This is a genomic window from Streptomyces sp. NPDC002403, from assembly GCF_053593015.1.
On sequence record NZ_JBSFBQ010000044.1, the window covers coordinates 1 to 56,117 of the forward strand.

Below are 56,117 nucleotides of genomic sequence, written 5' to 3' on the forward strand. Positions count from 1 at the left end.
TCGGCCAGCAGCCAGCGGACCGGAAGCTCGGTGCCTGCTGTGGCCTTGCGGATCTCACGTCCGGCGGGCCGGATCCGCAGGGCCACGAAGCGCGAGTACATGCGCTTGTACCCGCTGCGGCCGCTGCCCGGCCGCGATCCCTCCCTCCACTGCACCGGCCGCGCGGAGTTCTTACCGGCCGCGATGACCAGGCTCCTCACCCGCTGGGCCGGCTCGGGGTAGGCAGGAACCGGCCGTGGGCCGCGGCCGGAGTAGGCCGGGGTGCAGGGCTGTGCGTTTTCGGGTTGCGCGGTGGTCGTGGTCGAGATGCCCACCACGTACTCGAGGCTGCGTTCTTCCAGGCCGAGCCGGAAGGCTGCGGTGTCCCCGTAGCCGCCGTCGGCGATGACCTGAGGCACCTCGATGCCCCAGGACCGTGTCTCGTCGATCATGTCGAGGGCCAGCTGCCACTTCTCGACATGGCCCACCTGGGCAGGGATGGCGCACTTGTCACGGCGGGCGACCCTGGCAGGATCGGCCTTCGGTGAGACGGGATCCCAGCTCCCGGGCAGGAACAGACGCCAGTTCACGGCCGCGGAGGCGCCGTTGGAAGCCAGGTGCAAAGAAACCCCGGCCTGGCAGTTGGTGACCTTGCCCGCGGTGCCGGTGTACTGCCGGGTCACGCACGCCGACGCATCTCCGTCCTTGAGAAATCCGGTGTCATCGATGATCAACGCGGTGGGCTTGATGACCGGCTGCATGCGCCAGGCCAGCCGGGCCCGCACATGCGCCGCATCCCAGGGGCTGGAAGTGACGAAGTGGGCCAGGGCCTGCCGGTTCCCGTCCTCACCCAGGCGGCCGGCCATCGGCTCCACCGACTTACGCCCGCCGTCCAGCAGCAGGCCCCGCAGATAGACCCCGCCCCACCGCCGCTGATCCGCCCGCGCGAACGGCTCGAACATCTCCGCCGCGAAGTCCTCCAGATCACACCGGACCGCAGCCAACTCCTCACCCAGCACACCCGATCAACGACACGACCGATCAAGAAGACACGCCATCACGGACCGCACATGACCAAGCCCTACTGTCTGATAATTGATCTTGTGGTGGGTCGTGGTGAGCTGACGGATGCGGCGTGGGAGCGGATAGCGCCGCTGCTGCCTGGTATTGACGGGCGTGGACGGCCGTGGCGGGATCACCGGCAGGTCATCAACGGGGTTTTGTGGCGGTTGCGGACCGGTGCTCCGTGGCGTGACCTGCCGGAGCGTTATGGGCCGTGGCAGACGGTCTATGAGCGGTTCGCTCGCTGGGAGGCGGACGGAACCTGGGCCCGCCTGCTTGAACAGGCCCAGGTCCGGGACGACTCCGTCGGAGCCGTGGAGTGGACCGTGTCGGTCGACTCCACGGTCAACCGGGCTCACCAGCACTCTGTCGGTGCCCGCAAAAAGGGGCGGCGGCGGGGGACGAACTGGAAGATCCGGCACGTCCGTCGGCTGGCCAGGCGCTGGGCCGGTCCCGCGGCAGGCTGACTACCAAGGTCCATCTCGCCTGCGACGGCCGGGGTCTGCCCTTGGCCGTCGTCGTCACGCCGGGCAACGTCAACGATTCCACCGTCTTCGGCACGGTCATGGACGAGTTGAGGGTGCCCCGGGCCGGTGCCGGGCGGCCCCGTCGCAGGCCCGACGCGGTCCTCGCGGACAAGGCGTACTCGTCCCGGGCGATCCGCCAGATCCTGCGCGGGCGGGGCATCCGGACGGTGATCCCGGAACGGGCCCCACCCAAGATCATTTGCCAGACAGGTCCTAGCAGTCGCAAGCGCCGAGTCACCATCTGCTGCCTGACGGGCACTCTGAACAGCTGACCACAGATCGTGTGACGGCGGCGTCGAGTTCTGCGCAGGCCGCCCGGCGGAGTCAGGCGTCGCAGGTGTCGAGCATCTCGGACAGAGGCGCCCCATCCTCGGCAGCGGCGGCAGAACCGCCTTCAGCCTCTCCCACTGTGCATTCGTTGGAGCGCCACGAGACACCCGAAGACTGTTTGACGTCCCTGCTCGATGCATGAGTCCGGGTAGCAGCCTTGCGCCGCAGCAGTCAGCAGATCTTGCCCGTTCCAGCCGCCGTGGCCCGCAGTAGATCCCGGAGCAGCACGAAGTCGATCTTCTCCGGCTTGCGGAAGCGCAGGCAGCCCTTGCCCATGTCCAGGCCCGCCAGCCGCTCAGTGAATGTCTCCCGGACATCGCTGCGCAGCAGATAGAAGGAGATGTACTGCTTCTGGCTCGCGAAGGCGATCTCCCCGATGCCGTCCCGCTCATAGGCGGGCATCCCGTACGCCATCACCTCAGTGAATCCCGGCAGCTCGGCACGGCACAGCTCACGCAACCGAGTCATCGCCTCTTTGCGTTCCTCGGGCACCTCGGCGAGATAGCCGTCGACATCCTCTGCCTGGCTTTGCACCATGATCCGAGTGTAAGCGACACGAGACATTGATCCACCGAGTCCTTGGCCGGAACAGGTATCCGCCGTCCAGACACCGAAAGGGCTGTATGACCTCATCGTCATCGGCGTGCTCTCCGCACTCGCCGGCCTTGAAGGAGCGCTGGGCGGTCATCCGGTGTTGGTGTGGTCGAGAAAGTCGGCGCCGGCGGGGATCCTGCGGCGGCGGGCGAGTTTCTCGCGCAGGCATTCCAGGGTGTGGGTGCCGCGGGCGGAGGTGACGCCTCCCATCCGGTCGACGGCGTCGTGGGCGGTGGCCACGGCGGCGTCAATGTCGTCGGGATCGAGGTGGGCTTCGGCGGGCCGGGCGAGGTAGATGGCGTGGCTGCGGAGGAAGGCGTCGCCGTTGTATGCCTCCTGGTTGGTGTCGGCGGTGGAGGCTTCCGGGAAGTGGGCGAGGGCCCGTTTGGGGTTGCCCGGGTTGAGGGCGGAGCTGCCGATGAGCTGGTGGTCTCGCCGAGGTTGTACCAGTGGGCGCTGGGAAGGTCGCCCTCGATGGGTCCGGCGTGCTCGTAGGCGTCCAGGGCGGCGTCGTCGGCGCGGGCGTGGGCCCGGCAGGCTCCGGCGTGGGGCATCGAGGTCATGCGGGGCGAGCCGGCTCTCGGTGCTTTTGACAGGGCGGCCTCGATGAAGTCGACGGCGCCGCGAGGGTTGCCGGTGGAGTAGTGCTGGACGGCCCAGAAGGCGAAGGGGTTCGCTCCGACCACGGGGGCGTCGGGACTGGCGGCAGCCCGCAGGGCGGTGGCGTATTGGTGTTCGGCGGCGACGCTATCCCTGCTGTCGTAGGCCGTCCAGCCGCGGAGCGGAAGACTTCGGCCGCTGCGGCGAACAGGCGGAGTTCGGTGCGTTCGTCGAAGGAGGCGTTCTTGAGGGTGACGATGATCAGGCGGAGATCGGCGCGGGCGGCGTCGTAGACATCGCCCCGCCGCCGATCGTCGCGCTCGGAGCGGCCTGGGGTTGGCGCCCTCCCCCCGCCTTGCGTGCCACCGGGACCGGCCGACTCCTGCCCGATCTGGCCAGCATCGGGCCGTCCCTGCCCAACCACAAATGCGCGTGATGCCGCGACGAGCGCCCGGCGCCGAACTGGAGCACTGAGAACGCGGGCCCTGCTCCTCAGCCCCGACCTCGGTCCGGCCCGGCGCGCACCCCCATCACCCCGTCACTGCCCCCTGGACTTCTGAGAGCTGCCCCGATGCCTGTACCGCCCAGCAGCGTCCGTCTGCAATGGACCGATGTCCCCACGGCGCTGCGCGCCCGCCGCGAAGAGTCCCTCGGCGCCCCTGTCACCGACGCCGTCACCCCCGGCGGCGGTTTCGGCCACCGACTGGCCACCGCCCTGCGTCTGGCCAACGGGCGACGGGGCTTCGTCTACGCCGCGGCGGTCAGCACCACGCCGTCCACCACGGCGGCCCTGCACGGCCGGGACGAATTCCTCCGCGATCCGCCGGCAGACCTCTCCCCCGCCGCCCGTGACCGCCTGCCGCAGCTCGCCCAACGGGAAGCCGCCTGGCCCGGCCGTCTTATGGTTGTGCCAGATCGCGGCGGCCATCGCGAGGACTCGCTTGGCGATCCGGACGGCGACGCCCTCGAAGGTGTGTCCGCCGTGCAGTTCGAGGTCCAACTGCCCCTTCAACATGTCGTTGACCGAATCGATCAGCTGCCGCACCGACTTCAGCGGGGCAGCGCCCATCTCGGTCCCCAGGTCCGACGGATGCGCTGCTGCCGGGCCGGCGCCGTTCAGGCTGGCGTACCTGCCAGCCCGCGCGGTGGCCACGACCAGGTGCCCCAGTGACTCGACACGAACGCGCACCAGCCGGTCGTCCACCCAGACGGGCCGGACGATGAGGGGCGGGGCAGCTCGCCGTTCCCGCTCCGCGGTCGCCTTCACGATGATATCGGCCACCGCCTCCGGGGTGACCAAGTGGACGACCTCCTCCTCCTCGTCCACACCTACCCACTTCGCCATGGCGCCGACGTGGTGGGCAACGACCCCGTGCACGGCGGCGGTCTCCACCTCGGCTCCGCGGGTCAGCAGCACTGCGCTCGCCTGCAGGACCAGCGTCCTCGCATCCACGGGCCCTGGCGCAGGCGGTCGTGCTCCCCCGCGGCGAACAGACGCCGCGCGGCCGCCAGGTCTCCCATCACCCAGCCGCCGCCGGCCCCCATCGGCGCGTCCGCCAGAAGGGGGCCGGGGCCGACCAGCCGTACGACCACGCGCTCGCCTTCGCTGCTGCGATGGCCCCCGTGTGAGTGCCTGAGCAGGCGTGACATTCAGGCGGCTTCCACATTTCGGCCGACCCTTGCGGATGGTGTTCGCGCTCTGGTGCCGTAGGGCGGTCCGCGGCTTCCGGGGCCGCTTCGGGATCGACTCGGTGAAAAGGGGTTGTGCAGGACAGCTCCGTCGCCGTGATCATGGCGGCACTCGTGCGTCGATGCCCGGAGGCGTAGGCCGCCCCGGGCCCCTTGCCGCTCAGATGGCCAGAATGCCGCCGTCCACCGCCACATGGCTGCCGGTGGCGAATGAGGAGCGGTCACTCAGCAGCCACAGGGCCGCTTCCGCCACCTCTTGCGGCTCGGCCATCCGCTTTTGGATCTGGCGTGCGACGAATGCCTCCTCCAAAGCCGGATTGGCCGTCACCGCCGCGTTGATCATTTCCGTCCGGGTGGTGCCCACGATCAGGGAGTTGACGCGGATGCCGTACGCCCCGTACTCGGCGGCCGTGGCCTTCGTCAGACCCAGGACGGCATGCTTCGCCGCAACGTAGGGGGATGGTGCGCCGGTGGCGATGAGGCCCGCCGAACTGGCGGTGTTGACGATCGTCCCGTGGCCGGCGTCCAGCATGACGGGGATCTGACGGCGCAGGCAGTTCCATGTCCCGCGTACGTTGACATCCATGATGCGGTCGAAATCCTCTTCCGGCAGCTCGTGCGATCGGCCGAAGGTGGAGCCGGCGTAGCCGGCATTGTTGAAGGCGCCGTCGAGGCCGCCGAAGCGTTCGATGGCCGTCGTGACGGCGCGCTCGACATCGTCGGCCCGCGTCACGTCGCCGACGCTGCAGGCTGCTCGCCCGCCGGATGTCTCGATCTCGCGAGTGAGGTCCTTGAGCCGGTCTTCACGGCGGGCCATAAGGACGACGGCCGCGCCTTCGGAGGCGAAGAGCCGCGCTGCGGCCTCGCCTATGCCGCTCGACGCTCCGGTGATCATCACGGTCCTGTCGGTCAGCAGACCGGTGTTGTGCGCTGGGGGTGTCCGATCGTTCATGACGCGAGTAAACCGGAAGTGGCGGGCCGTCACACGACTTTCACCAGACTGACGTTCGGTTCAGTGATGTGGTGCGGGCTCGATGGCACATTGTGCCCTCAGGGTTGATGGAGGGATGAGCACCATGCGTCTCGTTCACTCGCTCTGCGGGAGGCCGCAGGGGCCCATGTTCCGAGGGGCGTCCCATCGCGGTCCGTCCCACGCCCTTGTTCGTTCTGGCGGACCGTCCGGCTCCCGATTGGATCTGCGGCAGTCATCCTGTTTCTCTCGCGAGGAGGCCACGGGGCGCGTGGAGCAGCGGAGGCGAGGAGTACTCGGATCGCGTCGGCCCCTGCGGACAGCTTCTGCCGCAGCAGCCAGTTCTCCGTCGTCGACTGGTGGAGGGCGCCGACCAGCGTCTCGACATCGACCTTGCGCCGGGCCATCTCGTCGGCGTCCGCGGCCCGTAGTTCCTTGAGTCGCCGGTGATCCCCTCAAACTGATGCGGCCCTTCGGAACCACCGCGCAGACCACCAGGCGCTACGTCGCCGCGGCGTATCCAGAGCGGCCGGCCCGGCTGCCCGCTGATCGTCCGATCAGTCCCAGTCGGACGGTGGCTGCTTGATCCCGCCCCCTGTGTGCGGCAGCTGCACGTAGTCCTCGGCGCCGGAGGGAAGGGCGGAAACGCAAGCTGCTGAGCAGGCGTTGACCAGGAGAGGCAGGACATCGGTGGCTACCCGCAGGGAGATCCACACCTGATGGAGCCCGCCCTGCTTGATCGGCCGATCGCAGACGCTGCATCCACGGATGGCCGTGGTACCCCAGCGCCGGGCATCAAGCCCTGTCGGGTCGAGATCAGCAACGAAGACTCGCGGCGGCTGCAGTCGAGGGAAAGGAGGACGGAGCTCGTAGTTCCCGAACAGTGCGCGGGTGCTTACCGTGCTCCGGGCCAGCTTTGAGCATCTGGTGATCTCGTAGGGGAACCAGTGCAGCCGGTACGAGGTGTAGGGGGTGAACTCCTCCAGGCTGGTCATTGCGCCGATCTCGGGCGGTATTCGGACCAGGTTGCTGCCGTAGAGCACGAAGTGCTTGACCGCCGTCAGTCTGGCGATGCTCGTCGGCAGGGTGATGACCTGCCTGTGCTCCTCGGCGCTGAGTTCGACCAGAGGTCGGAACTCCTCCCGGCCGTCTTCCGCGGCCTCCTCAATCAACTCCAGCAGATGCCGCCAACCGGCGGTCGAGGTGTCCTGGCGTTCGGCATGAAAACCGACACGGGCTCGCGGATGCGGTCTGGCCTGGTCGAAGCACACGCACTCATCCCGGCAGGAAGCGCGTCCTGCAGATGCCGGGTCCGATGTGTCGCCCCACCGGTTCACAAAGAGTCTCGGTTCTCTCTCATCCACCATGTGGCCAAAGATACGGATCTTCATACCGTGCACGGAATCGATTCGTCCCTGAGCTCGACGGGAGCCAAGCGCCATCGTGGGCCCGGAATGACCTGGGATGACCGCCAGGTTGTCCCAGACATCACCAATTTCCTCAGTACCCCTCAGACCGGATTCGGCTGCCCCGTTCGAGCCGACTCGATTCAACGAAATCGATAAGGATTCGCATTTTCTGGCGGTGTGTCGGCAAAGGGCCGGTTGGACCGGACATCCGAACGACTGACAGGCCGCCAGGAGGCCGTACAGTCGATTTCTCCTGTCCTGAAGAGGCATTGAGTGGTCCGTATGGGTGAGGAGGGTGTGACCGGCACTCCCCGCGGGACTCTTCGAGCGCTCGTCAAGACCTGTGGTCGGGAGCCGCACCTACCCAGCGGTGGTAGGTGTCCACGTCGACGTTGTTGCCGCACACGATGGTGACGACATGCCGGCCGGCGAAGCGGTCTCGGTCTTCGAGGACCGCCGCGATGCCGAGCGCGGCCGAAGGCTCGACGACGAGGCCGGCATGGGCGAGGAACATCCGCATCCCGGCGATGATCGACGCGTCCTGGACCAGGACGGCGTCATCGGCGACCAAGAGGCGGTCGTCCCAGGACCGCCGGGATGGGGCACCGGCCGGCGGCGCCGTCAGCGAAGGTCCCGGTCGGGTCGGTGGTGACAACTCGCCGCCCGTGCCACGAGTGCGTCATCGCCGGCGCCCCCAGCGGCCGGACGCAGATCACCTCGACTTCGGGCGCCAATGCCTTCACCACATGCCCCACGCCGGTGGCCAGTGCCCCGCCGCCGAGAGCGATCAGGACAGTGCCGAACGACGGCGCGGTGTCCGCCGGCCCGCTCGCGAGCCATCTCGTGGTCGCCGCCCACCAGCTCCAGCCCGGCACCCAACGCCCGGATACGATCAAGCTTGGCCCGAATCGCAGAGCGGGATGCCACGAAAGTGATGTCGAACCCACGACCGCGACCGGACCGCACAAGAGCCTGACCGAGGTTGCCCGCGCTCGCGCACACCACGGCTCGCGAGCCACCGTCGGACACTTGGCCCGCGACCACCTCGGTGCCGTGGGCCATCAAGCTGCGCACCGCGTTCGCCGTTTCGAGCTTGGCGCTCACCGCGCACCCGAGGCCGGGCTCCAGCGCCTCGCAGCGGTACAGCGGAGCTCGTTCCGGAGCCCACCGAGGGCTCCCCGGTCCGCGCCTGCGGGACAGAGCATCACCCGCTCCCTCTCAACTCTGCTCTTCCGGGCGGAAGTTGAGAACGAATCGGGCGCGTTCGCCGTTGATGCGGCGCCGCACGAACAGCACGGGCTCTCCGTCCGGGGTACAGCTCACGCCTTCGCGGACGAGGAGCGGAGTGCCCGCCGGGACACCGAGGAGGTCGGCGTCGCCGATGTCGGCTCCGATGGCGCTGAAGGCCCGCCAGTCGTATTCCAGGACGATGCCGGCGCTCCGGGCCAGGACTCGGACGACATTGCACACTCGTCCGGGTGCGGACAACTCCTCGGGCAGGAGAGAGGACTTCAGCCAGTAGCTGCTGACGCCCCACGGCTCGGGGCCGATGACGATGAGACTCTCCAGGCGTGAGAGTTCGGCGGGGTCGCACCGCAGGTGGCTCGCGGCCTCGGTGTCGGCCGGGGTGCGGGGCGTGGGGATGACGGCGGTGATCCGCTCGCCGCTGTCCGCTGCGTCACCTGCGTCGGCCGCTCCGCCGGGAATGGCGGTGGTGAGGCTGCCCAGGTCGAAGCGCTGGCTCCGCGGGTCGACCGCGATCGAGACGCGCGCGATGGGGGCGCGGACGAACGTTCCCACTCCCCTGCGGATCTCGACGGAAGCGGCGCGTTCCAGTTCGGCGATGGCTTGGCGGATGGTCAGCCGGTTGACGTCGAACTCCTCGCACAGTTCCGGCTCGCTGCGCAGCCGGGAGCCGACCGGGAGGTCGCCGGAGTCGATCCGGTCCTGGATCCTCCGGGCGAGCTGCAGGTAGATCGGGGCGGTTCTTCTGCGGTTCGACACCCCTGGATCCTACGAGCCGAGACGGCGGGCGACCCGCGCGATCACGTACAGGACGCCCCACGAACCGCTCGTTCATCCAAGGTTCAGCAGAGCGACCACCGAGCTCGACACGAAACCCCACTCCGAACATATAGACATCTAGATGTCTTGCCCGTCTCTGTGCAGTCACCGACTCAGGAAGGCTCCCATGCCACTGCTGAACTTCCGCGACCCGGCCTCCGTCGCCGACCCCCGCGGCGTCCGTATCCGCCCGGGAATCCTGTTCCGCTCGGCCCAGCCCGATCCCCTCGCGGACGCCAGTACCGTCGGGGAGCTGCACACCCACGGAATCCGCGTCGTGGTGGACCTGCGCAGCCCCGACGAGCGCGGCGACGACGACTGGGCCGCCGCCGAGGAGAGGGGCATCACCGTCGTCCGGGCGCCCGTCGTTCCGGACGACACGGACGCCGTCGCCGGCCCAGGCATCGCTTCCCTGCGGACCTCCGCCGATCTGGGCCGGTTCTACGCCGACCTCGCCGAGTCCGCCCCCACGGCCCTGGCCGACGCGGTCCGGGCCGCCGCCGGACCGGGCGCGGCACTCGTGCACTGCGCCGCGGGGAAGGACCGCACCGGCCTCCTGGTGGCGCTGCTGCTGGAACTCGCGGGAGTGCCCGACGACAACATCGCCGACGACTACGTCCGTACGGCCACGGCGCTCCCGGAGATCCTCTCCGCTCTCGCCACCCGGCACCGCATCGCCCTGAACAACGGCGCGGGCGACGACGAGCGGTACGGGGCGGCGGGAGGGCCGGTCGTTCCCGCGCCGCTGCTCCAGGCCCCGCGCGAAGCGATCGAAGTCTTCCTGGAGACCATCCGGGCCCGTCACGGCAGCGCCGAGGCCTTCCTGCTGGGCTGCGGAGTCGAGGCGGCCGCCATCGACGGGTTCCGCGCCAAGGCTGCCGCCGGGGCCGCCCTGCCCGCGACCGCCCCTGCGGCGCCCCGGCCCGCCCTCTCCGTCTCCCTGCCGCCCTCCCGCCCGGCAGGAGAACCCCTCGCATGACCGACATGCTGCGCAAGACCCCCGCCCCCGAACCACCGCCCTCCGACCGCGTTTCCGAGCACGAGGTACCGGCTCCGCGCCGGGTCGTCGCCGGACTGGTCTTCACCGAGCTCCTGATCGGGATCGGCTTCGCCATGCCGCTCGTCGCCTCGCTCAGCCTGAAGGTCAACGAGATCGCACCGGATGCCAAGGAGAGCGTGCTGAGCGCCGTCATGGCGGCCGGGGCCGTCACCGCGTTCCTCCTCAACCCGGTCTTCGGCCATCTGTCGGACCGCACCACAGGGCGCTTCGGCAGGCGCCGGCCGTGGATTCTCGGCGGTCTCGCCGCCGGGCTGCCGGCCGCCGTGGTGATGGCCACGGCATCCTCGCCCGCCCAGCTGATGCTGGGCTGGATCCTCACCCAGGCCGCGTACAACGCGGCGCTCGCCGCCCTCGCGGCCGTGATCGCCGACCGGGTGCCGGCCGCGCAACAGGCCACCGTGTCCGGCCTGTTCGGAGCCGCCCAGTTCGCCTCCGTCTTCCCCGCCTTCTTCCTCGTCGGCCTCATACCCGACAACACCGCGGCCCTGCTGCTGATCCCCGGCATCTCCGGTGCCGCGGGCGCCGCCGTGTCGTGGACCCTGCTGCGCGGCGAGAAGGCCGTCCCCGCCGGGGGTCGGACCCCGGTGAGCCTGCGCTCGGTCTTCACCAGCCTGCTGTTCGACCCGCGCACCTCCCCCGCCTTCACCGCGGTCTGGCTGCAGCGCTTCCTGCTCCAGGGTGCCAACGCCCTGATCGGCACGTTCGGCCTCTACTACCTGATGTCCCGCCTGGAGATGTCGACGGCCGAGGCCGCCGCCCTCGTCTCGACCACCGGCATGCTCTCCGTCGTCGGCAACGTCGTCGCCGCAGCGGTCTTCGGCAAGCTGGCCTCCCGCACCGGCGCCTACCGCGCATTCGTCATCGGCTCCGGCCTGCTGATGGCGGCTGCCATGATCATCAAGATGCTGTCCGCGTCCGTGTGGCCGATCTACCTGTCCACCGCCATCGCCGCCATCGGTCTCGGCGCTTTCTACGCCGTCGACATGGCCCTGGTCCTGCGCACCATGCCCACCAGCACCGACGCCGCTCGTTGGCTCGGCGTGTTCAACATCGCCAAATCCCTGCCGCAGTCCATCGCCCCCCTGCTCGCCCCGCTCCTCCTGGGCCTCGGCACGGACCCGGTCGGACCGGCGGCCGACGGCAAGAACTACTTCGCCCTCTATCTCGGCGGAACCCTCGCCGCGCTCGCCGCCGTCGCGCTCACCCCACTGATCCGGCACCCCCGGCTCACCCGCGACTGACACCCACCACCCACCACCCCCGCGCCCGCCGACGAAAGGCACGAATGTGACCTCCCGCCTCCTCCACTCCGACGGCACACCGTTTCGCGACCTCAACCACAACGGCACCATGGAGCCCTACGAGGACCCCCGCGTGCCCGTCGACGACCGCGTCGAGGATCTCCTGGGCCGGATGACCCTGGAAGAGAAGGCCGGTCAGATGTGCCACGGCCGGATGGCCGCCGGCGACAACACCTTCATGCCGTCGGGCGCCGCCCTCATAGCCGAGCGGCACATCACCCACTTCGCGATGATCCAGGTCCCCTCCGCCGGCACCATGGCCGCGTGGAACAACCACGTGCAGGACCTCGCCGCCGCCACCCGCCTCGGCATCCCTGTGACCCTCTCCTCCGACCCCCGGCACGGATTCACCGCCAACCCCATGACGGCCCACACCGACGGCGGTTTCAGCTCGGGCCCCGAACCGATCGGCCTGGCCGCGACCGACGATCCGGCACTCGTCGAGGAGTTCGCCGCGGCTGCCGCCCGGGAACTGCGCTCCGTCGGAATCCGCTTGGCCATCCATCCGATGGCCGATCTGGCCACCGAACCACGCTGGGCCCGCATCAGCGGCACCTTCGGCGAGGACGCCGACCGCGCCGCGCGAATGCTCGGCGCCTATATCCGCGGCATGCAGGGCGACACCCTGGGCCCGGACAGTGTGGCCTGCATGACCAAACACTTCCCCGGGCACGGCCCGCAGGCGGGCGGGGAGGACTCCCACTTCGCCTACGGCAAGTACCAAGCATTCCCCGGCGACAACCTCGAATACCACCTCAAGCCCTGGGAAGCGGCGTTCGCCGCCGGCACCGCCCAGGTCATGCCCTGCTACTCGATCCCCACCGGCAGCGGCCTGCCCGAGGTCGCCGCCAACTTCAACGGCGAAGTGATCACCGGGCTGCTCCGCGGCCGCTACGGCTTCGACGGCGTCGTGTGCACCGACTTCAACTCCCTCACCGGCATGGAGATCCCCGGCGTCGTCCAGCTCCCGCCCCGCAACTGGGGAGTGGAACACCTCTCCCTCGCCGAGCAGGTCCTCATGCAGCTCGCCGCCGGCGTCGACCAGCTCGGCGGCGAGACCCGCCCCGACTGGATCGTCGACGCCGTCCGCTCCGGCGCCGTCAGCGAAGAACGCATCGACACCTCCGTACGCCGCATCCTGCGCGACAAGTTCCGCCTCGGCCTCTTCGACGACCCCTATGTCGACACCGACAAGGCAAGCACCCTGGTCGGCTCGGCCGAGACCCGTGCCCTGGGCCGCCGGGTCCAGCTGCGATCCCTCGTCCAGCTCACCGGCCGCGCGAAGACTCCGAGGACACTGCCCGAGGTGCCGGCCCTCTACGTGGAGAACATCGCCCCCGAGACGGCCGCCCGGTACGGCCGCCTCGTCGACCGCCCCGAAGAGGCCGACCTCGCGGTGTTGCGCCTGACTGCCCCGTACGAGAAGCGGAAGGGATTCCTGGAGCAGCACTTCCATGCAGGGTCCCTCGAATTTCCCGCCGCCGAACTGGCCCGGCTGCGGGCGCTGTGCGCGACCGTCCCCACCGTCATCGACGTGCACCTCGACCGGCCCGCGATCCTCACCGGGCTCGTCACCGAGGCGGCTCTGCTCCTGGGCAGTTTCGGCGCCGACGACGACATCGTCCTCGACGTTGCCTTCTGCCGCGCGGTGGCCGAAGGAAGCCTCCCCTTCGACCTCCCGTCCTCCATGCGGGCCGTCGAGGACTCCCGCGAGGATGTTCCGTTCGACACCCGCGAACCGCTGTTCAGCTGCGGGCACAGTGCGCTCGCGCACTGATGCCGTCTCCGCGGGCCCTCGCGGACGCGGCCCCATCCCGCCGGTCAGCGGGCACCGGCCACCTCGGCGAGATCGCGGGAGAGGGCGGCGGCGCATGCCGCCCCCTCCCGTCCCCAACCTCACAGGGCAATACAGCTAGCGCCCCGCTCCTCGACCAGTGGCCCAGATCACCCGTACACCACCCGAACGAAGTCCGCGTGGCCAGAGCTCAGCGTCCCTGCCAGTGGGGTGGGCGCTTCTCCGCGAAGGCTCGGGCGCCTTCCTTCGCGTCCTGGGAAGCGAGTACGGGTGTGACGAGCCGGTCCTGTTCGCGCAGGGCATCCTGATCACGGAAGGCGGTGCGCTCGTTGACGACGCGTTTGACGGCCGTGATGGCGAGTGGGGCGTTGTGGGCGACGCGGTGGGCGAGTTCCATGGCCTGGGCGAGTGCCTCGCCCGGCTCGGCAAGGTGGTTGACGAGGCCGAGTTGCTCAGCACGCGTGGCGGGCAGGGGGTCGCCGGTGAGCAGGAGCTCCAGGGCGATGTTGCGGGGGATGCGTTCGGGCAGGCGGACCATGCCCCCTTCGGGGGGCACGATGCCGTAATGAACCTCGGTCTGGCCGAAAGTGGCGTTCCGGGCGGCGATGATCATGTCGCAGGCGAGGGCCATTTCGGTGCCGCCGCCCAGCGCGTAGCCCTCGACGGCGGCGATGAGCGGGGTCTCGATGTCGGTGCGGGTGATGCCCCCGAAGCCGCGTCCTTCGATGACGGGTGTGTCGCCTTTCGCGAAGGCCTTGAGGTCCATGCCGGCGCTGAAGACGCCGTTCGCTCCGGTGAGGATGCCGACCAGGAGTTCGTCGCGTGACTCGAGTTCGTCGATGGCGGCGGCCAGCGCCCGCGCGGTGGCGCCGTCGATGGCGTTGCGGGCCTGGGGCCGGTCGATGGTGATCACGAAGACACCGTCGTGCTGCTCGGTGCGCACTGCGGGGGTGCCCGAAGCCTCGGTCATGATGCTGGTTCCCTTCTCCTTCCCCCTGGGCCGCGTCTGGGCGGACGTGCCTTCAGTCGACCACCTCCGCCTCGCGCAGGCCCGTGATCGCGGCCTCGTCGAAGCCGAGGTCGCGGAGCACTGTGTCGGTGTGTTCGCCCAGGCCGGGGGCGCGGCGCGGTGGGACCTTCCGCTCCTGGTCCAGTCGTACGGGGCCGTCGACGGTCAGGGGCGGCTCTGCGCTGCCGTCCTCGATGGGGACGAGGATGCGGTTGGCCGTCAGTTGGGGATCGCGGGCGAACTCGTCGATCGTCTGGGCAACTCCGTAGGTGAGGTCGGCGGCGTCGAGCACTTCGCGCCACTCGGCGAGGGTACGGGTCGCGAAGGTCTTGTCGAGCAGGTCGGCGATCTCGGCCGCGTGGGCGTGACGACTCGGTGTGTCGGCGAAGTCCGGGTTCTGCGCTGCCTCGGGGTGGCCGATGGCCCGTAGGAACAGGGGGACCTGCTTGTCCTCGTTGGCGAAGGCCAGCAGCAGCCAGCGGTCGTCCGCCGTGCGGTAGGCGCTGGTGAGTGCGTTCGGCGGGTCGGTCCGGTCGACGGGTCGGGGAATCCTGCCGCCGACGAGTGCGGCTTGCAGCCACATGCCGGCTGCCCAGGCGCCCTCGGCGATCAACGATGCCGTGACGCGGGCGCCCTCGCCGGTCTTCTCCCGCCGGTACAGCGCGGTCATGATGCCGGCGTACAGGGAGACGGCCGTGGGGTGGTCGCCGGATCCGAACACCGACATCGCGGGTGCCCCGTCGCGCTGGCGTGTGTAGTCCATCAGGCCGCTGCGCGCCCAGTACGCGGTCACGTCGTAGCCGGGCAGGTGGGCGTCCGGACCTTCCTCGCCGAAGCCGGTGACGTCGGCGTAGATCAGCCGGGGGTTGAGTGGGGTCAGGTCGTCGTAGTCCAGGCCCAGCCTGGCCCGGGTGCGGGGCGGGAAGTTGGTCACCAGCACATCGGACCACTTCACCAGGCGTTCCAGTACGGGTCTGGCGCCGGGCGACTTGAGGTTGAGGGCGATGCTGCGCTTGTTGCGGTTGTCCAGCTGCCAGGGGTAGTTGAATCCGTCGACGCGGGGGTTGGGAGGGATGCGGCTGAGCATGCGGTAGGAGTCGCCGGTGTGGGGTGGTTCCACTTTGACGACGTCGGCGCCGAAGTCGCCGAGCATTGTGGCCGCGGCGGGACCGGCGATGAAGCTGGCCAGGTCCACGACGTGAATTCCCTTCAGCAGGGGCGTGTCCGCCATGACAGGTCCTTTCTCGGCAGGGCCCGCGCATACCGAAGGCAGGCCTCGGCCAGGCGGGGGCGCCGGCCCGCGGGTCAGTGGCTCGGGCCCGGTGTCACCGGGACGAAGGCGTTGTAGCCGGTGATGTCGCGGCCGACGATCAGTGCCTGCACCGAGTCGGTGCCCTCGTAGGTGTCGATGGCCTCGATGTCGCACAGGTGCCGTGCCACGTGGTAGTCGAGGATGATCCCGTTGCCGCCGAGCATGTCGCGGGCGTCGGAGAGGATGTCCCGCGCGCGTTCGGTGTAGTGCATCTTGGCCAGCGCCACCTGCGGCATCGAGTACTTGCCCTCGTCCATCAACTGGGCGAGCCGGAACTGCATGCACACCATGCTGGTGATGTCCGCCAGCATCCGCGCCAGCCGGTACTGGATGAGCTGGAAGGCGGCCAGCGGCATCCCGAACTGCTTGCGCTCCTTGGCGTAGGCCAGTGCGGTCTCGTAACCCGCGATGGCCGCGCCGATCGACTCCCACGCCACGCAGTAGCGCGAGGCCAGCAGGACCTTCTCGGTGTCACGGAAGGTCTCGCCACCTGCGAGTCTGTTCTCGGTGGGCACGCGGACGTCCTTGAGGGAGATCTGGGCGTTCTGCACGCAGCGCAGTGCCGTCTTGCCCGTGATGACGTGCGCATCGAACCCTGGAGTGCCTTTCTCGACCACGTAGCCGCCCACGTGCCCGTCGTCCCCGCGGGCCCAGATGATCACGTAGTCGGCAAAAGTGGCGTTGCCGATCCACCGCTTGTACCCGTTGAGCACATAGGAGTCGCCGTCCCTGCGGGCGGTCGTCTGAAGCTTCACCACGTCCGTGCCGTGCGCGGGCTCGGTCAGACCGAAGGCCCCGATCTTCTCCATCCGCGCCATGGCAGGCAGGAACCGCTGCTTCTGCTCCTCCGAGCCCAGCAAGGCCATGGAAGTCATGGCCAGGGCCGAATGCACGCCCAGGAACGTGGACATACTCAGGTCGCCGCGAGCCAGCTCCATGATCACGACCCCGGCCATCACATTGCTCATCCCCGGGCATCCGTAACCGGGAATCTGGAAGCCCGCGATCCCCAGCTCCGCCAGCTTGGGCACCAGCGCGTGCGGAAACTCGGCGCGCTCCCAGTAGGGATTGATGACCGGGATGACCTCCCGGTCCATGAACTCCCGGACCTTGTGCCGGAGCTGCTGCTGCTCTTCCGTGAGGAGCTCCCCCAACAGGTAGTAGTCGGTTTCCTCGGGGCCGCCAAGCACCGGTGGCTGCACCACCTGTCCGTTTCCGGCTGGACCCACGGCGCCCAGGGCGCCCTCACCCATGCCTTGTGCCGTACCCTGCGTCGCGCTCATTTGCAGCGTCCCTTCCGTGCTGTACGGAGATCGGATTGCGTTTGATCGCTCCTCTGCAAGCGAGGCCAAGAACCACCGAAGGACGAGTATTTATAGATTTGAACTATGGATTAACACTTGTGACCCATCCGTCCCTCCACGCGAGGGACGGCTCTTCCGTCGAAGCCCTCTGTCTTCTCCACCCGGGCCCGTCATGCCGGTCAGGGGGTGGGAGAGCGTGGCGACATCGCGCTGCTCCCCGCCTACCGCGGTGCCGCCGGGCAGCGGGACCGCGCGGATGTGGCCGCAGAGGTCGGAAACGTAGGCGACGCCTGCCTCACCGTCCACGGCCAGGCCGATCGCCTCCTCGAAACCGCCGGCAAGGATCTCGGGGGCGCTCCCCGACGTGTCGGCTGCGGGAAGGGGGGCCCGGTTGAGCGTGTTGCCACCGGGCGGAGCGCCACGATCGGTCCAGTACAGCCAGTCGCCCTCGATGTGCAGATCGATCGGCTCGGGCAGCCCGCTCCACAGGATCTCGATGTCCGAACGGTTCCCGGCGCTCTCGCCGGGCGGGGCCTCCAGACCGGCACGGAGGATACGGCCCTTGTCGCCCTTGGCCGGCCCTTTCTGCGTCCAGTAGAGGTGCCCCCTGGCGGGGTCCACCGCCACGCCGATGCACTCGCCCATGATGCCCTCCTCGGGCGGGTTCACGACGAGGTCGGTCAGCCCACAGCCGTCCACGCGTACCCTGCTGATCCGGTGGCCCTCGCGGTCGCCCCAGTACAACGTTCCGGCGCCGTCGGAAGTCAACTGCTTGCCGGTCGTGATCACCCCGACAGGAACCACCTCACGCGGCGCGCCTCCATCAAGGTCCCTCGCGTGTACGCCGCCATTGCACCGGGAAAAGTCCTGTCCGGCTTCGCCCGGCTCGGCCGGGTCGACGACGGGTTCGCCCATGGTGGTCCAGCAGACCGTTCCGGACTCCACGACCACGCCGTCCGGGAAGGCCCCCGCATCCTCGACGAGGACCTCCACCCGGCCGTCGGGAAGGCTCACCCGCAGCACTTTTCCCGGCACGACCTGCAGCACGAGCAGTTCCTTCCACACGGCCGTCGCCTTTCTCTCGGTTACCTGGCGAGGTCCGTTCCAACGGTTCGCCCAGGAGAGGGGGAGCGGGGAAAGCAGAGGAGTACCGCCGGTCACTGCCCTTCGTCGGCCGCGGCCGGAGGCTCTGGCCAGCCCAGCAGCCCGAGGACGGCGCGCGTGCGGGTGTCGCGGAGCTCCGCCAGCCGCTCGTAGGCCGCCTCGCCGGTGCCGTAGGTCTGCTCGACCTCGTCGAGCACCCTCCCCATACCGGCAGGGTCCGGCTCGCCGATCTCGAAGGTCATCTGGGAGACGACATGTGTCACGAGGTGCCGCATCTCCTCCGGGCCGCCACCGAGAACGCCGCTCTGGAACGGGCCGATCGTGGCGTACCGGAGACCGAGCGACGCCCGGACCAGGTCGTCAAGGTCCGCCACGTCGATCACGCCCTGCTGGACGAGGTAGGTGGCCTGGTCGTTGAGGACCTTTTGGAGGCGGTTGCCGACGAATCCCGGGATCTCCTTCTTGAGCCGGATCGGCACCTTGCCCAGCTCTTGGTAGACCTCCATCGCCCGGTCGACGGTCCGCACGGACGTCTCCGGCCCAGGCACCACCTCCACCAAGGGCATGAGCTCCGGCGGGTTGAACGGGTGCCCGATCACCATGCGGTCGGCCGCCGGGTTGCCCTTGGCGATGAGGGACGGCAGCAGGGAGGACGAGGAGGAGGCCAGCACCACGTCGTCGCGGGTGTGCGCGGCGAGCGTCGCGAACATTTCCTCCTTGACCGGGATCCGTTCCGGCCCGGATTCCTGCACGAAGTCCGCGTCTGCGGCGACCTCCGCCAGATCGGCGGACGCGGTCACCAAGAGTCCGGCGAGATGCTGGTCCAGTACGTCCTGAAGATCGGGACGGGGGTCGCTCACTCGCACCTCCCAGCCCGCCGCGCCGAACAGCCGCGCCCACGAGATCCCGATCACTCCGGCACCGACGATCGCTGCTACGGCCACGGAGAACCACTCCAAGGAGCACGTGTAGGGAGCCTGACGCACAGGGGCAATCTCACCTCATTATTTCACGACAATTCGGGCCTCTCGCTTCGGAGACTCGACCGGGCCGCCGAGCCAGTCCCCCGGAGGCGCACTCGCGTGCTCGGCATCCGGCAGGCCCGGTCCATGACGGCCGGCCACCGAATCCGTTCGCGTGCGGTGCGGGTTCATGTACCCGTTGGTATGCCACCGACAGCGGGGCCGTCCCGTACGTCGCCGTAAGGACCGACAAGCGCCCGGGCGTGTCGTTCGCCCGGCCCGGCCGATCGTACGAAGGACCGGCTCGGACCCACACTTCGAAGCAGGACAGGCTGAGCGGGCCCCGCTGAAGTCTGAGCGAGAAACTAGCTGGTCACAGCATCCGCACCTCGGCCTCGGGGAGCTTCGCCCACCAGTGGTGGTAGCGGCTGTAGACCTCCACCTCGCGGTCGCTGAGGAGCGCCCTCAGGGACTGGGCCTCCGCGGTGAGTCCGTCCCAGGTAGCGGGTGACAGGGAATGGAAGGCCGTGGCCTCGATTCCGCCGCCCACCGGGCGCCACACACCAGCGACGTAGCCGTCCACCAGCAGGGTGGGCAGTACGTCGCCGTTCCTACGGATCACCAGGGGGCGGTAGGCCGGGGGTATCACCCGGCTGCGGTCGGCGTAGGCCAGCAGAATGCTGTCCCACATCGCCATGAGCCGGGGCGGCGCGGGAGTATCCGCGGGCGGCCGGGGGGCAGCCGGGAGGTCGAACAGCGTGCCGCCGTCCGGGCCCTGGAGCTGTTCGACAGCGCCCTCCAGGGCGCGCAGCGCCTCGCGGACGGGTGCCCGCTGCACCATGGCGAACTGCGCCACGTCCGCCACCGACGCGGGCCCGAAGCCTGCCAGATAGCGCAGAATCAGGGTCCGCAGCGCGTGTGGATCCACTGCCCGCCCTGCAGGTATGGGCCCGGTACCGGCCGCGACGAAGGACGGCCGGAAGCCGAATGCCCACGGCCCGTCTGTTGGGGCATGGTGCAGAGGCGTGTACGCCTTCAGCCCCCACCAGGCCCCGTCCTTCTTCTCGGCACCGAGCCGCTTCTCGACCCACGCCTGCATCTCTGCCGAAGTCCGCGGCCGGCGGGCGAAGGCCAGCAGCTCCGGCACCAGCTCGTCGGCGTCCGCTGGGGTCAGCCCAGCGTCCGCGAAGCGGAAACCGAGCCGGGAGGCGTACAGGGTGGGCTGCATCGCCGCACGCAGGACCGGATAGTCCTCGGCATGCACGGCGTGCAGAGTGATCCGCATCAGGGTCGCCTTGACCACCGCACGCCCGGCGAAGGCGTCATCGAGCTCGGCCGGAGCGAAACCGGTGACCCGGTTCCACAGCGCAAGGTACGGCGAGGCCGGATGCTGCGCCTGGAGCGCGACCACGCGCCGCACCGCTTCAGGGACGGTCAGTTGCTCACGATCCAGCAGCAGCTGGCGGCTGAGGGCGGCCCTGTTGAGTTCACGTGCAGTGATCATAACGGCGCAGGGTACCGCCCTGCCCCGCACCCGTCAGCGCCGCGTGTGCCAAGCCCGGTCACACGAATCCGCATCCGTCAAGGACCGATGGCACGCGCTCACGGGTCGCTGCCACCGGACAGCGGGAAGGGCAGCTGGGCACCCACTCCAGCGATTGTCCCGTCTCTGATGATCTGGTCCTTGTCCCAGTTGATCTGGTCCGATTCGCTCGTCGTCTCAAGCGAAGTGGTCCGACGATCCAAGCCTTTGTGTCCGGTCTCAGTGAAGCGCGGCTTGTCGCACTGATCTGTGTACGGGCCGGGCGGTGTACGGGGCCGGGACAGGTTTGAGTGAGACTGTCCAGCTTTGGGGTGGCTCTTGTCTCCGTTCAGGTGGCTTGTCTCATTCCAGTGGACATCGTCCTGGTGTGGACGATCAGGGGGGCCGCAGAGCGGCAGGGTCAGGGCGGCCGATTTCGAGGTGGCCTGGGTTCAAGGCGGGGTCGAGGTACGCGAGTCGCTGGCGGACGTGACGGACCTGGCCTTCGAGGAGGCCGATCCGGCGCGGGAGTTTCCGTCGTACCGGGGTCGGAGGAACTTTCCGGGTCTGTGCGGCCGATCTGTCCGCGGCAGGCAACGAGGTGTCGGAACGGACGCTGTTCCGGCTGAGAACGAAGTGGCGGGACGAAGGGCTGTGGGGGCTGGTGGATCGGCGAGCTACGAGGTTGTCCATGGCGCCGGGCACCGGCCGGGTGGACGAGCGCCTGGTCGAGCTGACGATCGCGGTCGATCCGGTGATCGTCCCGGACACGATCATCGTGGACCGGGGCAAGGTCTTCGTTCCCCCAGCATCACCGGATCGTCCGCCGGGGCGCCCATCCCTTCACCGAGCTGGGTTTGAGCAACGCGAAAACGGCGTACTGCCTCTTCGGCAGAGGTGGAACCGCCGACTCGAAGTGCTGGGCGAAGACCCGCTCGGTGATCCCCACCGCCCCTCCGAGCCTCGAATCGAAGTGGCTACCTACCCCGAAGTCATCGTGCTCACCGGCCTGTTCACCTCCCCGCACCGGCTCGGCCACCCCCAACTGCCCGCAGAGGCAGCACGCCGTTTTCGCGTTGCTCAGACCCAGCTCGGGCCGGGACTGGTCCGGAAACCGCCGCCTTCACTGCGAATCCTGGAGCAGGGCGTCTCACCACCCTGACAATTTGCAAGGGAATGATCTACTGAGCCCATGGGGAGCTCCTACATGGACTACCGCGGATGCGGGTTCTGGTCGCGTGACTTTCAGGCTGAGGTGTACCTCTACCTCCTGTCCAAGGAGGTAGCCGATGTCGCCGATCGTCCGGCGTGGCTCGATGCTGCCCGGGCCGATTGGCAATCACAGGCGACTACGGGCTTCATGGGGTGTGTCTCGTCATGTCTTGATGAGCACTTGGGAGTTGATCCGGATCGCGTCGCCATGGTGCTCGTCTTGGCGGAGCGGGTGCGGCAGCGGCTGGTGCAGTGGGCCCCCGCAATTCCGAAGGACGTCGTGAACGCGTTCGGAACCGGCGGCGAGGCGGAGCCGTTCAACCGCGACCTGGATACGGCCCTCCTGGTGGAGTTCTCCGATGCCTTTATCAGGCTGCTCCGCCATGAGATCCCTGCAGAGCCGGGTACAACCACGGCGTACTGACTCAAATGGGCACCACCGAGGCCGCTCGAATACCTTGAGCTGCGTCGACCAGATGGATTGAGACGGGTTGTCACTTGTTTGAGTGACGGCGTCCGCCTCTGGGCCATGGCCGACCACGAGGTGCTCCGCCCTCGCTGAGGGGGAGTTCTCGGCGAGGGCGGAGGCGTTGGTGGATGGGTCCGCGGTTTCTGTCACGGCGTGGGAGTGCGCCCCGGGCGTCGACGTCGGCTTCGTCGATGCCGACGGTGTTGAGCGTTGCGGGCCGTTGGCTCGTTGGTGGGGGGAGCCTTTCGAGCGGGGTTCCCCGGTGCGCCCGTTCGTCGCGTTCAAGGGGCAGAAGAACTTCACTGGCGAGTACTGGGCGGCCATGTCCCGGTCCCAGGTGGGCTACGAGTCGTGGGTGGAGCGGGACGCGGCGATGGCCCTGGACTTCGATTCGGCGGTCGTCGCCCGGGCCTGGTGGGCTGGCAGTTCCGCCAGGTCGGCGACCCGGACCAGCCCTACCGGGTGAACCTGCGCTGGCTGGCCCGCCACCGCCACCGCCGTTGCCACCGCGAGTCGGTGGCGGACCGGCTGAGAGAGGTGTTCGCCGAGCCGCTGCCCCTGTTCGCTGGGGCGGAATGGGTCGGGGACCGGTTGGCGGTGCTGCCGGTGCTCTACCACCTGCTCTGGCAGCACGAGTTGGCTGCAGACCTGACCGCTGGCCCACTCGGTGCCGGCACCCTGGTCAGCTAGAGTCCTGCTGTCGTAACAGCTGGTGACGGCGTCACGACACTACTGGTGAATAGAGCCAGCCGAACAAGCTGCCGCCAACCGCATTTCACGCCCCGGCGACGCCGTCGATGCGCTCCCGGATCAGGTCGGCGTGGCCGTTGTGACGCGCGTACTCCTCGATCATGTGGACCATGATCCAGCGCAGCGAAACCCCTCCGTCACCTACGTGGCCGGCTTCCTGCTCAGACAGCCGACCGGAGTCGTCCAGCGAGGCGGCAGCGATAAGCTCACGCCCTCGAACGATCTCTGTCTGCCAGACCGCCATGGCCTCGTCGAGTCCTCGGCCATCCTCAAGTGCAAAGCCGTCGGCGTTGCTCTCCCCGAAGACTGTGTGCACGTCCTGGCAGGCGAACACACGCTGGAACCAGTTGCGTTCCACCTCGGCCATGTGCTGGATGAGGCCCAGCAGTGTCATCGACGACGGCGCAGCCGACGCCAGCCGTAGTTGATCGTCTTTGAGGCCCGAGCACTTCAGGGCGAGAGTGGCACGGTGAAAGTCGAGCCACGATTCCAGCATGGCGCGCTCGCCAGCATGTGCGGGTGGGACAGGGCGTCCATCCGGTGTCGAAGTCATGCCAGGACCCTGGCACACACCGCCATGGACTTCGCGGGCCTTCGCTGGCGACGAACACGCGCGACCCCTCTCACCCAGGCAGCTCAGTGGCAACATCTTGCCGAGATAAGCGAGGTAACTCCCAGAAGGGCACCGGAACGGCATTCACAGAAGGTGGCACAACCGTACGTGCCACCTGGATTTCGAAGGCGAGACGGATCACTGAGAGTAGCTGCGTCACAGAAGTTGAGCCAGAACCGGAGAAATGACCTCAGTACATGGGTGAGACCGAGCGGCCGGGTTGGCCTGCCGTCGATGGCGTCGAGAGACTGGCCTCTGTGCGCAGTACTGGTAACCCGGGCTACGGGAAGCTGCGGAATTGCCGAACTTCCTGATCCTGATGCGAGCTGCTTGTGCGCACGAGTCCTGGGGCGGACGGTGGCCGGCTCGGGCTAGTTGGCCTCCCCCAAGCAGCTCAGGGCTTGGCGGAAGTCATCGAGGGCGGGCCTGAATTCGCGGGTGGCGGTGTGGAAGGTCGATCGGTCGATCAGGCTCCTGGCCAGTGCTCGCGTTCCCTCTGCCGGGTCGTGCTGAGACAGTCGGCGGGCCAGGCTCACTCCCTCGTCGAACAGGGAGTGCACTTGCTCCGCGAACAGATGGGTGCGGTTCTTCCAGTAGACAGCGGAGCGTATGGTGAGGACGCGATGCAGGCGGACCAGTTCGGCCAGGTGCTGGTCCGGATCTTCGGTGGCTCGCGGAGCGAGGGTGTCCACCTCTTCGCGGAGGGAGTGACGGCTCTCGAAGTAGCGCTGCTTGGCATCGGGCGACCACTGGATGGGCGCCGCACCCGAAGGCGGACGCGGTCCATCGGGCGCACTCCGATCGCTTTCGGTGCCGGAGAAGGACAGCAGCACCGCCCAGTACGACGCCTGATAGCCGCTCCAGGACTTCCACTCTCCGGTATCGGCCAACTCCTTCAGCAAGGCGAGTGCCTCTTGCCGCGCGAGGGCCGCCTGCTCGCCTCGGCCGTGGGTGTCAAGCATCTGTGCGTACCCGATGAGCGAGTAGAGATGGCAGGCCATCGGCCCACTGCCGTTCGCGGCTTCGGCCGCTTCCATGCTGACGAGTGTCTCGAATGCGGCGAGTGCTTCGCCGGACCGGCCGGCGTCGTGGAGAGCGGCGATCCACTCCAGCAGTGACCAGGCAAGAGCCCCGCTGCGGGGCCCGCCGGGCAGGATCGCTGCGACCAATTCGGTCATGGCATCGGCAGCCTCGGCATACCGGCCTTCCTCGGAGAGTCCGGCAGCCCACTCGTTCAGCCCTTTGACCACGGGACCTCCGGACAGTTCGGCCTGTGCGCGGCCAATGGCGAGCATTTCGGCACGCATGGCGAGTCCTTCGGTGCGTCGGCCCAGGCTGTACAGCTCTCTCTGGCACGTGTTGAGGGCCTGGTACAGAACATCCGCACGGGCAGGTTCGGCCGGATCGATGGACCGCGCCGCGGCCACCGCCTCCTCGCACAGCGAGAGACAGGCCGCATGCTTCTTGCCGGAACCGCTGTCGTAGCTCAGACGTTGCAGCGCCTTGGCCAAGAGCGGCAGGTACGAGGCGGGGCTGACCTGAGCGAGCACCCGGTAGGCGTCGACTTCCTCGCGCGGCGTGCGGCGTCCCGACGCGAGCAGTACATTCCGCGCTCGCACGATGTCGTCCTGATCGGCTTTCCCCGAGTGATTCATAGCGGAGATTCTGGGTGCCCCGGAGGGGCCGAACAAGGCTGGTCACCTGTGCCGTTCCTCCTACGAGAAAACCCTCTGAACTGTCATGATGGGTGTGACATCACTTTCCCGGGGTGTTCTGGTAACCCGGCCCATCAGTTCTTGCCGGGTTCCCTCCATGCCACCTCCGCTGCGTATCCCGGTCGGGTGTTGCCCGGCTCTTGGGACCAGACCGTGGCAGTGCTGATGTGGATGCCGAGAAGGTCGCCCAGGACGACAGCCGGGAGTTCGCCGGCGAGCCCCATGAGTGCGGTGGTGCGTCTGGTGTGGGCGGGCGCCGTGATGTTGTGGGCGTGTCCGTGCCTCAGGGCCCGGACCACAAAGTTCCGGATGGCGTAACTGCCGGACTCCTGGGAACTCGGCCACTGTTCGCTGTCGCTCTGCGTGCAGGTGGCCGGGGTCGCTCCACGTCGGCGAAGCCATGCGAGCAGACGGATGGCCCCCGGATCTCGAACCTCATGAAGCTGTAGGGGCCGGCGGTGGTCGGGCGACGCCGTGGAGAGCGTGCGTCGTCGAAGCCGGCGCAGGTGGAACCACGCGGTGAAGGCTTTGACGACCTGGCCGTCGGCTGGGTCCTGGCCCCCCTCCACGACGCGGTGGATCCACTGTTCAAACCGGATCAGCAGTTCGTCCCGTTCGGGCAGCACCCCGGTCGAGACCAGTGCGGCACGGAGGCAGCGAACCGGCTGCGGCTGCGGCAGTCGGTCAAGTACTTCGTGGGTGACGGGTCCGGTTTCAGCTACTGGCGCCGTGAGGACAGGGCGAGGCCCCCGATGCCGCAGCCGGCTGAGGAGGGACACGGGGCTGCTGGAGGCCGGGGCCGTGGTGTTCTCTGCTTTGGGCCGGGCGACCCGGACGTCGCGAGGGTCTGGGACCTCGCCGGCCTCGTGCATGGCGTTCAGGCGTTCCCCTCCAGAACGGCCACCACCGAGTTCGTCGTGCCGAGATCGATCCCGACCGCATGCCCCATGGCACGTCCCCCTTCCTGTACTGAATCGCACACGCAGGCCCGCTCGGCTTGTCCTGGTATCCCGCACAAAACTTGAGCGGCTACATGTCAAGTAGCCCTACGGCCAGGATGAACGGTCCTTGATCCACTCTTGCCTGATCGTCCGTGACGTTTCAGGATTCCGTGTGACGGGGTGAGGCGGGGAGAGGAGATCCTGTGCTGGAAGCCCTTGGGTTGACCGAGGACGAGGACCTGACCTATCGGGACCTGGTGCGCGAAGGACCGTGCAAGCCGGAGCAGTTGGCCGAGCGCACCGGGCTGCCGCCGAGGCGGGTCGAGGCGGCCCTCGACGGGCTGGTGGCCCGGGGCCTGACGATACGCGAGCCGGGCGCCGGGGGGCCGATGGCCGCCCAGCCGCCGGACAGCGCGGGCGAGTTGCTGCTGGCGCGCCGGATGCAGGAGCTGCTGGAGGCGCGTGCCGCGATGATGCGTCTCGCTCAGGAGTACCACGTGGACAACCGCAGGGCGGCCGGCCCGGTGGCGATCGAGCATGTCCCGAAGGACGCGCTCGCGACCCGGGTCGAGCAGATAGTGCGCCGGGCCCGCTCCGAGGTCCTGTACTTCGACACCCCGCCGTACTTCTCCGTGGACAACAGCGTCCAGGTGCAGAAGATGTCCGCCGGCGTCGTCTACCGCACGCTCTATGACCGGGACGCGGTCGAGTACCCGGGCGCCATGGAGCGCATCGACCAGTGTGTCCGGGCCGGTGAACAGGCCCGGGTGACGGCACGGCTGCCGATGAAGATGATGATCGTCGACCGTGAGGTGGCGGTGCTGCCCGCGCTGAGCGAGGCGGGCACTTGGCCGGGCGCCACCGGCATCATCCGCCCGAGCCCGCTGCTCACCGGGCTGCTCGAACTCTTCCAGCGGGTCTGGGACGACAGTGTCCCGCTCACCCCCGGTGAGGACGAGGCGCCCGACGCACTGGACCCGGCAGACACACGGCTCCTGACACTGCTGCTCAGCGGGCTCACCGACGAGGCGGTCGCCCGGCATCTGGGGATAGCCCGGCGCACCGTGCTGCGCCGGGCCCGGGGGCTGATGGACCGGGCGGGCGTGGCCACCCGTATGCAACTGGGCTGGTACGCGGCCCGACGCGGCTGGATCAGCGCGGCGGAGACGAGCTCACCGCCGCTGCCGGCAAGAAGCTGACCCGCGCCCCGCTGTGGCGTCCGAGTGCGCCCCACAGCGGGCTGGCTCTTTGGTGCCGTTGTCGCAAGTGCGCCGCCGCCTCCCCTTCTTTGCTCCCCTGTCTCACAGATAGCTTTCGGCTCGCCCCCTTGGTGATCAGACGGGACGTCGCACCCCGGCCGTTCCGTGCTGCTCGCTGACCTTTGGTGTGACGATCCGTTCAGCTAGGAGAGGCAGATGCCGAATTCCACACGCGGAAGATCCCGAAGACGACTGCTCGGCACCTCTGTGGCAGTCGCGCTCGGGACGGTGATCGCGGGCCTGCCGGCCGCGGGCTCCGTCCAGGCGGCGACCGGTACGTCGACGGGCACCGCGTCCCTGCCCACCGGCGCCACCGAGCAGCAGGAGCCCCGGTCCGTGACGCTCATCACCGGCGACAAGGTGACGCTCACTCCGGGACCGGACGGCAAGCGTGCTGTCACGGTGACCCCCGCCCCAGGGACCGCCAAGACCTTCCGCACCCTCACCACTCCCGACGGCGATCTGTACGTCTACCCGTCGGACTCCGTGGCCGGGATCGCCGCTCAGACGCTCGACCGGAACCTGTTCAACGTCACACGGCTGCTGGCCGACGGCCAGGCGGACGGCTCCGCCGACCGGGTCCCGGTCATCGTCGAGTACGCCGACCAGGCCTCGCGCGGCACCCTCACCCGCCGCGCGAAGGACCTGCCGTCCGGCAAGCCGGGCGTGGTGCTCGACCGGCTCGACATGGCGGCGGTCCGGGTCGAGAAGAAGGGCGCCGCGGGTTTCTGGCACACCGTCACCCCTGCACTGACCACGAAGAAGAACACCGCCGCGCGGACCTCGTCCGCCATCGGCCCCGTCGCGAAGATCTGGTACGACGCGAAGGCGAAGGTCTCCCTCGACCAGAGCGTGCCGCAGATCGGGGCACCCGCGGCCTGGGCGGCGGGACTCGACGGCAAGGGCACCAAGGTCGCCATCCTCGACACCGGCGTCGACACCACCCACCCCGACCTCAAGAACCGGATCGCCGCGACCAAGAGCTTCATGACCGGAGTCGACTCCGTCACCGACGGCCACGGCCACGGCACCCATGTCGCGTCGACCGTGGCAGGCACCGGCGCGGCGTCCGGCGGCCGGCTCAAGGGCGTCGCCCCCGGGGCGGAACTGTTGATCGGCAAGGTCCTCAGCGACGCGGGCAGCGGCCCCACCTCCGGGATCATCGCCGGAATGGAGTGGGCCGTCGACCAGGGCGCGGACGTCGTCAGCATGAGCCTGGGCTCAGATGCCTCGGCCGGCGGTGACCCGTCCCAGGAGGCCGTGGACCGGCTCAGCGCCTCCAGCGACACCCTCTTCGTGGTCGCCGCGGGCAACAGCGGCCCCGGCAAGTCGACCGTGGGCTCCCCGGGCACCGCCGACTCCGCCCTCACCGTGGGCGCGGTCGACAAGTCGGACCGGATAGCGGAGTTCTCCAGCCGAGGCCCCCGCGTCGGCGACAACGGCCTCAAGCCCGATCTGACCGCTCCCGGCGTCGACATCGTCGCCGCACGTGCCGCAGGCACCGCCATGGGCACGGTCGTCGACGAGCACTACACCTCGGCCAACGGCACCTCGATGGCGACCCCGCACGTAGCGGGTGCGGCGGCGCTGCTCAAGGAGCGCTACCCGGACTGGACCGGCGAGCAGCTCAAGGCGGCGCTCGTCTCCCACACCAAGCAGGGTGACACCACCGTCTACGACCAGGGAAGCGGCCGCACCGCGGTCGACGCCAGCCTGGACGCGTCCGTGGACATCGAGGGCAACGTCGACTTCGGCTTCCTCGACTTCGACGCCAAGAAGGCCCCGGAGCCGCGCACGCTGACCCTGCACAACCGTTCCGACAAAGCCGTGACGGTCTCCCTGGCCGCCCAGGCCAAGAGCGTCGAGTCCGACGAGGCACTGGTCGCGGGCGCGCTGACGTTCGCCGAGCCCGAGGTCACCGTCGCGGCGCACGGCGCCGCCCAGGTGAAGGTCACGCTCGACCCGGCCAAGGCCGAACCCGGTGTCTACTCCGGCACGGTGACCGCCTCGGCCGACGGGACCGCCGTGGCGCACACGGCCGTGGGCTTCACCCGTGACACCGAGCGGTTCGACCTGACCGTGCATCTGAAGGACCGGCACAGCGGAACCGCGGCTTCGGCCGACATCATCGTCATGGGTCTCGACAACGACACCTTCGTGCCGCGTACGGTCAGCGGGGTCACCAGCCAGACCTTCCGCGTGCCGAGCGGCCGCTACGCCGTCCTCGGCTCCGTCTCCACCGGCTCGAACGACTATCCCGTCAACTTCGAGTTCTACCGGACGCACGAGGCGACGGACCTCTTCAACCTCGACGACGTCACCGTGGCCGGAGCGGCCACCGACGTGGGCGTGGACGCTTCCGAGGCCGTCGACGTCAAGGTGAAGGTCAAGGACGAGAAGCGGCCCCTTGAGCGGTCCGCCCTCGACTACGAGGTGACCCGGCTCAACGAGGAGCGTCTCGGCACGACCTACGGCGTGATGGCCTACCCCTCCTCCTCGGACGAGGTGTTCGGCGCGATCCCCGCCGCCGCGCCCCGCACCGGCACCTCGGCCGTCTCGTTCTACGAGCGCAGCGCCCAGCCCGTCCTGACGGCGGCCGTCACGGGAGCCAACGGCTTCCCGCTGACCGTGAAGACCGCGCCCGATCTGGCCCGGTTCAGCGGCACGAAGAACCTCGCCGTGGTCGACGCGGGGGCAGCGACCCCTGCGGACCTCGCCGAGGTGGACGTCAAGGGCAAGGCCGCTCTGGTCCGTCACGACGACCCCCTGCATGTCGGGAGCCGGCTCGCGGCCCTGAAGGACGCGGGTGCCGCAGCCGTCGTCCTGCTGCCCGTGCCCGACGTCCCGTACAACGTGTACGCGGCGACATCCTCGCTCCCGGTGTTCGCCACCGGCGTCTCCGACGGTGCCGCACTCGCCAAGCGCGTCTCGCGGGGCGCGACCACCATCGCCCTGCACGGCCGGGAGGACTCCTCGTACGCGTACTCGGGGCAGTGGAGCTTCGAGAAGGGGATCCCCTCGAACCTCTCCCTCAAGGCGCACAAGCGGGACTTCGCAACGATCCACAACAGTGTGTACGGCGACGGCGGCCGGTCGAAGTCCTGGTACTCCCTCAGCTCCTGGAGCCGGCTGTTCCCCTACCCGGTCCGTCCGTGGCAGCAGGTGCGGCGCGGCGTCGAGCGTGACGAGTACGTGTACGCCGCCGACCCCGGCCAGCAGTTCATGCAGCTGATGGCGTCGGGCGAGGACAGCTCGCTGTACGAGTTGGAGACGGCGAAGACGTACCGGCCCGGTCAGGTCGAGCACGGGACCTGGTTCGCCGGACCCCTGACGCCGGCCGCGCTGGCATCCCGCACCCCGTGCGTGTTCTGCCGCGCCGGCAACACCTTCCTGCTGTACACGGCGCCGCACGATTCCGAGCCGGACCACGTGCTGTCGACCTCCGTTCTGAACGCCACCTGGGAGGCGTACCGCGACGGCAAGCCCATGGACGTCGCCGCCGGAATCGCCGACGGTGTGCCGGAGAAGGCGGACTACCGGTTCGTGGCGAATTTCGCCTACGACAGCACGAACGCGGATGACGGTATCCGGCACAGCACCGACATCACGACCGACTACCGCTTCACGTCGCAGGCCACGACGGACAAGGCCGACGACTGCGGTATCACCGGTATGGAGTACTGCGCCTACGATGCGGTGATCAACCCCGGGTACGACCTGCGGGTCGACCTCTTCAACAGGGCGCGGGCCAACCAGTCGTACTCCTTCACCCTCAACGCGGATCGCGCGGAGGGCTGGAAGGGCTCCACGGCGGTCTCCGGGGCGAAGGTGTCCGTCAGCTACGACGGCGGGACCACGTGGCAGCGGACCGATGTGAAGCGGCTGGACCGGGATTCGTTCCGGGTCTCCTACCATCACCCGAAGCTCACGTCCACCGACGGCTATGTCGCGGTCAGGACCGAGCTCTGGGACGACCACGGCAGCCGTACCCTGCAGAGCATCGAGAAGGCCTACGCGCTGCGCTGAGCGCGGGCGGGTGAGGCACACGGCATGACACAGGGCCGGGCACGGGTGGCGACACCCGTGCCCGGCCCCCTGCGCGTCAACGGACCATCCGGCCCAGGCCGGCTTCGCCGTGGGCGTGTTGGTCGTGCCAGTGAGCGCCTGGCTGACCGGGCAGTTCTTCTCGGCGTCCTCCGCGGCTTCGGTGAATCCCTGCTCGTCCCGAAATCAAGGGGAGACAATCCGGCGCAAGCAGTGCGGAACGAGTTCGTTGCCGAAGCCGAGGGCGTCGCGGTAGGCGGCGAACCGCGTCTCTGTCGCCCGTGGTTGCAGGCACCCTCCCCGCTCGGTCGGTCACACGGCCTTGCGGTTCGAGTGGTGCTTGAACCTCGGCCTGATGTTGACCAAGTAGTCCTCCATGGACTCCACGGCCCAGGGCATCACGCCGGCCACCATCCGCCGGCGGGGCCCCGACCCCTTGCTCGCCTTGCCGTAGGGGACATGGACCTGTCCGTACCGGCCCAACTCGGGTGCCTTCGGGTTGCGGTGGAAGTCCGTGAGGTCGAGCCGGGACACCTCCCGGCAGCGCAGCCCCACGCGTACATCGTCGTGTCCCTGTTCCGCGGTGAGGGAGAACGACCACTCGTCCATGTGGACAGCTGTCCAGCGCCGGAGGTAGTGCTCGCTGAACTCCATGAACCGGCGTACGAGCCGGACACGTTCAGCGATCGTGTCCGGGTCCAACCGCCGCCCGCGCTGCTGTTTCCCCCACCCGTCGAGCATCGCGCCGAACACGACGTCTTCCGGGTGCAGCAAGAACACGCTGTCCACCAGCTCCAGTCGAGCCGACCCCGGCGACACATCGTCGCGCCGAACCGCACCAACCCCCTGCATCAGGAGGTCGAATCATGCACCAAATGAATGACCCACACCATCGGGGCAGGTCAGAGGACCCTTCGGAGAAGGCCAGCGGCTGCCCCGATCACGGCAGTACCCAGGCGCCAACGCATGAGGGGCCACGCATCGAATGCAACTCTCCGGGGTTCGTCGCGTTTGTGGTCGTCTCAGGTCTACCGGGCAGCGGCAAGAGCACCCTGGCACGGAGTCTGGCCAGACACCTCAGCCTTCCGTTGATCGACAAGGATGTGATCCTGGAATCCCTCTACGACTCGCTCGGAGTCGGTGACCATGCCTGGCGAAGCAGGCTGAGCAGAGCAAGCGACGACATCATGTTCGCCTTGGCAGCGGACGCCGGCCAGGCCGTGCTCGACAACTGGTGGCATCACGACACCGCTCCCAGCCGGCTCCAGAGCCTCGCCGGCCTCTTGATCGAAGTCCATTGCGACTGCGACGTCGCCCTCGCCGCCAAGCGTTTTCAGGCCCGCACCCGACACCCCGGCCACCTCGATCCGCAACTCACCCCCCAGCAGGCCGCCGAGCGCGTGGCCGCCGTACGTGCCACTTACCCGGGCCCACTCAACTTGGGCGGTCCATTGCTGACCGTCGACACCAGCCGCCCCGCCGACGTTGCCGAGATCGCTGAGAAGATCGCGCACACCCTCGGCACCCACCACAACGAGCAGACGGCACTTCCTTCGGAATGTCACATTGGCCCCGATACTGGGCCGGGTCGACCCAATCGCTCCATGGGCCGACTCGGCCGCTCATTCTCAAAGGACGACCCCCGCCCGCGAAGGCGAGACTGAACCCGCTGGAAGAGTAGTTCGACACCGGGGCGGTCGGGTTCCGTGTAGCCGACTGCATCGATGCAGGGCGGGAAACCACCCGCCCGAACCCGGTGCGTGTGATCCACTGCTGGTCGTGCCGTTGCCACTGCTGGGCCTCGGCAACACCCTGGTCGACCGCGATGGGGGCCTTCCGTACCGCGGTCGCGGACTTCCTTGCCCGACATGGCCTGCCCGACTCGGGCGATGAGCGCGATCATGTTGCGGCTGTTGCGGCTGTTGCGGCTGTTGCGGCTGTTGCGGCTGTTGCGGCTGTTGCGGTCGAGCATGGTGACGGTGAGGGTGTCGGCCGGGCGCAGGTCGGCGAGCGCCTTGTTGCACTCGGGGCAGATCTTCTCGCGGGTGCCGATCCTCCCGACGTAGATGCGTACGCAGCCGACCTTCTCGAGGAGGCGGACCTGTGCGGCGAGGTCCTGTCTCCCTTGCCTGAGACGCGGGCGTGGCCGGTGAGGTCGCCGGTCCTCGCGAGCGCGCCGCCGACGCCGAGTTCGGGTTCGGGTTCGGGGCCGGGCTGCCATGGCCGGCCCGGACCGCGTGCGGCGGGGATGCGGATCGCTGGCCCGGACTTCAGAGCGGGGATCTTGCCGTTGCGGCCGGTGCGGCAGGCGACGGCGACGACGCCGGAGTTCGCCCGGCACGGCGATCCGGGCGGTGCCCCGCAGCACGGCTCCCGCTCGACGAGCTCTGCGCGAGCGATCTCGTCCAGTTCACCGGTCACGTGTCCACTCCCGTCTGGCCGCTTGAAGCTGTCGTCCCGAGATCGGTCCCCCGCTCGCTGCGGCCGCCCGATGTTCCGGGACGCCTTTCGGGACGGGTTCCCGTCGCCGGAGGGCTGTATCGGGCGGTCGTCCCGAAATCGACTGATTCCGGGACGCACAGGCGAACGACGGCCGTGCGGATCCACGCCAGGACAGCGCCGAGCTCGGGCGCCACCGACACCTACCCCCTGTTCATGCACGACAAGGACCTGGGCAACAAGAGCTTGGAACTCCACCTGCGCGAAGCGGTCATCCGCACCTGCCAGCACATCCACTTCAACCCGGTCCGGCTCCACCGCTCACACTGCCGCCGCGACGCCGCGCGCCTCGCCGCGCTCGCGTACGGGGACGGCCCCCTCACCGCCGACTCCGGAGACGCCCCGAGAACGGCCTCCAGCTCCTCGATCGGTGTGGGTGTTGTCATGCGCCCTGCCCCCGTAGCGGTCTCGCAGAGTTCGTTCCGTCGCATACCGAAACGGACCGGATGAGCTATGGAGCAGCATCGCTCGCCCACCACTGTCATGCGGGTGCTGCGCGAGCATGATGAGCAGACCGCCATGGCGGCGAGCACGTGACACCTTGCTACTTTGCGGCTGGTGTCTGAGTTGGGGCTTGTCTCCTTGAAGCGCGGTGCGCAAGGTGCTGCATGCCGGATCGATATCCTGTGTCGGCGCTGGCTGCATGGTGCGAAACTTCAGGCCATGACCTCACCCGAGCTCAGTGAACTGGACTATCTCCGGGAGATCGAGCGCCTCGCCAATCGTGTCAGAGTGGAGGCATCCACCGAGGGATGGCTCTCGCTCCAGGCAGACCCGGAAGAGGCGACACCACTCCAGCACAGTGTGAACGTGCTTGCTCGGGCTCTGCGCCACTACCACTTCGAGGGCGATGGCTGCTTGGAGGAGGACCGGCCTCTGGTCCGCCTCGTCGGAGCTTCGGTGTTGAAGCCCGGGACCATGCCGGCCGGGATGGACGATGCGTACGAGGAGGTGTGTGCACGGCTCGGGGTCGAACCCAGGTCTGAGGGCTGGGCTCTGTGGAACACCTGGAGCGACGGGGACCTGAAGGTGACCATGGTGGTGTCCGCCGTCGAGGCGACCGAGGGGCTATTCGAGAACTGGGCGCACGGAAGGGCACTCGATCCGGTTTCACCGCTGCCCTCCCAGATCGTCCTCGTCCTCCAGGGATGGATAGGACCGATGACGTTCTCACCTCGCGGCGTCAGCCGGACGGGCCTCGGCAGTCAGCCGCTGTCCTAGGCTCTGATCCTCAGTCAAAGCCGCGTCCACATGAGAATCGTCGCGAGGTGCAGTGCGGCCTGGCAGACGGTGCAGTCCACCGACACGGTCCAGCCGATGTCGTCCGCACGACGCGCTGATCTCCACCAAGGCCTGCTCGAACCGGCCTGCAGCCTGATACGTCTGCGCCAGCTTCAACGGACGGCCAGTCGCTGGGTCAGTAGCGGAGGCGGGCCTCAGCCCCGTCGATACGCACGATGCAGTTCTTGAAGAGCTGCAACGGAGCCTGCAGGCCGCCGGCCGGAGCCAAGGTGAGCCCCAGGTCCTGCAACGGCTTGACCAGGGCGACGAACCTGGCCCCATCCGGGTCCGGACCTCTGAAGGCCACCCATGTCTCGAACAACGCCCTCACGCTCTCCCATCCCGGTCCCGGGGTGAAGCGCGCCAGGAAGAACGACTGATCGCAGCCGTACTCACTGAGCTCACCGACCAGGACGTCTCCCCGCAAGAGCCGCCACTGCGTCATCTGGTGCCCCCGTCGCCCACCGTCCGGTCGAGGACGCATCTTCGCAGCGCATAACCCTCTGGCCAAGCACTTCATTCTGAAATGATCAGTCAGTCATCCTGGAAACGTGCTGCTTTCGCGAACGCTTCCGCCGGAACGTGATCAGGCAGCGAACTCACTTTCATGGCCCTCGTCGTGGCCACGTGTGTCCTTGGCCGGAGGACACGAACAAACGAAGGCCGCATCGGCGTCCGGCGAACACCCGGGTGAGCAGCCTAGTTCGAGGAGCCTTTCAACTCCTCGATAGCCTGCGTCACCATGATGCGCTCTTGGATCCTCCCGATGCTGCTTGTGATCTGCGGCTCGGCCGTCGCGACTGGGCTGATCCTCAAGGGGAGTCCCGGCACAGCCGCAGTTCTCCTCCTGGCATTCCTGGCGTTCGCCGGTATGAACTCGCCCCTGATCGTCCCGAGGTCGATCGATGCACTGGAGGCACAACGCCGCAGCGCGGTCGACGGCCGGCCGGTCGCTTTCTGGCGGCCGGGCTGCAAGTACTGCATGCGATTGCGCATTCGGCTGGGCCGCAGCGCCCGCCAGTTACACTGGGTCAATATCTGGCACGACCCGGCAGGAGCCGCAGCGGTGAGGGCAGCCAACGACGGCAATGAGACGGTTCCGACCGTCGTCGTGGCGGGCCGGCCACACACCAACCCCGATCCCGAATGGGTGCGCGAACAGCTCTCCCCTTCCGCGTGATCAGAAGCCGCGCCGTACCAGAGAGACGACCGCAGACCCGACCGGACGGAAGCTGAAGGACAAACTCAGAAGACCACAGTGATCTTTCCCGCCAAGCCGCCCTGGAGGAAACGAGATTGCGTGCCCTGGATCTCTTGGAGACCGAAGGTTGCGTGCACGCGCAATTCCAAGAAGCCGTCGTCGACGAGTTCGCTCAGGACGGCAAGTCCCGCTCCGTCCTCGCGCACCTGGTTGACGGTGGCACGCACACCGCGGAATGACAGGTCGTGCACAGGACCGGCCTGGGTAGCTATCGACGCGCACCGGCCACCGTCGGCCACCGCCTCGGTAACGAAGCCCCCGATGGTGTCGAAGACCGCGTCGCAGTGACGGTCCTGCACAACGTTGGGGTCCGTGGTGACGAGGTCGGCACCCTGGCTGCGGGCGAAGGCGACCTGCGCGTCGTGGGAGACCATGACATAGATCTCGGCGCCCCCTGCGCGGGCGATCTGCAGCGCCAACCCGCCAACCGCTCCGGCGATCAGCAGTCGCTCTCCCGCCTTCACCTCCAGCCGGCCCAATGTCTGCAGCGCCGTCAGGCCCGGCAACGGCAACGTGGCTGCCGCAACCAGGCTGACCGACTGCGGCGCAAAGGCAACCGCTTCCGCGGGGAGCGCTACCAGATCGGCCCAGGTTCCTCGGCCGGAGCCGAGTTGGTGTGACATAGCCATGATGCGATCACCGGTAAGCAGACCCGTGCTTTTCTCACGGATCCCCATCAGCCTGGCGACAGAGGGATCAGCGGCCCGCCTCGGACGAACGTGAACTTCGGGATCCGGCGGCCAGAGAGGGTTGTGCCATGGATACTGCCGGAGTGTCGATGGACCTCGAGAGCGCCGGCGCGCTGGGTGCTCATGACCCGAACCCCCTGCTCGGAGTACGCGAGACACGGTGACTCGATGCGAAGGCAGCCCCGCACCAGCTGGCTGGCCCCAGGCCGGCCGGGAAGCTCTCCAGGGATGTGGCCGCACTCGCCGACGGAGGCGGCGGAGTGATCGTCATCGGCATCGCCGGCCGTCCGGAACACGAAGAGGAGGTCCTGGACCATGTAGCCGGGGTCGACCCGGCCGCACTGGCGGGGTCGACCCGGCCGCACTGACCTGGACCAGATCCGCAAGCTCGCCCGTCAACGGATCACTCCGGCTCCTCTGCCACCGGCCATCCCGCAACCCTGGCAGGGGCCACCCCCGGGCGGACCGCCGCCTCGGCCGGGCGGTCGGCCGCCGCCAGGGCCTCGGCGTCCAGGGACCAGGAGGCCGATCTCGGTGCAGGCAGGATTCGACAGGAGCACGCCGCCCGTCCCACCCCAACCGGGCGCTTCCCCTTCCCGGCCGCGCGCCACGATGCCCCCGCTGTCGCGCCGCTCGACACCGGTCAAGGCTCACCGAGGCGCCCTGTGTTTCGGGGGGGGGAAGGGGACCGACCTCCCCGACCCCGCCATGGACCGGCACGCAACGCCCCGGGGTCCGGACGACGTTCGTTGATCCGGGCGGCGGGCGGCCGCCCGACCGTTCCAACGCCGCGACCACGACAAAGCCGGCCCGAGTCACGGGCCGGCATGATCCAGACGAAAAGACCCTAGTCGATGCGGTCCACCCAGACGCTTGCGACGTACCCCGCCCCCCACGGGTTGGAGACGACCGAAGTCTGGCCGACCGGGGCCCAGTCACCGAGGATGATGCGCTGCGGCAGTCTGGGGTCGAGCGGGTTGAGCACCGCGTGAATCCGGTGCTGACCGGTACCGCTGGTGCAGAGGCTGGAGAGGCTGCTCCCGGACGAGATGGTGCAGTTGTCGGGCGCTGCCTGGGCGGCGGGCGCCGTGGCCAGCATCAGGCCCACCGTGGCCGCCGCGACGGCCACAGCACCGGCAACACCGTGCTTCTTGGACAGGGACTTCGTGAACATGGGGACTCCTTCATCCGATGACGATGCGTGATGGGAAGGGGGCACATGTGCGAGTGGAGCGTGGAGCGGAACGATCCTGCTTCGACGGGCGGATCCCATGGGGTGCCACGGGCGCCGCGAATACCGAAGCATGACAATCAAGGAGAAAGTGAGTGATTACCTGCCTGATCGCCAGCCAAATCCTGCCCAGGTGCGCGGTTTCTGGCAAGAGCTTCGCCAGATTTGGTACAGACCAATTGGCGGCCGTCGGGTGCGCGGGACGTAAGCGGAGTCTCCGGCCGGTGAGCCGACGCCCTGCGGGCGTGTTGGCCGCCGGACGCGCGGGGGCAGGAGGCGTCGGGGGCCGCTCCGGTGCCGCCCGGGCCCGTCAGGGTGGCCACGGGGTCGAGGCCGGGGGCCGCGGGAACCCTGTGCTGCCCGCAGGCCCCGAACTCATGCCTGCCCGTACCGCGTTGCCAGTGACCCGCCCTACCGTTGAATACACCTTTTTCTCCGGAAGTTGCTGGATTGAGGCGCTTGTGAAAGACGGTGTATGCCACTCCGGACCGATCCTCGTCCTCGAACTCGACAAGGAAGACCTCGGCCTTCCGCTCAACAGCGGCATCAATGTCTCCGATCTGGTCCCGGAACTCCATCTCCACATCGCCGACCAGCCACGGGACCTCCTGGTCTGCGTCGAGCGCAGCCTCGGCCGGACGTGCAGGGCCGAACTGCACGGCGTCACGAGCCCCCACATGTACGTTACGAGCCGCGCACCTTCCCACCGTGCACGAAGTGACGTCCACGCAGAGCGGCCGCCACAAGGCGATGACGGACGTCATCGCACACCACTGACAGTCCGCAGGTGTCGAATCGAAGGTCGAGGCGACCACGAAGACCCGCACGCCCCGGCCCGACGCCACAATCGTCGGGAACGGAGGGCTCAGCCTCGGGTGCGAGGCCCAGTTCTAAAACGCCGGCCCGGGGTACCGATCGATCTCACCGAGCTCAAGCCGCAGCACATCGAGGAGCTCATCGATCAGCTCGACGAGGTCACCATTGACGTCGACGATCCCGACGGAAAGGTGCAGCTGTTCTGCGAGTGACACCGGCCACGATGCCGGACGCCCGGAGCCACCGACCCTCCCTCGGCGACCCGCACCCAGGTGCGCAACGTCTCGGGATTGACGTTCGGGCCCGACGGAACGCGGTCACAGCAGTATGTCGACGGCGTGCCAGTCTCAAACTCCGGCTCTCAAGACAGGAGTTGACTGGTCTTGACACGTCTTGTCCGAACTGGTCAGCGTAGGCACACGTTGCTGCGAACGATGGCAGGCTTCTTCGTGACCGGCTCACCCATTCATCCACATCCGGACCGTGCGCCCCGGACACCGCTCGACGGCCCGTTCCTGCCGATGCGTCCCACTTCCGAGGAGAACTCCGACATGTCATCTGCCACTTCCACGAAACGAACTGTCGCGGCGGTGCACGCCGCTCCTGTGTTCATGGACACCGAGGCGACCGTCGGCAAGGTCATCCGCTTCATCGAACAGGCCGGCCGGGAAGGCATCGACCTGCTGGTGTTCCCCGAGACCTTCGTGCCCGGTTACCCTTACTGGATCGAGGCCTACGCCCCGCTGGACCAGCAGGGCGCCAACGTCACCTACACCGAGGCGTCCGTCGAGGTGCCCGGTCCGCAGATCGCCCGGGTCCAAGCCGCTTGTGACCGCGCCGGGGTCGGCGCCGTTCTCGGTGTCAGCGAACGGCTCGCGGGGACCCGCACGTGTTTCAACAGCCAGGTCTTCATCGAACCCGACGGCACCCTTCTCGGAGTTCACCGCAAGCTCCAGCCCACCTACGCCGAACGGATCGTGTGGGCTCAGGGCGGCGGCGCCACCCTCAGCGTCTTCGACAGCTCTCTGGGCCGGATCGGCGGTCTGGCCTGCTGGGAACACACCATGAACCTGGCCCGGCAGTCCCTGATCGCCCAGGGCCAGCAGATCCACGCAGCAGCATGGCCCGGCCTCTCCACCATGACCGGCTTCGAGGCCGTCGCCGACATCCAGATCGACGCCATGATGAAAACCCACGCGCTCACGGCGCAGGCGTTCGTCATCTCCGCCGGAAACCCGGTGGACGAGACGTGCCTGCAGTGGATGGAGTCCACCGTCGGACCGCAGAAGCACATCACAGCGGGCGGCGGCTGGTCGGCCGTGATCCACCCCTTCAACCAGTACCTCGCCGGCCCGCACACCGGCCTTGAGGAGAAGCTCGTCACCGCCGAGATCGACCTGGCCGACATCAACGCCGTCAAGGTCTGGGTCGACTCCCGCGGCCACTACGCGCGACCGGAGATCCTCGGCCTACGGGTCGACCGACGCCCGCTCTGGCATGACGAAGGACACCGCGAATGGCCCGCCGTCCCGAGAGACGGCACCGTCACCCCGGCGGCCGAAACGGCCTGAGCAGACAACAACGGTTCCCTTTGGGCGGCTCTACGCAGTCGCCCTGGTTCATGGAGTACTGACCGAACGGACGGGCGTCCGGTCGCGGGCGGTGAGCCGGCCGAGGGCGATGGCAATGGGGGTGGACCCGGGGCGATCGCCCTCGCGCACGTACACGCCGCCAGAGAGAAAGCCCGGCACAGACACTCATCGAAGCGCATCACCGTCGAGCACACGCTCGCCGACCACCAACGCTGGAAGCAACTGACCCGCCGGACACACCGACGAGATGCCCTGCCCGACACCTACCGAGCCATCGTCGGCCTCGTCTCCGACCGCGCTTGGTTCCTTGCCGCTTTCACATGACCTTCGGCGATTTCTACAGACCATCCAGTCGCCTGGTCACTGTGTCGAGCGTCGGCCAAGGAGGACCCTCGCGCAGCAAGCGCAGGAATTCCTCTCCGAATCGCCTCCCATTCGGAAACTGGTCGCCAAGCTCCCAACGCCACGCGGCGACCATCGCGACAACGAGCTGCCGACACTCGTCCAGCAGCCCTTGGTCAACGCTTGGGTAGTGCTCGCAGACCGCCTCGGGAACATGGGCGAGATCGAACTCGACGGGTCCACGGCAGCACGTCTCAAGGTCGATGAACAACGGGCCGTTCTTCGTGGCGAGCACATTACCTGGATGCGGCTCGCCGTGGAGCAACTGCTCCACGGCGCCGCGGTCGTCGATCGCTCGTCGCAGGCTTGCCAGCCTGCCGCTGAGGAACACGCGGTCTGCGTCGGTGAGCTCCGGCGAGCGATCCGGGTCGGCGACAACTTCTTCCGCCTCCGTGATCCGGTCCGTGAACCTCGGGCTCGGCACATCGACCTCGCGCATGCCGGCGTGCAGCTGCTCCAGGGCCTTGGCATAGTCGACTGGTGAGGTGTGAGGTGTCACGGGCTCGTAGTAGGTCCACAGCGTCACTGCGAAGCCATCGCGCGTGTACACACGCGGGTCCGCCCGAGGATCCAAGGGACACACCGGGCATCCGGCCTCGGTGAGCCGCTGAGCGAGATCGACTTCGAACTGTGCAACCTCTTGTCCCACAGGGGCGACCCGGGCAAAGACGTCGCATGGCGTCAGCCGCAGCGCCAGCTTGTTCGAGTTGTGGAGAACGATTGCATCGTTGGCTGGCAGGTCGAGCGATGCGGCAATCGAAGTCGCAGCCGCAATCGCACGCGTGACGTCGGTCATATCCACCCTCGAATCTTGGCATAGATGAGCGAGGGCGATGCCAACCAGCGTGGCCAGGTGCCAACTGTCGTGGCTCGGCACAACATGTGACCCGGACCACTCAAACTTCAATGACACCGCTCAAAGCTCGATGGCACAGGACAGCAGGTCTGAAATGGGCCGCCCTCGACCCAGACCTGCACCCCATCGCCCCGACACATCCCGGTCGACACTTCCGACGCACCTCGAACGACCAGGTCCTGGAGGACCGGCTGCTTGGAACGGTGTGGAGCGTGCGCACAGCGAGGGCCAGGTCAAGTTCTTCCGGCTCGGCGAGACGGCCACCGGATCGCCGGTCGTCGTGCCACTGCACAGCCGGCCGACAGCCTGAGCCGCGCAACCGAAGAAACTGGCGGGGCCGGGAGGTCCAGGACCTTCCCGGCCCCGCCGGCACGGTTCGTGAGGAAGCGCCATGGACCGACTCCCGCCAGCACGGCTGCGGCTTCAGGGCAGCGAGGTCGGCTTACGGAGTGGGCGGGACGGCGCGGAGGCGCCGGAACGTACCGAGACCGCACAGGAACTGACGCTGTTCGCTGACTGGGAGCCCGGCGCATACGACCGTCTGGACTGAACCGGGACCCACCGCGGCGCCTGGCCCGGGGTACGGGGTCAGGTGGGGTTCAGCGGAGTAATGCCGGTACCCGCGTACAGCTCAGGCTCCAGCGACAGGACCGTGAGCGGGTTTCCCGCCTTCACCGCGTGCCAGGCGATCGCAGCCGCGTGAGCCACTGGCCGGTCCACGTTCCTCCAGTCCCTCGCATCCACCGCGTGCCCGGCGGTGAACGGAACGTTCTCCGCGAACCGCAGGGACGCCGCGTGCCGGCCCGCACCCGTGGCCTGCCGCTCCGCGGCAAGGAAAGACAGCGACGGGACGATGACGCCGCCGGTGCCGGTGCCGCGGGAGGCTTCGATGTGCAGCCTGGTGAAGAAGGGATCCGCACGGTACAGCGCGGCAAGAGCGGTGTGGTCCAGGACGACCGTCAGGTTCACGCGGCGGCGCCGCCCTGATGCGCGCGGATCCTCGCCCAGGCATCCTGCCCGGCCTGCTGGACCCGCTCGGTGTACTCGATGCCGAGCTCCCGGGCAGCCGCGGCAGCACGCTGCTCACGCTCGGCTTCCGTGAGCTCGCGGCCGACGAGCTCCTCCAGCAACTCGGTGATGGTCGTGCCGCGCTCAGCGGCGAGGACCCGCAGCCGGTCGCGCACTTCCTCGCTGGTCTTGATGCTCGTCGGTTTGCTCGTACCACCGGCTCTACCGCCGGTAGAACATTTGGGGAGAGCGCTGTCGGTCCACAGGCTTCGCGGGCACGGAGCGCACCTGCGGCATCCGGCGGCGCTGGAGTGGGCGGGCCCCGTTGCCCCTGGTCAGCGTCTGACGATCCGGTCGAGGACGGTGGCAACGCCGGACTTGATCGCGTCGCGGTGGTGGAGGGGTTCCGCGGGCAGTTCGCTGGTAGGGCGCACGCCCCGGTCGGCGAGCATGTAGAGCAGGCGCAGGGTACGCAGGCAGTTGCTGATGTGGGCGGGCACCGGGGTGCTGATGCGGTCGGCTCCAAAGCGGTCAGCGATTGGATCGAGCCAGCCGACGGCGTCGCGTTCGCTCAGGTCGGTGCGGGTGAGGACGCGGGCGATCGCCCGGGCCAGGCGGTCGTCCTCCAGTTGGTCGTAGACGTGGTTGGTGTGCGACGTCAGCCTCGCAGTGGCGAGATTCAGCATCCGCACCGGCGTCACCTCGAGGTGGCAGCCGAAGCTGGCGAGCAGGTCCGCGCCGTGCGCCACCGCGTGAAGCCAGCCGAGGGTCTCGTCGTGACCGCGCAGATCCCGCTCGGCTGGGTACCAGCGCTCGAACGCGTCGACCCAGCCGGCCTTGAAGTCCCCCGCGGCCACCAGCATGTCGAGCACGAGGGGCGCGAAGGTGCGGGCCTCGACCCGCGGGTCGGTGAAGCGGGCGGCCATCTGGTCCCCCAGTTCCAGCCGCCGTGACTTCTCGATCGTGCCGCGGGCAATCCAGGTCGCGAGGACGGCATGGGGCGCGCCGTCCCGGACAAGCGGATCGGGATCTGCCAGCGCACGGGACAATTCCCGGACGAGGTCGTCCATCGGGCGGTCGCAGGGCACGGCGCAGTCGGCGGCCTCGACGCTCTTCCAGTCGTTCATGACGGGCAGAATAGGTTCTCGTTGTCGTCGTACGCCTGCGAATTGTTTCCGGGTACCCGCTTTGACCTGGCAACTTCCATGCTGGGCCACGTAGTTCCGGCGAAATACGAGATCGCTGCCCGACCAGCGGGCACGGCACCCTCACCGCATCCGGACCGCGGTGAGGGTGCCGTGCCGGCCGGACCCGGCCAGCACCTCCACGACCAGGTCCGTCTCCACCCGTGTATACGGCTCGCCCCCTGCCGTCCTCTCCCCCACGACGACCGCACCGCTCAAGGCCTCACTGACACGAGTCGCAAGGGCGGGCTCCAGGCGCGCGGACATCCGGGCCGGCCCGCCCTCGTCCCCGACTGCCAGGACCAGATGGTGCGGTCTGAGCCGGGGGCCGGTGAACCCCAGCACCAGGGCGTCGATCGTGTCCGCGTGCCGTACTTTCACCCACCTGCGCTGTCCTGATGGCGGATAGCCCGCCCCGCCGCGTTTGCAGACGATCCCCTCGATGCCCTGCTCTCGCAGGGCGTCGTACCAGACCACGGCAACGTCCGTTCGTCGGTGGCCGGGACAGCCTGGACCGCCGGTTCGACATCGGCAAGAAGCTCCAGGAGGAGGGCACGGCGCTCGGTGTAGGGGCGGCTTCGGCAGTCGCCGATCGCCGAGTCCGGGTGCTGCAGGACGTCCCAGCAGATGTAGGAGGCCGGGTACCGGGTCGCCAGGGCACGGGCCCGGGTCACGGACGAAGCGGCACGTGACTGCGCCGCGGCGAAGTCGAGCCGCGGGCATACGACCGACTAGGGCATGACCGATGAGTCGCGCAACGGAATTCATGGATGCGGAGTCGTCCCCGGAAGCTCAGGGCGGTTGAATGTTCAGGTGGTGAACTGGGCACAGATGTACGACTGCTACGGGGACGTCGATCGCGTCCCTGAGCTTCTGGCGCGGGCTGAGCGCAAGGACGAAGCCGCGGCGTGGGATGAGCTGGGGCACCGGCTGGTCCTCGAGTACGACTTGGTGTTCCCCGCCAGTTTTGCCGCGCTGCCGCGTCTGGTGCGTCTGGCTTCGGGGAGTGCGAGGGCGCGTGGGCTGGCTGGGGCGATCGTCCGGTGCGCGGCAGGGGGCCACGGCTGCGACGATCTGCTGGCGGGCTGCGCCGCAGCAATCGCGGAGTTCCGGGGGTTGCTGGACCGGCACCTGCGGTCGCGGCCGGACGACTACCTCGCGACCTTCCGCGACTTGATCGCGGTCGAAGGGCAATACCACTGGAGTGCGGTCCTGGGGGACTTCTCGGACGACTTTTTCCAGGTCGCCTGCCCTCACTGCGCTGTAGAGGTGACGGTCGCTATCGGCAGTAACGGACGCTATTCAGCGATCCGGGACTGGAACCTGGGCGACGTGGACCGACGTGACCTGAGGCCGGCGTCCTCCAAGGGGCTCTCCAGTATCGGTCGTTGGATGCACGAGACCGCCGTCCGTGATGGGCAAGTTGTGCTGGCCGACGGAATCGCCCATCTCTTCGGCCGGGCGGAATGCCCACGCTGTGCCAGCGTCTTCAGCATCGCGGATGAGTACGCGTCTTCCAATCGCCCTCTCATGTGAGCGGTGTACAGCGACCGGCTGTGTCTCAGGTGCAGAGCCATAGCCGGATCGAAGCAACCGCGACCGTGCCATGCAATACGTAGGCCCGTTTGATGCCCCTATGGATGTCAAGTGTCGGCGTACAAGCGAACGTGGCTCTGGCAAGATTTTCGTAGCCGGAGATCATCTCGGTGTGAGGGTCGGCCGGTCCGCGTAGCGGGCAGTCTGTGGCTGTGCTCTGTTGAACTGGCAAGTCTGTTACCACAGTTGGCCGATGTGCTGGTGGTCTCGGCCGACGTCTCCGATGTTGTCGTGGCGGTCCGCGCCCGCACGAGATCCGGTGCTCCAGCGGGATGTACGGGCTGCGGCCAGCTCAGCGCGTGGTGTCACAGCCGTTATGTACGGCGCCTCGCCGACGTCACTCTCGGAGGCCGGCCCCTGCGCATCGAGTTGTCCGTACGGCGCCTGTACTGCGAGAGCCCGACTTGCCCGAAGGTGACCTTTGCCGAGCAAGTGCCGGGGCTGACCGTGCGCTACCAGCGGCGCACACCCCAGTTGCAGGGCCTGGTGGAGGCTGTCGGCGTGGTGCTGGCCGGCCGCGGCGGTGCCCGGATGCTGCGGATCCTGAACGTCACGCTCTCACGGTGCACGGTCCTGTCCCAGCTGATGCGGGTGCCACTTCCACTACTGGATACACCCCGGGTGCTGGGGGTGGACGACTTCGCGCTCTACGGCGGCACCTACGGCACCCTCCTGGTCGACGCCACCACCCGGCTCCCGCTCACCCTCTGGGAGGGACGCGACGCGGAACAGCTCAGCCGCTGGCTCCGTGAGCACCCGGGGGTCGAGGTCGCCTGCCGCGACGGCTCCCTCACCTACCGACAGGGCATCACCGCTGGCGCACCCGACGCCGTGCAGGTCAGCGACCGCTTCCACCTCTGGCAGGGCCTCTCCCACCGCGTTCAGGACATTGCCTCCGCCCACCGCGGCTGCCTGGCCGCAGCACTGCCACCGGACAGGGAGACCGGTCCCGCACCGGTCGAGGAGGCCACCGGGAACACCGCGGCGGACACCCGGGCCGGGCGGCATGCCCGAAGGCTGTTTGAGGCCGTGCACGCCTTGGCCCGCAGCGGCCGGAGCCACAGTTCCGTGGCCCGGGAGCTCGGCCTGGACCGCCGCACCGTGCGCAAGTACGCCCAAGCCCGCACCTGGCAGGAAGTGATGCGCCGCCCGCCCCGCAAGCACTCCGCCCTGAACCCCTACCTCGACTACCTGCAACAACGCTGGGACGAAGGACAGCACAGCGCGAAGATCCTGCACGAGGAACTCCAGGGCAAGGGTTACCTCGGCCACTACCAGCGGGTGAAAATGGCCGTCGCACCCCTCCGACGGGGCCTGCCGCTGGATGAGCCACGCGAGCGGCCGCCCTCCCCACGCGAAGCCGCCCGCTGGATCACCACCCACCCGCACCGCCGCAACCGCCACATCAACGACCGCCTGCCCCGACTCCTCGATCACTGCCCCGAACTCAGGCACACCCACGACCTGGTCCGCCGATTCGCCACCATGCTCGACAACCGCGACGCCACACCCATGCCAGGCTGGCTGAACGACCTCGCAAACAGCGGACCGGCCCCTCTCGCCGGCCTCGCCCGAGCCCTGCGCGAAGACCGCCATGCTGTCGCCCAGGGCATCACCACCCTTTACAACTCCGGAGTCAACGAAGGACGCATCACCGACATCAAGCTGCAAAAACGCCTGATGGCCGGACGCGCCGGCATCCCACTACTCCGCCAACGCGTCGTCCTGATCGCCCACCTCCGCCGCCGCTACGCGGACCGGCCGACCAGGGAGGTGGGCCCGTTTTGACCATTCACCCCGGGATAGCTCCCACCCAATGTTCCGCAAGTGCAAAAAACGCGCACTGGCAACAGGGCGTGCAGGGATGAAGGGTGAATCGTTAGTTCGAGAACCCCAGACTGGCGCCGCGGGAGCTATTCTGAACATGTTCATTTCTGCTGGGGTGGCATCGGGCTGGGGGCATGATGGGCAATCGCAGGCGGGGAAGATGGTTGGCAATGGGCCCGGTGATGATTCTTGTCATGGTCGCCAGCGGCTGTGGGGCGCTCTTCTACCCCAGTCTGCCGACCGTCCATAACGTTTCGGCCAGAGAACTCGCTGGAGACTGGAGCGGCCCCGACGGCGCGGAGGTGGCCCTGGAGAGGGATGGCCGAGCCGTGGTGAGGAATCTCGGAGGCGAGGACTGGGATTTCGACGAAGGCTGGGGTCTGTCTGGTACCGGGACCTGGCAGCTGATCAAGGGGGCCAGCGGAGAGACGATTGGTGGTGCCCCGGCAGTCCAGATCTCCATCACCAATGTGACGGGGCAAATCCAGCGTCCCCCCAGGGACATCGACGAGTGGACGACCACACCGCACACTCCGATAGGCCGTTACACCTGGAAGTTCGGCATGGAGCGGACCAAGAAAGGGCTTCAGCCCTACTACCTTGCTGGGGACCCGGACGCTCCCAACCTGTATCACCTCAAGCGAACGTGACCGGGTCGACACCCAAGTCAAGGTGATCTCCGGCTACGAAAATCTTGCCAGAGCCGCGAACGTGCACCATCTCGTGCGGATGAAGGTGCACCGTTTTCAGTGCGGTGACGGAGTGGGGACCACGATTCTTCTGCTGTCGGTTCGGGGCCATCGCTTGTCTTTGCCGCGGCGGTGTCGGGCAGCCTTGTCCGGCTGGTTGACCTCGGTCACCTCGATGCCCTCAACGCGCAGATGCCGGGCCAGGGCAGCCCCGTAGAAACCGGTGCATTCAACGCCGACCCGTCGCCATACTCCGAAGGACCGGGCCCAGCCGAGAACTTGCCGGTAGCCGTCGGTGGTCGCGGGGAAGCTGCGGCTGTCGAGGGCGGCGCCAGGCACGGTGATGACGGCTGCGGCGTGAACGTCCTTGTGGGTGTCCACGCCCAGCAAGACGTCCTCCTCGGCGTCCGCGGGGTCGTGACATGGGGCAGTGGGCTGCGTGATGCTGGACAAGGTCGCCTGTCTCCCGATCGCCTGGGGAACCGGTGGCTGTCGCCGGGCCGGGGGCGGTCAGGACTGTGACGGTGCCTGTCGCGAAGGCCCCTATCGGGACACGTCCCTGTGCCCGGCGGCAGCAAGTACCGCCCCAAACAGTGACCGACAGACCAAACTCAAGGCACTGGGCCAGTCGTAGCGCGAGTCAGGCCACCGCCCGGAGCGGCACCTGAGCATCCTCACAGCCGTAGCGGGTTGCGACCGCGCGGAAGCTCTTGAGCCGGCTGATCGTCCGCTCCACTTCATTGCAACGCCTGTAGGTGTCCCTGTTGAACCCGGTCGGGCGGCCACCCTTGCTGCCGCGGCGTTGGCGGTTGGCCCGTTGTCGACGTACTTCGCATAGTGCTCATCTGTGGGGTACTCGGTGCCGTCTTCCTTGTATCAACCGGGGTTGGAGCGTTCGGGATGTTCTGGGTTCCCGACGGCCACGGGCACTGAGCCTCTTCCAACCTCACGCTGAGGTGTGAAAAACGGACCAGGACTGCCTGGACCATCGTGGTGGTGCGGTGCCACCTGCCGGACTGCGCGCGACCCGGGCCGCTGCCCGCACTTTCGATCCTCGCCAGCATCCCCGCATCCCCTCGCCCCTCGGCCAGGCGGCACATCACTGCCGCCCAGGGCCCGTTCCGGATTTCTGAAATGGGCCCCGCAGGCAGGCGCATGGTGGCGCCCGCAACACGCCTTGCAAGAACGCCTCCTGCACGAACGTTTCGATCAGGGGTCGGTTCGTTGGTCCGGTGGACGGAAGGGTTCCTCTGGGACGGGGAGCGTCCTCAGCGGACACGGGTCCCATTGAAGTCCGTGGAGCCCATGCGGTAGGCACGCTTCTTTCTTCGACTCACCGGGCATCAGTTGGCCGGGCTGAGCGCCTTGGTCAGCGATCGGGCTGTCACGCTCCCGACCCCGAGCTCATCCGAGTCGACTGCCTGCAACGGGCATCCGGCGCCGACACGCTCGGCGAGTTCGGCACGCAGGGTGGCGAGTTCGGCCATGCGTGCGTCGACGATCTTGATCTTTTCCTCGAACAGCGCGGACAGCGCCTCCGCGACGTCCGGTGCCCCACGCAACTTCTCGCCGGCCCGTGCGATCTCCGCCAGAGAGAATCCGAGTGTCTGTGCGGTGCGGACATAGTGCAGCCAGGCCACTGCCTCGGGTGGGAAGTCGCGATAGCCGTTGGCCATGCGCCTGCCTTCGATGAGGCCAACTTTCTCGTAGAACCGGATCGTGTCCCTGGTCAGCCCCGTCTGCGCGGCCAGCTCTCCGATACGCATATCTCAGCGCCCCCCTCGAACGGTGAACTTGACCTTGGACCGTACTCCACTGTTTAGCGTGAGGCGTCGCTGACACCAAACCCGCCGGAGCCTCATCATGATCCATCTCTCCGCCCCCGCACGTCCGGCCTATCTTCATGTCGTACGAGCGAGCGCCTGGTACGACCTCGCGGTCACCGCAGGGTTCGTCACACCGTGGACGTACGCGCTGGTGCACGACGCATTGTCCTCACTGGGCGACGCACTCGGGTGGGGCGTTCTGCCCGGACTCGACCCGTGGCAGACCCTGTACGCGAATCTGATGGGTTCGGTCGTGGTCATCTGGGCCGCCCTGCGTATCGTCCGGCCGATGCCGCTGCACGGACTGTTCGACGGCATCGCACGCATCCTGTTCTCCACGTGGATGGCGTGCGCACTGGCCCACGATGTCTCGCGGATACTGTGGCTGTTCTTCACCGTCGAGGTGGTTTGGGGGGTTGTCCAGCTTGTGCCCTGGTGGCGGAACCGAACACAGTAACGCCAAATGACGCCGCTCGCCGCAAGATCAGGCCGCCGGACACCTTCGGCAACACACACGACAAAAAACGTGTCCAGTTCTCCGTACTGCGACACCGAGAAGTGATACACGCAATACTGGTGGCACAAGCAGAATGCGACGTGGAAGAACGACTGCGCCACTTCCTGCGGCAACGAGAACATCAAGTGCCAGGCTCTGATCGCCGCACCCGGAAGCGGTTACCGCCTGGAACAGGGCACGCCCGTCTGCCGCGCCGAGAACAGCACGTCGCCCGCCCCGCGCGGTCAGACACGCGTACAACTCGTCGCGGAGGCATGACGCTTGCGCGAGTGCCTTGCGGGCGATCTTCGGTGTGATGCCGCGGGCCCGGAGGAGGCGGCGGTACTTGTCGTAGTGGTGGCCGCGGTCGGCGAACAGCCGGCCCGGCCGGTGCCTTGGTCGCCCGCGGATCCCGCGGATGCGGGGTATCGCGTCCAGCAGTGGCATCAGCTGAGTGACGTCGTGGCGGTGTCTGCTGGTCAGCGAGATGGCCAAGGGGTGCCGTACCGGTCGGTGATCAGGTGGTGCTTGCTGCGCGGACGCGCGCGATCGACCGGCGAGGGTCCGGTGTGAGCCCCCATACACACGGTCCTCGGCTCGGCGCCGACCGGACATCGGCCCGATCGTCACGCCCCGGAGCCAGGCCGAGACCGCGGACTTCACATACAGGTGGTCGGCACTGGCTCCGCCCCCAGGTCGCGGTCACTGTACGCGGGGCCTGTCACCCCCGATACCGCTGCGCCACTGCCGCGAAGGCGGCCTTGGGTTCCCATTCCATGTCGGGATACGTCTGCCCCCGGCGTCCTTCGAGGAGTTTGACGATGCCCAGGCCGGCCCGGTCCAAGTCGTCCCGGGGGTCGCCGTCCGGGCGGTGCGGATAGCCGGGCAGGGCGAACAGGAACACGAACGCACTGTCCACGCCCTCGGTGTCGAAGATCTCCAGCAGTTCGCTCAGATATGCGGCCTGGCCGGCCTCGTCACGCTCGTATACGCCGCTCAGCCGTACTGGAGCCTTGGTCTCCGGGTCGTGCTCGACCACTTCCAGCACCCGCCCACCGCGGTCCCCGGCACCACGGTAGGCCGCGGTGCCGAACCCGGTGATGGCGAGCGGCTTCGAGCCCTGGGCCAGGGTGCGCACCGCGTCCCGGAACCGGTCGGCGACCTCGGCGGAGCGGATCAGCTCGAACGTCACAATATCGAAGGGGGTCCAGTCGACCTGCTCGAACTGGATGGATGCGTAGGTGAGCTTGCCCTGGAAGCGCTCGCGGACCGTGGCCGCGGCGTCGCGGAGGAATGCGTTGATGCGCGCGCCGAGCTCGCGCATCGCTTCGGCCCGCCGCTCGGGTCGGCTCATCAGCTGCTCGACCCTCTCCTCGGGGCTCTCTCCGGGCAGGAACCCGCGGCTCATCACGCTCAGCTCGACCCCTGCGACGAACACGACTGTGGCTCCCTGCTGCCGGAGGCGTTCCGCTCGCTCGGCGCAGTCGCGGAAGAGCGTGAGGACCTGTTCCGGATCCAGCTCCAGCGGGTAGGGCGAGAACCAGACCTCCAGGCCGAGTTCGGCGGCGGCACCGGCGGCCAGCTCCAGTCGGTCCGGGTCGCCCCCGATGATCTGGACCGCGTTGCAGTGCAGGTCGTCGCGGATGATGGCGAGTTCGCTCCTGACCACCGCAGGGTCGAATTGCTCGCGGGATGTCCGGCCGTGCACGACGAATCCGGTGTCGTAGGTCATTCCTCTTGCTCGCATGGCGACGCCCTCTCCAACGGTCTCGGCCGGTTCGAGGTTGACAGGAAACGTGCGTGCACGCAAGTTTGCGCGTGCGCAGCCATGTGTGGAACGCTGACACCGTGACGACACCACCACCAGGGTTGCGGGAGCGGAAGAAGCAGGCCACGCGCGAGGCGCTACGCGCGGCGGCCCTGCGCCTGGCCGTGGAGCGCGGACCGGACCAGGTGCGGGTCGAGGACATCGCCGAGGCCGCCGGGGTCTCGCCGCGCACCTACAACAACTACTTCGCCAGCCGCGAGCAGGCGATCGTCTCCGCTGTCACCGCGGACCGGGAGGCGCGGATCGCGGCAGCGGTCGCGGCCCGGCCCGCAGGAGTGCGCCTGGCTGACGCCGTCACCGAAGCAGTGGTTGAGCAGTACACGAACACCGGTGAGCGCGAACACGAGGCGCTGCTGCTGATCACCACCCGGACCGCGCTGCGCGAAGCGTTCCTCGATTCCACCGCCGGCATCGAGCCCCCTCTCACGGCGGTGATCACCGAATGCATTGGTGACGCCGGGACGCACACGGCCCGCGTTCTCGCGGCGAGCGTGGCCGCGGCGGTACGCATCGCACTGGAAGGCTGGCTCCGGCCGGCCGGGACCACAGAGGCCGCCGGGAGCTTCGGCGCCGGAGCACTGGTCGTGCCCTCCGGCTCACTGCCCGACCAGCTCCGCGCGGCACTGTCCCCGCTCACGCCGGCATTCGACGCCGCCGAACAACGCACCCGGCCGTGAAGTAGACCCACTTGGGGCACCGCTGGACGAACAGTGGCCCGGAACGCAGACGCGACATCGCCGGCCAGCCCGCTCAGCACACGCCCGGCGCAACACGGCCACCTCGGCCGCCACGGCATGGCGGCGCGGGCGCAGGCGTCCTCGATCGGGGCCGACGCGTCCTGAAGTACGGCCCCGGCCTCGACGAAGGAGCGGCGGCTGAGCGCGGACGTCTGCACCCACGCCGCCCACGCGATGGTCGGGTCCAGCCAGCGCTGCTGTGCGGCCTGCCGGTCGCCGCGAGGGCGCGTGGGTGGTCGGCCAAGGCGTTCTCCCGGGTGCGGAACAGCCCGATGAAAGCAGCAGACTGCCGGGGCGGGTCAGCCGCAGCAGTAGGCCCGGCCTTTGGTCATGCGTCAGCTTTCTCCCGTGTCTGCCTCAATGCCAGAGAACCGCTTTGGGCTTGGCCGGCTGGACTGCCCTTGCCCCTCAGATATTCGGCCGGTCAGATGACTTTCCTGGCAGCAGCAGGACGTGGAGCCGCTGCCGGACGTCGGCCTCATTCCATGTGGCAGGCCACCAGCACGTCACCCCTGAACCAAAGCCCAGCTCCTGCGGCCGGCACTCCCATTGGGTCCCCGTATGCAGTACGAACCGAATCCCGTACAGCGCCTGCCGGTCCGGCACACACGGCCGGCAATGGTCAAGAGCTGTGGGTGAGTTGATTTCAGCTCTGGCTGCGGTGGCTGAGGCCGGTCTTGGCAGTGTTGCGGATCCGTTTGGTGCGGCCGGCTTCGGCGAGGATCTCGATGGCCTCGGTGTTCGTCCCGGCGGCGGTCTTGAGCTGGAGCCAGTTGGATGCCGCGAGCAGGTCGTCCGGCTGCCAGGGCATCTTGAGCGTGACGGCGCGGAAGAGTGACCACTCCCGCAGGCGCTGAGCCAGGAAGGGGTGGTCGATCGTGGCCTGGGTCAACGCCTGCGCCCACCCCTCGTAGGCGGGACCGGGGTAGAGGCCGGCGGCTCGACGGTCCAGGTGCCGCAGCAAGGCGGACTGGGCCATCGTCTGGTCCGGATCAGTGAGCACGCTGCCGACCAGGTCGACCTCGTCCGGGTCGGCAACGTGCCCCAGCTTGTCGAGGTAGGCCGCGAAGCGGACGTGCTCGTCCGGGTTCTGCAGGATCTCGTGGACGTTCATGCGGCTGGCTCCTCGCGCTCGGCCAAGACGCCGTTCTCGAACCGTGCGCCGGCCCGGACCAGGGACACCAGGGTGGGCTCCGGTGATCGCGCGCCATCGCGCCTGAGCGGACTCGACCAGCTTGAACACCATTGCAAGCGCGGCCGCCGGGCTGCCCGCGCCCCGTGTGACCTCGGTGCGGAGCTTGACGTGGGAAACGTCGACTCGATGGGGTTGGTGGTCCGCAGGTGAATCCAGTGCTCGGCAGGGAAGTCGTAGAACGCGAGCAGTTCGTCCCGGTCCTCGGTGATCTTCGCGACGGCCTTCGGGAACTTTGCCCCGTAGGTCTTCGAGAACGCCTCGATCGCCTTCTCGGCGCGGGTGCGGTCTTCGGCGTTGTAGATCTCCTGCATCGCCTTCGTCGCGCCGGGCTGCGCGGACTTGGGCAGGCAGTTGGCGACGTTGCGGGCTTTGTGAACCCAGCACCTGTGCGGCCTGGCCGCCGGGAACACCTCGGCGAGCGCCCGCCAAAGGCCCATGGCGCCATCGCCGATGACCAGCTCGGGGTCACGCATGCCGCGTCGGCGGCAGTCGCGCAGCAGGTCGGCCCACGACTCGGTGGACTCGCGCAGGCCCTCGGCCAGGGCGATCAGCTCGTTCGTGCCGTCCAGCCGGACCCCGAGCAGGACCAGGACGCACGAGTGGGCCTGGCCGAGCCGGACCTTCGGGTGCACGCCGTCCGCCCACACGTAGACGAAGTCGCGGTCGGACAGGTCCCGGTTCTGGAAGGCGGCGTGGTCGTCGCTCCACTGTTCGGTCAGCCGTGTCACGGTCGCGGCCGACAGGCCGGCCGTGCCGCCCAGGAAATGCTCCAGCGCCGGGACGAAGTCGCCGGAAGACAGGCCGTGCAGGTAGAGCAGCGGCAGCACTTCGGAGATCTTCGGGGACTTGCGGCACCACGGCGGAAGGATCTTCGAAGAGAACCGCTTGCGCTCGCCGGTCTCATCGTCGACGCGGCGGTCGTTGATCTGCGGGGCCTTGACCTCGATCGGTCCAGCGGCGGTGACCACGGTCCTTGCCTTGTGGTGGCCGTTGCGGACCACGAGACGTCGGCCGTACTCGTCGGTCTCAGCCGACAACTCGGCTATGTACTGGTTGACTTCCGCTTCCAGCGCGGCGGCCAGCATCCGGCGGGCGCCTTCCCGCACAATCTCGTCGATCAGGGAGCCAGACTGTGTGGAGCCGTCGTCGGTGACTACGCTGAGCACGGGCGTTCCTTCCCGACCCGCGCTGCAACGCGGGCCTACTCGGAGACCTTAAGGATCATTCGGGAAGGTACGCCTTCTGCATGCCCTTCCGGAACCGATCCACAAGTCCTGAGCATTGCTCGCTCGGAAGCTGGGGAAAATCGTTCGCGGCCTCTCATTCCGAGCGGCTAACGTGCGCCGGCGTGGACATCAAGAATCCCAAAGAGCTGGTCCGGCGGGGTTACGACGCGCTCTCCCTCCGCTATGACCAGGCATACGGCGCCGAGACGAAGTACCAGTCATGGATGAGCGAACTCTCTGGTCGTATCCCGGCCGGAGGTGCAGTGCTGGATCTCGGGTGTG

Annotated in this window: 51 protein-coding genes and 8 pseudogenes (1 of these 59 running past the window's edge); 26 read left to right on the plus strand and 33 right to left on the minus strand. The window is 68.3% G+C overall.

All coding sequences use genetic code 11. The features are described from left to right. A partial coding sequence (locus ACWCPY_RS32975) for an IS701 family transposase (RefSeq protein ID WP_451271293.1) occupies window positions 1-941 on the minus strand: 941 nt, incomplete at its 3' end. A 141-nt stretch (window positions 942-1,082) separates the two neighbouring features. Between ACWCPY_RS32975 and ACWCPY_RS32980 the strand changes: the two are divergent. Then, a pseudogene (locus ACWCPY_RS32980) lies at window positions 1,083-1,762 on the plus strand (IS5 family transposase); the annotation flags it as partial. A 307-nt stretch (window positions 1,763-2,069) separates the two neighbouring features. On the opposite strand, the gene ACWCPY_RS32985 reads toward ACWCPY_RS32980, so the two are convergent. From ACWCPY_RS32985 to ACWCPY_RS33015, 7 genes and pseudogenes are all read right to left on the minus strand, one after another. Further along, window positions 2,070-2,435, minus strand: a complete 366-nt coding sequence (locus ACWCPY_RS32985) for an iron chaperone (RefSeq protein WP_451271193.1) — start codon at window positions 2,433-2,435, stop codon at window positions 2,070-2,072. A gap of 147 nt (window positions 2,436-2,582) precedes the next feature. Continuing rightward, a complete protein-coding gene (locus ACWCPY_RS32990) occupies window positions 2,583-2,732 on the minus strand; it encodes a hypothetical protein (protein WP_451271195.1) in 150 nt (49 codons plus the stop codon). Window positions 2,733-3,978: 1,246 nt separating this feature from the next. Further along, a pseudogene (locus ACWCPY_RS32995) lies at window positions 3,979-4,158 on the minus strand (IS982 family transposase); the annotation flags it as partial. Window positions 4,159-4,941: 783 nt separating this feature from the next. Further along, window positions 4,942-5,733, minus strand: coding sequence for an SDR family NAD(P)-dependent oxidoreductase (locus ACWCPY_RS33000; RefSeq protein WP_451271197.1), 792 nt, complete (start codon window positions 5,731-5,733; stop codon window positions 4,942-4,944). Window positions 5,734-6,308: 575 nt separating this feature from the next. Further along, window positions 6,309-7,142, minus strand: a complete 834-nt coding sequence (locus tag ACWCPY_RS33005; RefSeq protein ID WP_451271199.1) for a leucine-rich repeat domain-containing protein — start codon at window positions 7,140-7,142, stop codon at window positions 6,309-6,311. Between the two features lie 352 nt (window positions 7,143-7,494). Beyond that, window positions 7,495-8,360: pseudogene (locus tag ACWCPY_RS33010) on the minus strand (threonine ammonia-lyase). Window positions 8,361-8,378: 18 nt separating this feature from the next. After that, on the minus strand, window positions 8,379-9,164 hold the full coding sequence (locus tag ACWCPY_RS33015) for a GntR family transcriptional regulator (protein WP_451271201.1): 786 nt from the start codon (window positions 9,162-9,164) through the stop codon (window positions 8,379-8,381). A 187-nt stretch (window positions 9,165-9,351) separates the two neighbouring features. On the opposite strand from ACWCPY_RS33015, the gene ACWCPY_RS33020 reads away from it, so the two are divergent. Genes ACWCPY_RS33020 through ACWCPY_RS33030 form a run of 3 tightly spaced genes read left to right on the plus strand, consistent with a single transcriptional unit; the run spans window position 9,352 to window position 13,362 of the window. Beyond that, window positions 9,352-10,203, plus strand: coding sequence for a tyrosine-protein phosphatase (locus ACWCPY_RS33020; RefSeq protein WP_451271203.1), 852 nt, complete (start codon window positions 9,352-9,354; stop codon window positions 10,201-10,203). After that, on the plus strand, window positions 10,200-11,525 hold the full coding sequence (locus ACWCPY_RS33025) for an MFS transporter (protein ID WP_451271205.1): 1,326 nt from the start codon (window positions 10,200-10,202) through the stop codon (window positions 11,523-11,525). The genes ACWCPY_RS33020 and ACWCPY_RS33025 overlap by 4 nt, the downstream gene beginning before the upstream one ends. A 46-nt stretch (window positions 11,526-11,571) precedes the next feature. After that, window positions 11,572-13,362, plus strand: a complete 1,791-nt coding sequence (locus tag ACWCPY_RS33030) for a glycoside hydrolase family 3 protein (RefSeq protein ID WP_451271207.1) — start codon at window positions 11,572-11,574, stop codon at window positions 13,360-13,362. 208 nt (window positions 13,363-13,570) lie between these two features. On the opposite strand, the gene ACWCPY_RS33035 is transcribed toward ACWCPY_RS33030, so the two are convergent. The 6 genes from ACWCPY_RS33035 to ACWCPY_RS33060 form a co-directional block, all read right to left on the minus strand. Next, window positions 13,571-14,350 (minus strand): crotonase/enoyl-CoA hydratase family protein, encoded by a 780-nt coding sequence (locus ACWCPY_RS33035; protein WP_451271209.1) that lies wholly within the window; start codon window positions 14,348-14,350, stop codon window positions 13,571-13,573. Between the two features lie 52 nt (window positions 14,351-14,402). Beyond that, a complete protein-coding gene (locus ACWCPY_RS33040; protein WP_451271211.1) occupies window positions 14,403-15,620 on the minus strand; it encodes a CaiB/BaiF CoA transferase family protein in 1,218 nt (405 codons plus the stop codon). Between the two features lie 74 nt (window positions 15,621-15,694). Continuing rightward, window positions 15,695-16,984: an acyl-CoA dehydrogenase family protein gene (locus ACWCPY_RS33045; RefSeq protein WP_451271213.1), complete on the minus strand. Its 1,290-nt coding sequence runs from the start codon at window positions 16,982-16,984 to the stop codon at window positions 15,695-15,697. Window positions 16,985-17,074: 90 nt separating this feature from the next. Beyond that, entirely contained in the window at window positions 17,075-18,070 is a 996-nt protein-coding gene (locus ACWCPY_RS33050) for a hypothetical protein (protein ID WP_451271215.1), read from the minus strand. A gap of 92 nt (window positions 18,071-18,162) precedes the next feature. After that, window positions 18,163-19,068: a 3-hydroxyacyl-CoA dehydrogenase NAD-binding domain-containing protein gene (locus tag ACWCPY_RS33055; RefSeq protein ID WP_451271217.1), complete on the minus strand. Its 906-nt coding sequence runs from the start codon at window positions 19,066-19,068 to the stop codon at window positions 18,163-18,165. 376 nt (window positions 19,069-19,444) lie between these two features. Beyond that, a complete protein-coding gene (locus ACWCPY_RS33060; protein ID WP_451271219.1) occupies window positions 19,445-20,575 on the minus strand; it encodes a winged helix DNA-binding domain-containing protein in 1,131 nt (376 codons plus the stop codon). Window positions 20,576-21,284: 709 nt separating this feature from the next. On the opposite strand from ACWCPY_RS33060, the gene ACWCPY_RS33065 reads away from it, so the two are divergent. The 4 genes from ACWCPY_RS33065 (at window position 21,285) to ACWCPY_RS33080 (ending at window position 22,964) form a co-directional block, all read left to right on the plus strand. Further along, window positions 21,285-21,755, plus strand: a complete 471-nt coding sequence (locus ACWCPY_RS33065) for a hypothetical protein (RefSeq protein ID WP_451271221.1) — start codon at window positions 21,285-21,287, stop codon at window positions 21,753-21,755. Window positions 21,756-21,800: 45 nt separating this feature from the next. Next, window positions 21,801-22,229 carry a hypothetical protein gene (locus ACWCPY_RS33070; protein ID WP_451271223.1) on the plus strand — a complete coding sequence of 143 codons (429 nt, stop codon included), beginning with the start codon at window positions 21,801-21,803 and terminating at the stop codon, window positions 22,227-22,229. Between the two features lie 307 nt (window positions 22,230-22,536). Then, a complete protein-coding gene (locus ACWCPY_RS33075) occupies window positions 22,537-22,740 on the plus strand; it encodes a hypothetical protein (RefSeq protein WP_451271225.1) in 204 nt (67 codons plus the stop codon). Next, window positions 22,689-22,964, plus strand: a complete 276-nt coding sequence (locus ACWCPY_RS33080) for a hypothetical protein (protein WP_451271227.1) — start codon at window positions 22,689-22,691, stop codon at window positions 22,962-22,964. Before ACWCPY_RS33075 ends, ACWCPY_RS33080 begins: the two co-directional genes overlap by 52 nt. An 85-nt stretch (window positions 22,965-23,049) precedes the next feature. On the opposite strand, the gene ACWCPY_RS33085 is transcribed toward ACWCPY_RS33080, so the two are convergent. Both ACWCPY_RS33085 and ACWCPY_RS33090 read right to left on the minus strand, forming a co-directional pair. Further along, window positions 23,050-23,577, minus strand: a complete 528-nt coding sequence (locus ACWCPY_RS33085) for a DinB family protein (protein ID WP_451271229.1) — start codon at window positions 23,575-23,577, stop codon at window positions 23,050-23,052. A gap of 431 nt (window positions 23,578-24,008) precedes the next feature. Further along, window positions 24,009-25,292, minus strand: coding sequence for a hypothetical protein (locus tag ACWCPY_RS33090; protein ID WP_451271231.1), 1,284 nt, complete (start codon window positions 25,290-25,292; stop codon window positions 24,009-24,011). A gap of 1,204 nt (window positions 25,293-26,496) precedes the next feature. Here ACWCPY_RS33090 and ACWCPY_RS33095 point away from each other — a divergent pair. Together ACWCPY_RS33095 and ACWCPY_RS33100 are read left to right on the plus strand one after the other, a co-directional pair. Next, window positions 26,497-27,492, plus strand: coding sequence for a helix-turn-helix domain-containing protein (locus ACWCPY_RS33095; protein WP_451271233.1), 996 nt, complete (start codon window positions 26,497-26,499; stop codon window positions 27,490-27,492). Window positions 27,493-27,708: 216 nt separating this feature from the next. After that, window positions 27,709-31,578 (plus strand): S8 family peptidase, encoded by a 3,870-nt coding sequence (locus tag ACWCPY_RS33100; protein WP_451271235.1) that lies wholly within the window; start codon window positions 27,709-27,711, stop codon window positions 31,576-31,578. Between the two features lie 96 nt (window positions 31,579-31,674). Here the strand turns inward: ACWCPY_RS33100 and ACWCPY_RS33105 are convergent. Next, window positions 31,675-31,776 (minus strand): annotated as a pseudogene (locus ACWCPY_RS33105) (peroxiredoxin); the annotation flags it as partial. A gap of 132 nt (window positions 31,777-31,908) precedes the next feature. Then, window positions 31,909-32,385, minus strand: a complete 477-nt coding sequence (locus tag ACWCPY_RS33110) for a hypothetical protein (RefSeq protein ID WP_451271237.1) — start codon at window positions 32,383-32,385, stop codon at window positions 31,909-31,911. 86 nt (window positions 32,386-32,471) lie between these two features. Here ACWCPY_RS33110 and ACWCPY_RS33115 point away from each other — a divergent pair, with 86 nt between their 5' ends. From ACWCPY_RS33115 to ACWCPY_RS33130, 4 genes are all read left to right on the plus strand, one after another. Next, complete coding sequence (locus ACWCPY_RS33115; RefSeq protein WP_451271239.1) at window positions 32,472-33,260, plus strand: AAA family ATPase; 789 nt, start codon at window positions 32,472-32,474, stop codon at window positions 33,258-33,260. A 225-nt stretch (window positions 33,261-33,485) separates the two neighbouring features. After that, window positions 33,486-33,662 carry a hypothetical protein gene (locus tag ACWCPY_RS33120; RefSeq protein ID WP_451271241.1) on the plus strand — a complete coding sequence of 59 codons (177 nt, stop codon included), beginning with the start codon at window positions 33,486-33,488 and terminating at the stop codon, window positions 33,660-33,662. Window positions 33,663-34,251: 589 nt separating this feature from the next. Next, a complete protein-coding gene (locus ACWCPY_RS33125; RefSeq protein ID WP_451271243.1) occupies window positions 34,252-34,545 on the plus strand; it encodes a hypothetical protein in 294 nt (97 codons plus the stop codon). Between the two features lie 213 nt (window positions 34,546-34,758). Beyond that, window positions 34,759-35,316, plus strand: coding sequence for a hypothetical protein (locus ACWCPY_RS33130; protein WP_451271245.1), 558 nt, complete (start codon window positions 34,759-34,761; stop codon window positions 35,314-35,316). Between the two features lie 196 nt (window positions 35,317-35,512). On the opposite strand, the gene ACWCPY_RS33135 is transcribed toward ACWCPY_RS33130, so the two are convergent. Continuing rightward, window positions 35,513-35,821, minus strand: a complete 309-nt coding sequence (locus ACWCPY_RS33135) for a hypothetical protein (RefSeq protein WP_451271247.1) — start codon at window positions 35,819-35,821, stop codon at window positions 35,513-35,515. A 297-nt stretch (window positions 35,822-36,118) separates the two neighbouring features. Here ACWCPY_RS33135 and ACWCPY_RS33140 point away from each other — a divergent pair, with 297 nt between their 5' ends. Continuing rightward, the gene (locus ACWCPY_RS33140) at window positions 36,119-36,556 is read left to right on the plus strand and encodes a glutaredoxin domain-containing protein (protein ID WP_451271249.1); all 438 of its coding nucleotides are present in this window, start codon (window positions 36,119-36,121) and stop codon (window positions 36,554-36,556) included. A gap of 65 nt (window positions 36,557-36,621) precedes the next feature. Here the strand turns inward: ACWCPY_RS33140 and ACWCPY_RS33145 are convergent, their stop codons facing one another. Continuing rightward, window positions 36,622-37,260 (minus strand): zinc-binding dehydrogenase, encoded by a 639-nt coding sequence (locus ACWCPY_RS33145; RefSeq protein WP_451271251.1) that lies wholly within the window; start codon window positions 37,258-37,260, stop codon window positions 36,622-36,624. Window positions 37,261-37,556: 296 nt separating this feature from the next. On the opposite strand from ACWCPY_RS33145, the gene ACWCPY_RS33150 reads away from it, so the two are divergent. Continuing rightward, window positions 37,557-37,694 (plus strand): hypothetical protein, encoded by a 138-nt coding sequence (locus ACWCPY_RS33150; RefSeq protein WP_451271253.1) that lies wholly within the window; start codon window positions 37,557-37,559, stop codon window positions 37,692-37,694. A gap of 479 nt (window positions 37,695-38,173) precedes the next feature. On the opposite strand, the gene ACWCPY_RS33155 is transcribed toward ACWCPY_RS33150, so the two are convergent. Next, window positions 38,174-38,500 carry a hypothetical protein gene (locus ACWCPY_RS33155; RefSeq protein ID WP_451271255.1) on the minus strand — a complete coding sequence of 109 codons (327 nt, stop codon included), beginning with the start codon at window positions 38,498-38,500 and terminating at the stop codon, window positions 38,174-38,176. A gap of 458 nt (window positions 38,501-38,958) precedes the next feature. Here ACWCPY_RS33155 and ACWCPY_RS33160 point away from each other — a divergent pair, with 458 nt between their 5' ends. The 3 genes and pseudogenes from ACWCPY_RS33160 to ACWCPY_RS33170 all read left to right on the plus strand — a co-directional run. Beyond that, complete coding sequence (locus ACWCPY_RS33160) at window positions 38,959-39,585, plus strand: hypothetical protein (RefSeq protein ID WP_451271257.1); 627 nt, start codon at window positions 38,959-38,961, stop codon at window positions 39,583-39,585. Window positions 39,586-39,924: 339 nt separating this feature from the next. Continuing rightward, entirely contained in the window at window positions 39,925-40,944 is a 1,020-nt protein-coding gene (locus ACWCPY_RS33165; protein WP_451271259.1) for a carbon-nitrogen hydrolase family protein, read from the plus strand. A gap of 162 nt (window positions 40,945-41,106) precedes the next feature. Then, window positions 41,107-41,289: pseudogene (locus tag ACWCPY_RS33170) on the plus strand (hypothetical protein); the annotation flags it as partial. A gap of 13 nt (window positions 41,290-41,302) precedes the next feature. Here ACWCPY_RS33170 and ACWCPY_RS33175 read toward each other — a convergent pair. Then, window positions 41,303-42,163 carry a phosphotransferase gene (locus tag ACWCPY_RS33175; protein ID WP_451271295.1) on the minus strand — a complete coding sequence of 287 codons (861 nt, stop codon included), beginning with the start codon at window positions 42,161-42,163 and terminating at the stop codon, window positions 41,303-41,305. A gap of 451 nt (window positions 42,164-42,614) precedes the next feature. Between ACWCPY_RS33175 and ACWCPY_RS33180 the strand changes: the two genes are divergently transcribed. Then, on the plus strand, window positions 42,615-42,773 hold the full coding sequence (locus tag ACWCPY_RS33180; protein ID WP_451271261.1) for a hypothetical protein: 159 nt from the start codon (window positions 42,615-42,617) through the stop codon (window positions 42,771-42,773). A 38-nt stretch (window positions 42,774-42,811) separates the two neighbouring features. On the opposite strand, the gene ACWCPY_RS33185 is transcribed toward ACWCPY_RS33180, so the two are convergent. From ACWCPY_RS33185 to ACWCPY_RS33200, 4 genes are all read right to left on the minus strand, one after another. Continuing rightward, window positions 42,812-43,192 (minus strand): PIN domain-containing protein, encoded by a 381-nt coding sequence (locus tag ACWCPY_RS33185; RefSeq protein ID WP_451271263.1) that lies wholly within the window; start codon window positions 43,190-43,192, stop codon window positions 42,812-42,814. Continuing rightward, window positions 43,189-43,497 carry a ribbon-helix-helix protein gene (locus tag ACWCPY_RS33190; RefSeq protein ID WP_451271297.1) on the minus strand — a complete coding sequence of 103 codons (309 nt, stop codon included), beginning with the start codon at window positions 43,495-43,497 and terminating at the stop codon, window positions 43,189-43,191. Before ACWCPY_RS33190 ends, ACWCPY_RS33185 begins: the two co-directional genes overlap by 4 nt. Window positions 43,498-43,566: 69 nt before the next feature. Then, entirely contained in the window at window positions 43,567-44,358 is a 792-nt protein-coding gene (locus tag ACWCPY_RS33195; RefSeq protein ID WP_451271265.1) for a DUF2785 domain-containing protein, read from the minus strand. A 141-nt stretch (window positions 44,359-44,499) separates the two neighbouring features. Further along, entirely contained in the window at window positions 44,500-44,892 is a 393-nt protein-coding gene (locus tag ACWCPY_RS33200; protein ID WP_451271267.1) for a hypothetical protein, read from the minus strand. A gap of 261 nt (window positions 44,893-45,153) precedes the next feature. On the opposite strand from ACWCPY_RS33200, the gene ACWCPY_RS33205 reads away from it, so the two are divergent. The 3 genes from ACWCPY_RS33205 (at window position 45,154) to ACWCPY_RS33215 (ending at window position 48,488) form a co-directional block, all read left to right on the plus strand. Continuing rightward, the gene (locus ACWCPY_RS33205) at window positions 45,154-45,951 is read left to right on the plus strand and encodes a hypothetical protein (protein ID WP_451271269.1); all 798 of its coding nucleotides are present in this window, start codon (window positions 45,154-45,156) and stop codon (window positions 45,949-45,951) included. A gap of 261 nt (window positions 45,952-46,212) precedes the next feature. Next, entirely contained in the window at window positions 46,213-47,799 is a 1,587-nt protein-coding gene (locus tag ACWCPY_RS33210) for an ISL3 family transposase (protein WP_451271299.1), read from the plus strand. 209 nt (window positions 47,800-48,008) lie between these two features. After that, entirely contained in the window at window positions 48,009-48,488 is a 480-nt protein-coding gene (locus tag ACWCPY_RS33215; protein WP_327277748.1) for a hypothetical protein, read from the plus strand. A 96-nt stretch (window positions 48,489-48,584) separates the two neighbouring features. Here the strand turns inward: ACWCPY_RS33215 and ACWCPY_RS33220 are convergent, their stop codons facing one another. From ACWCPY_RS33220 to ACWCPY_RS33230, 3 genes and pseudogenes are all read right to left on the minus strand, one after another. Continuing rightward, the gene (locus ACWCPY_RS33220; protein ID WP_451271301.1) at window positions 48,585-48,908 is read right to left on the minus strand and encodes an IS110 family transposase; all 324 of its coding nucleotides are present in this window, start codon (window positions 48,906-48,908) and stop codon (window positions 48,585-48,587) included. A gap of 301 nt (window positions 48,909-49,209) precedes the next feature. After that, window positions 49,210-49,359 (minus strand): annotated as a pseudogene (locus ACWCPY_RS33225) (IS5/IS1182 family transposase); the annotation flags it as partial. Between the two features lie 511 nt (window positions 49,360-49,870). Then, window positions 49,871-50,293 carry a MerR family transcriptional regulator gene (locus ACWCPY_RS33230; RefSeq protein WP_451271271.1) on the minus strand — a complete coding sequence of 141 codons (423 nt, stop codon included), beginning with the start codon at window positions 50,291-50,293 and terminating at the stop codon, window positions 49,871-49,873. A 97-nt stretch (window positions 50,294-50,390) separates the two neighbouring features. Between ACWCPY_RS33230 and ACWCPY_RS33235 the strand changes: the two genes are divergently transcribed. Continuing rightward, window positions 50,391-50,810, plus strand: coding sequence for a hypothetical protein (locus ACWCPY_RS33235; RefSeq protein WP_451271273.1), 420 nt, complete (start codon window positions 50,391-50,393; stop codon window positions 50,808-50,810). Window positions 50,811-51,119: 309 nt separating this feature from the next. On the opposite strand, the pseudogene ACWCPY_RS33240 reads toward ACWCPY_RS33235, so the two are convergent. Both ACWCPY_RS33240 and ACWCPY_RS33245 read right to left on the minus strand, forming a co-directional pair. After that, a pseudogene (locus tag ACWCPY_RS33240) lies at window positions 51,120-51,466 on the minus strand (transposase); the annotation flags it as partial. A gap of 104 nt (window positions 51,467-51,570) precedes the next feature. Next, a complete protein-coding gene (locus tag ACWCPY_RS33245; RefSeq protein ID WP_451271275.1) occupies window positions 51,571-52,581 on the minus strand; it encodes a hypothetical protein in 1,011 nt (336 codons plus the stop codon). Between the two features lie 116 nt (window positions 52,582-52,697). Between ACWCPY_RS33245 and ACWCPY_RS33250 the strand changes: the two genes are divergently transcribed. Continuing rightward, on the plus strand, window positions 52,698-53,354 hold the full coding sequence (locus ACWCPY_RS33250; RefSeq protein WP_451271303.1) for a TetR/AcrR family transcriptional regulator: 657 nt from the start codon (window positions 52,698-52,700) through the stop codon (window positions 53,352-53,354). A 706-nt stretch (window positions 53,355-54,060) separates the two neighbouring features. Here the strand turns inward: ACWCPY_RS33250 and ACWCPY_RS33255 are convergent. Beyond that, on the minus strand, window positions 54,061-54,528 hold the full coding sequence (locus tag ACWCPY_RS33255; protein ID WP_451271277.1) for a hypothetical protein: 468 nt from the start codon (window positions 54,526-54,528) through the stop codon (window positions 54,061-54,063). Beyond that, window positions 54,525-55,775, minus strand: a pseudogene (locus ACWCPY_RS33260) (IS256 family transposase). The gene ACWCPY_RS33255 and the pseudogene ACWCPY_RS33260 overlap by 4 nt, the downstream one beginning before the upstream one ends. A 182-nt stretch (window positions 55,776-55,957) precedes the next feature. Here ACWCPY_RS33260 and ACWCPY_RS33265 point away from each other — a divergent pair. Beyond that, on the plus strand, window positions 55,958-56,117 hold the 5' end (the start) of the coding sequence (locus ACWCPY_RS33265; protein ID WP_451271279.1) for a class I SAM-dependent methyltransferase. Its footprint extends 461 nt past the window's final position; only the first 160 of its 621 coding nucleotides appear in the window; it begins with the start codon at window positions 55,958-55,960; the stop codon falls past the right edge of the window.

Excerpts from the sequence above, each read along its gene's own strand:
- ACWCPY_RS33125 (WP_451271243.1), top strand. The coding sequence starts at position 34,252 with ATGCACGACAAGGACCTGGGCAACAAGAGCTTGGAACTCCACCTGCGC.
- ACWCPY_RS33230 (WP_451271271.1), bottom strand. The coding sequence starts at position 50,293 with ATGCGTATCGGAGAGCTGGCCGCGCAGACGGGGCTGACCAGGGACACG.
- ACWCPY_RS33065 (WP_451271221.1), top strand. The coding sequence starts at position 21,285 with ATGGCGCCGGGCACCGGCCGGGTGGACGAGCGCCTGGTCGAGCTGACG.
- ACWCPY_RS33235 (WP_451271273.1), top strand. The coding sequence starts at position 50,391 with ATGATCCATCTCTCCGCCCCCGCACGTCCGGCCTATCTTCATGTCGTA.
- ACWCPY_RS33025 (WP_451271205.1), top strand. The coding sequence starts at position 10,200 with ATGACCGACATGCTGCGCAAGACCCCCGCCCCCGAACCACCGCCCTCC.
- ACWCPY_RS33045 (WP_451271213.1), bottom strand. The coding sequence starts at position 16,984 with ATGAGCGCGACGCAGGGTACGGCACAAGGCATGGGTGAGGGCGCCCTG.
- ACWCPY_RS33195 (WP_451271265.1), bottom strand. The coding sequence starts at position 44,358 with ATGAACGACTGGAAGAGCGTCGAGGCCGCCGACTGCGCCGTGCCCTGC.
- ACWCPY_RS33145 (WP_451271251.1), bottom strand. The coding sequence starts at position 37,260 with ATGTCACACCAACTCGGCTCCGGCCGAGGAACCTGGGCCGATCTGGTA.
- ACWCPY_RS33205 (WP_451271269.1), top strand. The coding sequence starts at position 45,154 with ATGACCGATGAGTCGCGCAACGGAATTCATGGATGCGGAGTCGTCCCC.
- ACWCPY_RS33255 (WP_451271277.1), bottom strand. The coding sequence starts at position 54,528 with ATGAACGTCCACGAGATCCTGCAGAACCCGGACGAGCACGTCCGCTTC.
- ACWCPY_RS33115 (WP_451271239.1), top strand. The coding sequence starts at position 32,472 with ATGAATGACCCACACCATCGGGGCAGGTCAGAGGACCCTTCGGAGAAG.
- ACWCPY_RS33120 (WP_451271241.1), top strand. The coding sequence starts at position 33,486 with ATGAGCGCGATCATGTTGCGGCTGTTGCGGCTGTTGCGGCTGTTGCGG.
- ACWCPY_RS33000 (WP_451271197.1), bottom strand. The coding sequence starts at position 5,733 with ATGAACGATCGGACACCCCCAGCGCACAACACCGGTCTGCTGACCGAC.
- ACWCPY_RS33180 (WP_451271261.1), top strand. The coding sequence starts at position 42,615 with ATGGACCGACTCCCGCCAGCACGGCTGCGGCTTCAGGGCAGCGAGGTC.
- ACWCPY_RS33090 (WP_451271231.1), bottom strand. The coding sequence starts at position 25,292 with ATGAATCACTCGGGGAAAGCCGATCAGGACGACATCGTGCGAGCGCGG.
- ACWCPY_RS33140 (WP_451271249.1), top strand. The coding sequence starts at position 36,119 with ATGATGCGCTCTTGGATCCTCCCGATGCTGCTTGTGATCTGCGGCTCG.
- ACWCPY_RS33175 (WP_451271295.1), bottom strand. The coding sequence starts at position 42,163 with ATGACCGACGTCACGCGTGCGATTGCGGCTGCGACTTCGATTGCCGCA.
- ACWCPY_RS32985 (WP_451271193.1), bottom strand. The coding sequence starts at position 2,435 with ATGGTGCAAAGCCAGGCAGAGGATGTCGACGGCTATCTCGCCGAGGTG.
- ACWCPY_RS33040 (WP_451271211.1), bottom strand. The coding sequence starts at position 15,620 with ATGGCGGACACGCCCCTGCTGAAGGGAATTCACGTCGTGGACCTGGCC.
- ACWCPY_RS33070 (WP_451271223.1), top strand. The coding sequence starts at position 21,801 with ATGGACTACCGCGGATGCGGGTTCTGGTCGCGTGACTTTCAGGCTGAG.
- ACWCPY_RS33035 (WP_451271209.1), bottom strand. The coding sequence starts at position 14,350 with ATGACCGAGGCTTCGGGCACCCCCGCAGTGCGCACCGAGCAGCACGAC.
- ACWCPY_RS33100 (WP_451271235.1), top strand. The coding sequence starts at position 27,709 with ATGCCGAATTCCACACGCGGAAGATCCCGAAGACGACTGCTCGGCACC.
- ACWCPY_RS33005 (WP_451271199.1), bottom strand. The coding sequence starts at position 7,142 with ATGAAGATCCGTATCTTTGGCCACATGGTGGATGAGAGAGAACCGAGA.
- ACWCPY_RS33060 (WP_451271219.1), bottom strand. The coding sequence starts at position 20,575 with ATGATCACTGCACGTGAACTCAACAGGGCCGCCCTCAGCCGCCAGCTG.
- ACWCPY_RS33215 (WP_327277748.1), top strand. The coding sequence starts at position 48,009 with ATGGGCCCGGTGATGATTCTTGTCATGGTCGCCAGCGGCTGTGGGGCG.
- ACWCPY_RS33245 (WP_451271275.1), bottom strand. The coding sequence starts at position 52,581 with ATGACCTACGACACCGGATTCGTCGTGCACGGCCGGACATCCCGCGAG.
- ACWCPY_RS33130 (WP_451271245.1), top strand. The coding sequence starts at position 34,759 with ATGACCTCACCCGAGCTCAGTGAACTGGACTATCTCCGGGAGATCGAG.
- ACWCPY_RS33155 (WP_451271255.1), bottom strand. The coding sequence starts at position 38,500 with ATGTTCACGAAGTCCCTGTCCAAGAAGCACGGTGTTGCCGGTGCTGTG.
- ACWCPY_RS33135 (WP_451271247.1), bottom strand. The coding sequence starts at position 35,821 with ATGACGCAGTGGCGGCTCTTGCGGGGAGACGTCCTGGTCGGTGAGCTC.
- ACWCPY_RS33165 (WP_451271259.1), top strand. The coding sequence starts at position 39,925 with ATGTCATCTGCCACTTCCACGAAACGAACTGTCGCGGCGGTGCACGCC.
- ACWCPY_RS33085 (WP_451271229.1), bottom strand. The coding sequence starts at position 23,577 with ATGACTTCGACACCGGATGGACGCCCTGTCCCACCCGCACATGCTGGC.
- ACWCPY_RS33020 (WP_451271203.1), top strand. The coding sequence starts at position 9,352 with ATGCCACTGCTGAACTTCCGCGACCCGGCCTCCGTCGCCGACCCCCGC.